The following is a 56,767-nucleotide window of genomic DNA, read 5'->3' as shown; positions in this document are numbered from 1 at the left end:
CGTGGCCGCGTGCGCGGGCACCGTGAGCAGGCAGAGGACGGCCGTTCCCAGGGCCGTCGCCTTGGATGCGAGATGAGTCACATTCACGTAGGGCAACCTTCTTCCGTCCCGTCACATCTCCACAAGCGGTGCACCGTTGGTGACTTTCCGATCACCAAAATGCGCGGATTCGCAGAGTATTGCTCTGCCTCGTCGGGAAACCGACGATTTACGCTTTACATGCACATGACTCATCCCTCAGGGTTTCGAACTGGGGCCCGACCAGCCCCCGTGGCGCCCGACGGCGCCATGTGTCAGGGCGGTTGGCGATGCCCGCCGCCTTGCAAGGAAGGAACCCTCATCAGTGCGTAGACCGCACATACGCAGCCTGGCGGTCGCCATCGCCGTGACGACGGCCGCCACGGGCCTCGCGGGCACCGCCGTCGCGCGCCCGGACACGGGGGCGACCCCTGCCGCTGTCAGTACCGCGGCCGCGTCCGTGGTGTCGGCGGCCCGTACCGCCGCCTTCGCCCACGCCCCGGCGACCGGCGTCTCGCAGGGCGACGAACTGCACCCGCAGGACGTCATGATCGACCCCGAGGGCGCGCGGCACGTCCGGTTCACCCGGACCCACCAGGGCATGGCCGTCCTCGGCGGCGACCTCGTCATGCACCTCAACCGGCAACTGTCGTACACCGGAGTCACCCGGGCCGCCGACCACGCCGTCAGGCCCGCCGCGGCCAGTGCCGCCAGGCTCTCGGCCGACGAGGCCGAGCGGAAGGCCGCGGCCGTGGCCAAGGGCGACGCGGGCAGCGCCCGGCTCGTCGTGGACGCCCGGGGCGGCGCGTCCGCCCTGGCCTACCAGGTCACGGTCACCGGCAGCGGCACCGCGGAGGGCTCCGGCGCCCGCACGGTCGTCATCGACGCCGTCACCGGCCAGGTGCGCAGCAACACCTCGAACAGCGACGAGTTCCTGTCGCCCCGACTGCTCGACGAACTGCGCCGACGCGGAGAGCAGCCGGCTGCGGACACCGGAGGCGCCGCGCGGTCCGCCGGGCTCACCGGGGCCTCACTGTCGTCCTCGGCCGCCGTCCACTACCCGCGGACGGCCCAGGGCACCGGCAAGTCGCTCTTCGTCGGCCCGGTCCCGCTGACCACCACCCAGACGGCCCGCGCGACCTTCGTGCTGAAGGACCCCACCCGGTACGGCACCGAGACCCGCGACGCCAAGGGCAGCTCCACGGAGAACTTCGCCCGCGGCAAACAGATCACCACCGGCAACGACGTCTTCGGCAACGGCGCCACCTCCAGCCGCAACAGCGCCGCCGCGGACGCCCAGTACGGCATCACCAAGACGCTGGACTTCTACCAGAAGACCTTCGGCCGCAAGGGCATCGCCAACAACAGCAAGCCCGCCAAGGGCATGGTCCACTGGGGCAACAAGGTGGCCAACGCCTTCTGGGACTCCGACTGCGGCTGCATGCTCTACGGCGACGGTGACGGCGACATGTTCAAGAAGCCGCTCGTCGTCCTGGACGTCACCGGCCACGAGCTGACGCACGGCGTCGTGGACGCCACCGCCAAGCTGGAGCCCACCCGCGTCGACGCACAGGGCAACCAGTACGGCGAGCCGGGCTCGCTGAACGAGTCCCTGGCGGACATCTTCGGCTCGAACGTCGAGTTCTTCACCAACAACGCCAAGGACACGCCGGACTACCTCATCGGCGAGAAGCTGGGCCTGGCCCAGAAGTTCCTGCGCCGCCTCGACCACCCCTCCCTCGACCGGCTCGAGGGCACGGTCGACTACTGGCAGCCCGAGGTGTACGACGCGGAGGTGCACGCCGGTTCCGGCGTCTCCTCGCACGCCTACTACCTGCTCGCCGAGGGCAGTGGCCAGAAGACGATCGGCGGCGTCACCTACGACTCGCCGACCTACGACGGCTCGACCGTCAAGGGCATCGGCCGCACCAAGGCCACGGCGATCTTCTACCGCGCCCTGACCCGCTACATGGTCTCCACCACCGACTTCCACGACGCGCGTGTCGCGACGCTGAAGGCGGCCAAGGACCTCTACGGGGCGAGCAGCGTCGAGTACCGGACGGTGGACCGGGCCTGGGCCGCCGTCGACGTCACCGAGGCGAACACGCCGGCCGCCCGGCACTGACGCCTCCGGCGAGCCCGGACCCACTGCCTCTCCACCTCCTGGAACTTCCCGGGCACCGTGAACTCGGCTCCACAGGAGGGGTGGTGGGTCCTGCCGAGCTCAGGGCAGCCGTATCCAGGGGGTGCGCGGACGAATCCTGCTTCTTTTATTGACGGCGGAAAAGAACACCTCTAGGTTCCCGGTCATGCGCCCGACCCCTCGCGTCGAGACGTTCCCGGCGAACACGCCGGCCGCCTCGCAGATCTTCACCACGGTCCTGTCCCACGGACCGCTCACCCGGCTGGAGGTGGCCCGGCGGGCGGGGCTGTCCCCGGCCGCCGTCACCAAGGCGGTCAAGCCCCTGATCGAGGCCGGGTATCTGGTGGAGGACGCGGCGGACGAGGTCCGGCCGGCGCTGGGCCGGCCCGCCAACCCGGTGCGGGTCGACGGGGGACGGGCGGTGTTCCTCGGGGTCAAGGTGACCGGCGACGAGATCATCGCCGTCCTCACCGACCTGTGCTGCCGTGTCCGTGCCGAGCGCCGCCTGCCGCTGGCCGCCCGCGACACCAGGTCCGTGCTCGCCGACATCGCGCGTCTCGTCGACGAACTACGGCTGGCCGCCGCCGAGTTGGGCGCACCCGTGCAGGGCCTCGGCATCGCCGTCTCGGGCGATGTGGACCGCGCCGAGGGCGTCGTGCGCTACTCGCCGTTTCTGGAGTGGCGGGACGTCCCGCTCGGTGAACTCGCCGCCATGGCCTGCGGGTTGCCGGTCACCGTCGACAACGACGTACGGGCCCTGACCGTCGCCGAGCAGTGGTTCGGCGAGGGCGTGGGCCTGTCCGACTTCGCCGTGGTGACCGTCGGCGCGGGTATCGGCTGCGGTCTGGTGGTGCACGGCCGGGTCGTCTCCGGTGCGCACGGAGTGGCCGGCGAGATCGGGCATGTCACCGTCGACCCGGCCGGGCCGCTCTGCCACTGCGGCAACCGCGGCTGCGTGGAAGCCGTCGCGGGGGAGGCCGCCATCGTCCGCCAGGTCCGCGCGGCCACCGGACGCCCCGTCACCGACGCCACCGAGGCCGCGGCGCTCGCCCACCGTGGGGTGCCGGGCGCACGCGAGGTCTACGCGCGGGCCGGCGAGGCGATCGGCCGGGGCATCGCCACCGTCGCCAACCTCCTCGGCCCCGAACGTGTGATCATCTCCGGCGAGGGCCTGGCCGCCCACGACCTGTTCGCCGAGCAGATCCGTGACACCTTCACCGCCGCCGCCTTCGGCTCCGCCGCCCGGTGCGAGGTACACACCCGGCCGCTGCCCTTCGAGGAATGGGCCCGCGGCGCCGCAGCCACCGCCATCCAGTCCTTCATCTCCTCAAGTCACCCGCAGCCGAGCCGCTGATCCGACTCTCCCTGGAGGCACGACCCATGAGGTCTTCCTCGTACTCCGCCCTGCCCGCACGCACCCTCAGAGCCGCGGTCGTCCTGGCCCTCGCCGCGGGAGCCGTCACCGTCGCCCCCGCGGCCCACGCCGGGACCACCGCGCCGACCCTCGCCGCCAAGCCGTACATGGGTTGGTCGAGTTGGAGCATGCAGTCCTCCAAGTACCCCGGACTCAACCCGGACGGCGACTACAGCTACCTCACCGAGGCCAACGTCACCCAGCAGACCGACGCCCTCGCCGCCAAGCTGAAGAAGTACGGCTACGACCACGTCAACATCGACGCCGGCTGGTGGCGCGACACCACCTGGAAGCCGGAGTACGACCAGTACGGGCGCCAGCAGGCCGACCCGAAGCGCTTCCCCAGCGGCATGAAGGCCGTCGCCGACCGCATCCACGCCAAGGGCCTGAAGGCCGGCATCTACCTGCCGGCCGGCCTGGAGAAGGACGCCTACGGCGACGGGAAGACGCCGATCTGGAACGCCGACGGCTGCACCACCGCCGACATCGTCTACAGCGACCTGCGCACCACCAACGGCTGGGACAGCTCCTACAAACTCGACTTCTCCCGTCCCTGCACGCAGAAGTACATAGACTCGCAGGCCCAGTTGATCGCCGACTGGGGCTACGACCTCCTCAAGCTCGACGGCGTCGGCCCCGGCTCCGGCAAGAGCGGCGACCAGTACGACAACGTTGCCGACGTGGCCGCCTGGAACAAGGCGATCACCGCCACGGGCCGCCCCATCCACCTGGAACTGTCCTGGTCCCTGGACATCGGGCACGCCGCCGACTGGAAGAAGTACTCCAACGGCTGGCGCATCGACACCGACGTCGAGTGCTACTGCAACACCCTGGTCACCTGGGAGAACTCCGTCGACGACCGCTGGGACGACACCCCCGGCTGGACGAAGTACGCCGGCCCCGGCGGCTGGAACGACCTCGACTCCCTCGATGTCGGCAACGGCCGGATGGACGGCCTGACCAAGGCCGAACGCCAGAGCTACGCCACCCTGTGGGCCATCGCCAAGTCCCCCCTCTTCACCGGCGACGACCTCACCAAGCTCGACTCCTACGGCCTGTCCCTGCTGACCAACAGGGAAGTCATCGCCGTCGACCAGGGCGACACCCCGCCCGCACGCCCGATCACCCCGTCCGACCCGCAGCAGGTGTGGGCCGCGAAGAACCTCGACGGCAGCTACACCGTCGCCCTGTTCAACCTCGCCGGCTCACCCGCCGCCGTCTCCGCCTCCTGGGCCTCCCTCGGCTTCACCGGCAAGGCGTCCGTGCGCGACCTGTGGAACCACGAGAACCTCGGCAGCCTCAAGGACAAGGTCACCGAGGCCCTGCCCGCCCACGGCTCCCGCCTGTTCACCGTCACCCCGCACGGCAGGGCGCTCGCCTTCACCGGCAACGAGGCCGAGTCCCCCGCCAACACCCTCGCCGGCAACGCCTCCGTCGCCGACTGCTCGGCATGCTCCGGCGGCAAGAAGGTCGGCAACCTCTACCTCGGCGGCAGGCTCACCTTCAACGACATCGTGGTCCCGGAGGCCGGCACCTACCAGGTGAGGATCGCCTACGTCAGCGGAGACGCCCGCTCGGCCGCGATCTCCACCAACGGCGGCGGCGCGACCACCCACAAGTTCCCCTCCACCGGCGACTGGGGGACCGTCGAGACGGTCAGCGTGCCGTTGATCCTCAAGGCCGGCTCCAACACGATCACCTTCGACAGCGGCACCGGCTACGCGCCGGACATCGACCGGATCGACGTCCCGAAGTCTTCCTGACCGAGCCCCCAGGAGCCGCAGTGAACACCGATCCCTCCCGCCTGCTCTCCAGACGCGACCTGCTCGCCGCCACCGCGGTCGGAGCCGCCCTGGCGGCCCTGCCCGCCTTCACCGCCTCTGCCGCACCCCGGCGAACCGTCACCATGCCCGACGTCACGGCGAGTTCGCACGACGAGCTGTGGTGGCAGGCCCCCGCCGACGACAACTCGATGATCGAGCGGGGCCTCCCGGTCGGCAACGGCCGTCTCGGCGCCCTCGCGAGCAACGACCCCGGCCACGAGGTCCTGCTCGTCACCGACGCCACGATGTGGACCGGCGGCCTCAACGACACCCTCGACAGTGACGGCCAGTTCCCCTACGACCGCGACCACTTCGGCTCCCTCACCCTGCTCGCCCGGCTCTCCGTCGACATCCCCGGCCACGACCTCGGCGCCGTCTCCGGCTACCGCCGCGCCCTCGACCTCGCGCGGGGCGTGGTGACGACCTCGTACGTCCGCTCGGGGGTGACCTATAGGCGGCAGCTGTTCGCCAGCCGTCCGGACGACGTCATCGTCCTGCACTTCACCCAGAGCGGGGGAGGCCGCTACACCGGCACCGTCACGCTGGAGGGCACGCACGGCGAGGGTGCGGGGCTCTCCTTCGGTGCCGCCTTCGCGAACGGCCTGAAGTACGGTGCGGCCGTCACCGCCTACGGCACCGGCGGACGCGTCACCGTCGGCGGCTCGCACCTTTCCTTCGACGGCTGCAAGGAGCTCACCGTGGTGGTGAGCGGTGGCACCGACTACGCGCCGGACGCGGCCAAGGGCTACCGCGACCCGTCCCTCGATCCCCGTCGCCTGGCCCGCGCCAAGGTCCGCGACGCCGCGGCGCACCCGGCGGACGCCCTGCTGCGCACGCATGTCGCCGACCACCACGCGCTGTTCGGACAGTTCGGTCTCTCGCTGGGCGCCTCCTCCGCCCAGCAGCGGTCTCTCGACACCTGGGAGCGGCTGCAGGCCCGGGCGCGCGACGGCGAACCCGATCCCGAACTCGAGGCGGCCTACGTCCAGTTCGGCCGCTACCTGATGATCTCCGGGTCGCGTGGCAGCCTGCCGCTCGGGCTGCAGGGGCTGTGGCTGGACGGCAACGACCCGGACTGGATGGGCGACTACCACACCGACATCAACCTCCAGATGAACTACTGGATGGCCGACCGGGCGGGCCTGTCCTCCTGCTTCGACGCCTTCACCGACTACTGCGTCGCCCAGCTCCCGTCCTGGACCGACCTGACCCGCCGGCTGTTCGACGACCCCCGCAACCGCTACCGCAACTCCAGCGGCAAGAACGCCGGGTGGACCGTCGCCATCTCCACCAACCCCTACGGCGGCGGTGGCTGGTGGTGGCATCCGGCGGGCAACGCATGGCTGTGCAACTCCCTCTGGGAGCACTACGAGTTCACCCACGCGCGCGCCCATCTGGAGAAGATCTATCCCCTGCTCAAGGGCGCCTGCGAGTTCTGGGAGGCCCGGCTGCTGACCACGACCCTGCCGGGCACGTCGAAGGAGGTGCTGGTCGCCGACAGCGACTGGTCGCCGGAACAGGGCCCGCTCGACGCCAAGGGCATCACCTACGCCCAGGAGCTGGTGTGGGCCCTGTTCGGCAACTACTGCATGGCCGCCGCCGAGTTGAAGCGCGACGGCGGCTACGCGGAAACCATCTCCGGCCTCCGCAAGAAGCTGTACCTTCCCCGGGTGAGCCCGAAGACCGGCTGGCTCGAGGAATGGATGTCGCCCGACAACCTCGGCGAGACCACCCACCGTCATCTCTCGCCGCTCGTCGGCCTGTTCCCCGGCGACCGCATCCGCCCCGACGGCTCCACCCCCTCCGACATCGTGGCCGGCGCCACCGCCCTGCTCACCGCGCGCGGCATGAACAGCTTCGGCTGGGCCAACGCCTGGCGCAGCCTGTGCTGGGCCCGCCTGAAGAACGCCGGGAACGCCTACCAGCTGATCGTCAACAACCTGCGCCCGTCGACCGGCGGCGGCAACGGCACCGCGCCCAACCTCTTCGACATCTACGAGACCGGTCCGGGCCGCGGAATCTTCCAGATCGACGCCAACTTCGGTACCCCGGCGGCCGTGACCGAGATGCTTCTGTACTCACGGCCGGGCCATCTGGAACTCCTCCCGGCCCTCCCGGACGCCTGGGCCGCCTCCGGCTCCCTCACCGGTGCCCCGGCGCGCGGCGGCTTCGTCGTCGACCTACGCTGGCAGGACGGGAGGCCGACCGAGGCACGCATCCGCAGTGTGGGCGGCCGCACGACGACCGTCGCGTACGGCGGCAGGTCGCGGACCGTGACCGTAGCGCCCGGAGGGGCTGTGACGATCAAGGACTTCGCGCGGTGAGGGCCCGGTACGCACGGGCCGCCCGGCTCGCCGCCCTCCTGCTGCTGGCCGGCGCCTTCCAGGCGTCACCGGTCGAGGCATCCGGCAGGCAGCCCGAGTTCGCCGTCGTGGGAGCGCCCGCCGACAGGCGGGACGTCGTCACCTGGGGCGCGAGCGCCGACCGGATCGGCGACGCCGTGCCCGACCGCGCCTACCGGCTGATCGTGCACACCAGCGTCGGCGGCAGCCATCCGCGCATCCGGCTCTCCAACGCCTTCGGGGACCGTCCCGTCACCTTCGACAGCGTCTACGCGGGCCTCCAGCAGGCCGGCGCCGCCCTCGTCCACGGCAGCAACCGGCGCGTGACCTTCGCCGGCTCCCGGTCGATCACGATCCCCGCGGGTGCCGTCGCCCTCAGCGACCCGCTGCCCGGCAGGCTGCCCGCCGCCACGAACCTGGTGGTGAGCATTCACTCACCGGACGCGGCGGGCCCGGCGACCGGCCACGGGATGGCCATGCAGACCTCCTACCTCGCCCAGGGCGACCACACCGCCGAGGAGGGGGCGGCCGACTGGACACAGACGACCGGCTCGTGGGCCTACCTGGACTCCGTGTCCGTACGGCCGCCCGCGGGCACGGCGGCCGTCGTCGCGCTCGGCGACTCCATCACCGACGGCTGGCAGTCCACGACCGATCTCGACCGCCGCTGGCCGGACTACCTCGCGCGCCGGCTGGACAAGGCGCGCCGCGATGTCCGGGGTGTCGCGAACGAAGGCATCTCCGGCAACAAGGTCCTCGCCGACGGTGCCGGCCAGAGCGCCCTGAACCGTCTGCAACGCGATGTGCTGTCCCAGCCGGGCGTGCGCACCGTCCTCCTCTTCGAGGGCGTCAACGACCTCAAGGGCCATACCGGCGTCACCGCCCCGGACCTCATCGCCGGCTACCGCGAGATCGCGCGACGCCTCCACGCGGCCGGCAAGTGCGTCGTCGGCGCCACCGTCGCCCCCTTCAAGGGCTGGTCGGAGTGGGACCCGGCCGCCGAGGCCGTACGCCAGGAGGTCAACGCCTACATCCGCACCAGCGGCGACTTCGACGCGTACACCGACTTCGACCACATCCTGCGCAACCCCTACGGCCCCGAGCTGATCATGCCCTTCTTCGACGGCGGCGACCATCTGCACCCCAATGACAAGGGCATGCAGGCGATGGCCGACGCCGTCGACCTCACCAAGCTCGACTGCGCCGGGCGGCGATAGCGGGCGGTCCCTCAGCCCGAGGCCGTCGGTTCGGGCGCGACGAGCCCTTCCCGGTAGGCGATCGCCACCGCCTCCGTACGGCTCGTCGCGCCCAGCTTGGCCAGGATGTTGGAGACGTGGACGCTCGCCGTCTTGCCGGAGATGAACAGCTCCTCACCGATCTGCCGGTTGCTGCGGCCCAGGGCCAGCAGCCGCAGCACGTCCTGCTCACGGGCGGTGAGCGGCGAGGTCCGCTCGCCGCCGGCCGGGGCGTCGGCGAGGCGCCCGCTGCGTACCAGCGCGTCGAGCCGCTCCAGCAGGGGCGCCGCGCCGAGCCGTTCGGCCGCCGCCCGTGCCTCGCGGGCCAGGTCGGCCGCCTCCGCGCGCCGCTCGCCCGCCGACAGGGCCTCCACGAGCCGTACTTGGCAGCGCACCCGCTCGTACACGTCCCCGTAGGAGAACGCGGCCACCGCCTTCTCCCAGGCCGCTGCGTCCGGACCGGACACGGCCCGCGTCCACTCCGCCTCGGCCCGCGCGAGCCACGCCACGCCCTCCGGGCCCTGCGGCAACCCGTCCTCCCCGTGCCCGGCCACCTCGCGCGCCAGCTCGATCAGTTCGTCCGCGGTGTCCTTCCACCGCCCGGCCCCGTCACCGGACGGCCGCGACTCGGCGGCAGCGTCGGCGACCGCGCTCAGCGCCAGGGCCGCCAGCCGGACCGTGACGTCGGGACGGCAGCCCGAACCGTCCGCGAGCGCGTCCGCCGTGGCCAGGGTCCGCTCGACGGCCGCCTCCGGCTCGCCCCGCAGCACGGCCGCCTCGGTCAGGGCGATGCCCGCGACCAGCGTGCCCATCCAGTCGAAGGGGCCCTCCAGCAGCAGCTCGGCCCGGCGCGCGGCCGACAGGTCACCGCGCGCCAGGGACACGTACAGCGCGGGCCCGGACGCGTACCCGCCCGCCGCGGGCAGCACCGCGGCGTCCGCAGCCGCGGCTCGCAGACACTCGTCCCAGTGGCCCAGCGTGTACAGCACCAGCAGCTGCAGATACCGCATCTCCAACGGGTACGGCGAGGACAGCAGCCCGGTGCGGCGGGCCCGGTCCAGGCCCTCGGTCACCCACCGCAGGCACGCCTCCAGTTCGCCGGCCTCGAAGCAGCCGACGGCGAGGTTGAACAGGGCCCGCAGCTCCACCGGCGCGTTTCCCGACCGGCGGGCCAGCTCCCGGGCCGCCTTCAGCCGTTCGAGGCCCTCCGGGGAGCGACGGCCGCCGCCCTCCAGGATGGCCAGGGACACCAGCAGATCGGCCTGCGCGTCCCGCACGCCCAGTTCCCCGGCCACCTCCAGCGCCTCGCGGGCCACCCGCAGCGCCGTGCCGTTCTCCCCGACCTGGCGGGCGGCCAGGACGTGGGTGGCCGCCGCCCACACCCAGGTCCTCGTCGGCGGCTGCGCGGGGACCAGCGCCAGCGCCTCGCTGCTGTAGGCGAAGGCAGCCCTCAGGCTGTCGACGTCCAGCAGGTTGCCGGCCAGCGTGTACCGCACGCGGGCGGCCAGTTCCGAGTCGGCGTCCTGGCCGATGTGCGCGAGGGCGGACCGGGTGAGGGAGACGGCGCGGTGCGCCTGCCCGGCGTGCCCGGCCGCCGCGGAGGCGCGCAGGGTCAGCGGCACCCGGTCCAGGCCGTCGCCTGCGGGACGGGCCGCCGCGTCCACCGCGTCCCACAGGTCCAGTGCGGTCTCCAGGTGCCGCAGCTCCTCGGCGGGGGCGCCCACCCGCTGGGCGTGGTCGGCGGCCTCCAGCGAGGCCTGGAGCGCCTCGGGCAGGTCGTGGCTCTCGCGGTAGTGGTGGGCCCGCTCGGCCGCGCTCTCGGCCCGGTGGCCGCGCCCGGCGAGCAGCCGGGCGAACGAACCGTGCAGCCGGGCCCGCTCACCGGGCAGCAGATCCGCGTAGACCGCCTCCCGGGCCAGCGCGTGCCGGAAGGCGTACGTGTCCCGGTCCCCGGGGGCGAGCAGTTGGCGGCCGAGCGCCTCGCGCAGCGCCGACTCCAGTTGCTCCTCGGGCAGGCCGACCGCGTCCCGCAGCAGGTCGTGCTCGACACGCCGCCCGGCGACGGCGGCGGTGCGCAGTACCTGCTGGGCGGTCTCGGACAGTTGCTCGAAGCGGATCAGCAGAACGTCGGCCAGTCCGCTGGGCACCCCGCCCGCGGCGGTGTCCGTGGCCGCGACCAGCTCCTCAGCGTAGAAGGCGTTGCCCTCGGCGCGCTCGACGATGCCGCGGACCGTGGCCTCCGGCAGCGGATGCTCCTCCAGGGCCCGCACCAGCCGGGTGACCTCGGCGTCGGCCAGGGGCCGCAGTTCGAGGCGTTCCACGGCGGGCAGGCGGACCAGCTCGGCCAGCAGCGGGCGCAGCGGATGACGGCGGTGCAGGTCGTCGGCGCGGTAGGAGGCGAGGACGGTGAGGCGGTGGGCCGGGGCGCCGCCCGCCGGGCGTTGCAGGATCCCCCGGCTGAGCAGGAACCGCAGCAGGTCGCGGGAGGACTGGTCGGCCCAGTGCAGGTCCTCCAGGACCAGCACGAGGGGCGCGATGTCCGCGGCGCCGGCCAGCAGCCCGGCCATGCCCTCGAACAGCCTGAGCCGTCCGCCCTCGTCCCGCGCCGCGTCCGTCCCCGAGCCGAGCAACCGGTCCACCACGGGATACGCCGCCAGCACCGGGGCGAACCGCTCGTCGGCGGCCAGCAGCCCGAGGACCTCGGTGAAGGGCAGATACGGCAGACCCACGTCACCGAGATCCACACAGTGACCGGTCAGCACGGTCATGCCGGCGTCCGCGGCCCGCCCGGCCACCTCGGTCAGCAGCCGCGTCTTGCCCACCCCGGCGTCCCCGGCCACCAGGACCGCTCCCGCCTCACCCCGGCGGGCACGCTCAAGCACCTCGCCGAGCCGGGCGAGGTCCTCGTCACGGCCGATCAGCGGCGAGGTGAAGGCGTTCTCGGACACGCACCCATCGTGGCACGGGCCACTGACAGCGACCGCCTCACAGCGGCTCGGCCCTCACGACCGCAACACCCGTGCCCAGTCCGCCGGCACCCGCCCCGCCGGGCCCGGCGCCGGCTGGTCCTCGGGGTGGGCGACGGGCGGCGCGAGTTCGGGGCCCGACTCGTACAGCTGCGAGCTGTCGAAGTCCCAGAACCACTCCTCGCCCGGCTCGAAGCTGCGGATCACCGGGTGCCCGGTCTCCCGGTAGTGGGCGGTCGCGTGCTTCGCGGGGGAGTCGTCGCAGCAGCCGATGTGCCCGCACCGCGCGCAGCGCCGCAGATGGAACCACCAGCCGCCCGCCGCGTCGCACTCGACGCATCCGGTGCCGCTCGGCGGGACGCCGGGGTCGATCGAGTCGGCGCTGGTCATGCGGGCTCCTCGGGGGTCTCGTCGGCCGTGGCCGTCAGGGGAAGCAGGACCTGGAAGCGGGTGTCGCCGGGCTCGGACTCCACCCGCAGGGTCCCGTGGTGCTTGTTGACCACGATCCGCCAGGAGATGTCGAGGCCGAGCCCGGTGCCCTCGCCGACCGGCTTGGTGGTGAAGAAGGGGTCGAAGATGCGGTCGCGGATCTCCCGGGGCACGCCGGGCCCGGTGTCGCGGAACTCCACCAGCAGCTGGTCGTGCTCCAGCGCCGTCCGCACCGTCAGCGTGCCGTCACCGCCGGCGCTGTTGACGGCGGCGACCGCGTTGTCGATCAGGTTGGTCCACACCTGGTTGAGCTCCGCCGGGTAGGAGGGGATCTTCGGGAGCGTACGGTCGTAGTCCTTGACGACCTTGATACGTTCGCCGATCTTTCCCGAGAGCATCAGCAGGGTGCTGTCGAGGAGTTCGTGCACGTCGGCGACCTGGTACGGGGCCCGGTCCAGCTGCGAGTACTGCTTGGCCGCGTCGACGAGGTGCGAGATGCGCGCCGTGGAGTCGTTGATCTCGTCCATCAACAGTTCGGTCTCGACGGTGTAGTTGAGCCAGCCGATCGCGTTCGGCAGGAGATCCTCGTCGACGGCCGCCGCGACCTGCTCCAGCCAGTCCACGTCCAGCCCCGCCTGCACGAAGGTCGGCGCGATCCGCCAGCCCTCCTGGATGTCGTGGTCGTCTAGCCAGTCGCTGAGGGCGTCCTCCCGGTCCGAGGCCTCCAGCGGGCTCAACGTCGGTGCCTTGGCGACGCGTTCGGCGGTGCGCTCCTGGATGTCGATGAGGTTCGCCATGACCTCGGGCGAGTAGGAGCCCTGCGAGATGACGGCCAGCTTGTGCCGCATCTTGCCCACCCGCTCGCGCAGCGTCGCGGTGGCCCGTACCGCCGCCGCGGCCGGGTTGTTGAGCTCGTGCGTCAGGCCCGCCGACAACGAACCGAGCGCCAGCAGACGTTCCCGTTGCCCGACGGCCCGCTGGGTGTTCTTCGACCCCCAGAACAGCCCCTCCAGCAGATGGACCGCCATGGGGAACCACTCCTCCATGAAGGCCGCGAACTTCTCCGCCGGCAGCACGAAGAACCGCGAAGGCTCCGTGACCCGCATGGAGTTGGCGTACACCTGCCGCACCCGGTCCCCGAGGTAGGCCTGCACGGCCCCCGCGTACACCCCCTGCTGGGAGGTGCGGGTGACCTCCACGTCGTCGCCGCCGACCCGGCGGGAGAGGACGAGCGAGCCCTCCAGCATCACGTAGAAGCAGGTGGCGGGATCGCCCTCGGTGTAGACGGGCCCGGGCTCGAACCCCTCCACCCGTCCCTTGCTGCACAGCTGACCGAGCTGCTCGGGGGAGAGCTTCTCGAACAGGAACAGCGAGCCGATCTCCTGCGGGCTGCAGGGCAGCACCCGCCCGCTCACGACTGCTCCAGATAACGGTGGACGAGCATCACGGCCATGGCTCCCTCTCCGACGGCGGACGCGACCCTCTTCGCGGACTCCGCGCGCGCGTCGCCCGCCACGAACACGCCGGGGATGTTGGTCTCCAGGTGGTACGGCGGCCGGTCCAGCTCCCAGTCCGCCGGCGGCCGCCCGTCCGGGGTCAGGTCGGGCCCGGCCAGGATGAACCCGTGCTCGTCGCGCAGCACGGTCCCGTCCAGCCAGTGGGTGAGCGGGGCCGCGCCGATGAACACGAACATCCACTGGGCGTCGACCAGTTCGGTCTCACCGGTGTCCACGTCCCGCAGCGTCAGCTGCTCCAGATGGCCCACGCCGTGCGCGGACTCGACGACGGTACGCGCGCGCACCGAGATGTTCGGCGCCTCGTTGATCTGCTGGATCAGGTAGTACGACATCGACGCCGCGAGGTCGGGACCGCGCACCAGCAGCGTCACGGACTTGGCGCCCCGGGCAAGGTACATGGCCGCCTGTCCGGCCGAGTTGGCGCCGCCGACGATGTACACGTCCTGCCCGTGGCAGGAGGCCGCCTCGGTCAGCGCGGAGCCGTAGAACACCCCGCACCCGGTGAGGTCGTTGCACCCCGGAGCCTCCAACTGCCGGTACGACACACCGGTCGCCAGGATCACGCTGTGCGCGGCGACCGCCGACCCGTCGGAGAACCGAACGGTCCGCGCGGCGCCGTTGACCTCGAGACCGGTCACCTCGCGCGCGGTGAGGATCTCGGCGCCGAACTTCGCCGCCTGCCGCCGCGCCCGCTCCGTGAGCTGCGCCCCCGACACGCCGTCCGGGAAGCCCAGGTAGTTCTCGATGCGGGAGCTCTGCCCCGCCTGCCCTCCCGTCGCCGACCGCTCCACGAGCACGGTCCGCAGCCCCTCCGAGGCCCCGTACACCGCGGCCCCCAGCCCGGCGGGCCCGCCGCCGATCACCACGAGGTCGTAGAAGTCGGCGGCCGGCGTCGTCGCCAGGCCCACGCGCGCGGCCAGCTCGGGCGCCTCCGGCTCGACGAGCGGCGCACCGTCCGGGGTGATCACCAGCGGCAGCCGCTGCCCGTCCTGGCCGGCCGCCGCCAGCAGCCGCTGCCCCTCGGGCTCCTCCGCCGAGTACCAGCGGTAGGGCACCTGGTTGCGGGCCAGGAACTCCCGAACGTCCGAGGAGCGCGCCGACCAGCGGTGGCCGACCACCTTGGTGCTGGGCACCGGGCGGAAGTCACTGCACCGCCACGCCTCCAGCAGGTCGTCGAGCACCGGGTAGAGCTTCTCCTCCGGCGGATCCCACGGCTTGAGCAGATAGTGGTCCAGGTCGACGACGTTGATCGCGTCGATGGCCGCGTTCGTGTCCGCGTACGCGGTCAGCAGCACCCGCCGGGCCCCCGGGAACACGTCGAGGGCCTGCTCCAGGAACTCGATGCCGTTCATCTGCGGCATGCGGTAGTCCGCCAGGATCACCGCCACGAGGTCGCCGCGCAGTTTCAGTTCCCGCAGCGCCTCCAGCGCGGACTCGCCGGACTCCGCGCGCACGATCCGGTACGACTCGCCGTAGCGCCGTCTCAGGTCCCGGGCGACGGCCCGGGACACTCCCGGGTCGTCGTCCACGGTCATGATCACGGTGCGCGCCGCGTCGGACGCCTGTGCCATACGTCTCCCACCCCGAGGTCGGACTGACGGCACGGCGTCCCCGTACCGCGCCGGCTCCCGCCCATCGTATGTTCGATCGGCGCGGTTCGCTCCGGGATGAGGCGGCCGGGGTCCAGGACCGCCCGGCGTCAGCCCTGCCGTGAACCGAGCACGCAGAACTCGTTGCCCTCCGGATCCACCAGCACCACCCACGACTCCTCACCGGTCTGCCCGATGTCCGCGTGCCGCGCGCCGAGCGCCAGCAGCCGGGTCACCTCCGCGTCCCGGTCGTCGGGGCGGAAGTCCAGATGCAGCCGGTTCTTGACGGTCTTCGGCTCGGGCGCGGGAACGAACAGCAGCCCCGGCACACGGTCCTTCTCGGGCCGGATCTCGAACTCGTCCGCCGCGTCGTTCACCACGACCCAGCCGAGCGCTTCGGTCCACCACCGCCCGAGGGCCTCGGGATCGGCCGCGTCCACGATCACTTGCTCCCATTCCAAGGTCATGGGGCAAGAGTAGAGAAGACCGTCACGAACGACGTGACCACGACACTGGGAGGCATCCGCATGGCGCGCCCGATCACCGCAGGGATCGACGGAACCGAGGAGAGCCTGGCCGCGCTCGACTGGGCGGCCAGGGAGGCGGTCCGCCGGGGGCTCCCCCTGCGGGTGGTGCAGGCCTGGCGGTTCCAGCCCCACGACGCGCTCGACGCGGCGGACCAGCAGACACAGGCGGGGTGGGTGCGGGACGCGGTGGACGAGGCGGCCAAGGCCGTCACCGCGCGCCATCCCGGGCTCGACGTCGCCACCGAGGTGCTGGCGGGGGAGACGGCCGACACGCTGGTCGGCGCGGCGGCCGACGCCGAGATGCTGGTGCTCGGTTCGCGCGGCTACGGACCGGTCGTCGGCTTCCTGCTCGGTTCCGTGGGGCAGCAGGTGATCGCCGAGGCGACCAGGCCGGTGGTCCTGGTGCGGGCCGACGACCAGCCCACCGGTGAGGCGGCGGGCCGCGAGATCGTCGTCGGACAGCAGGGCGAACCGGGGGACAGCGCCGAGTCGCTGCGGTTCACGTTCGAGACGGCCGCCGCCCGCGGGGCCGGCGTGCGGGCGGTACGCGCCTGGTCACTGCCGCCGGTGTTCGCCTACAGCCCCGGCTCGATGCAGCTGCTCGACGAGGCCGGCGGCCTGGAGCCGTACGAGAAGAAGGCGCTGGCCGAGGCGCTGCAGCCGTGGCGGGAACGCTTCCCGGACGTCCCCGTGGCCGAACACGTGGAGATGGGCAGCGCGGGACAGGTGCTCCTGTCGGTGGCCGCGCGGGCCCAGCTCATGGTCGTCGGGCGCCGCGCGCACCGCACGGCCGTCGGCGCGCGCATCGGATCCGTGGCGCACGGGGTGCTGCACCACGCGGGCTGCCCGGTGGCCGTGGTGCCGCACCGCTGAGTCACTCGGCGGTCGTGGGCTGCAGGGTCTCCCGCGCCGTGGGGAGGATGTTCTGGATGTAGTCCTCGACCGCCGTGTCAAGCCCGATGTCGTGCTGGGCCTGCTCGGACAGGTACCAGCGGTGTTCGAGCAGTTCGTGGTAGATCTCGGCCGGGTCCATCGAGCCGCGCAGTTCGAGCGGCACGGCCCGGACCGTGGGCCGGAACACGTCCCGCACCCAGCGGTGCGCGAGCACCTCCGGGCGGGCGGCGAGGGGGTCGCCCGGAGCGTAGTCGTCCTGGGTGGCCATCCAGCTCTCCAGGTCGTTCAGCAGCCGGCGCGCCTGGTTCTCCTCGGTGTCCAGGCCCGTCAGGCGCAGCAGCTGGCGCTGGTGGTGACCGGCGTCGACGACCTTGGGCACGAAGGTGACGGTGTCGCCGTTGGAGGAGTGCTGGATCTGCATCTCGGCCACGTCGAAGCCGAGTTCGTTGAGGCGGCGGATCCGGCGCTCGATGTAGTGGTACTTGCCCGCCGGGTAGACGGAGCTGCGGGTCAGTTCCTCCCACAGGCCCCGGTAGCGGGCGCAGATCTCCATGCCGAACTCGATCGGGTCAACGGACGGGTGCAGCGCCCCGGACGCCTCCAGGTCCAGCAGCTCGCCGCTGATGTTCACGCGGGCGAGGTCGAGGTCGTACTCCCGCTGCCCGGTGCTGAGCTGGGGGTGCAGGTCGCCGGTCTCGGCGTCCACGAGGTAGGCGGCGTAGGCGCCGGCGTCGCGGCGGAAGAGGGTGTTGGACAGGGAGCAGTCGCCCCAGGCGAAACCGGCGAGGTGGAGGCGGACGAGGAGCACGGCCAGGGCGTCCATGAGGCGGTGCATGGTGGCCGGCCGCATCGTCGTCTCGAACATCGACCGGTACGGCTGCGAGCCGCGCAGGTGCCGGGTGATGAGCACCGGCTCCAGCGGGTCGCCCGCGTCGTCGAGGCGCCCGGTGACCACGCCCAACGCGTCCACCGCGGGGATGCCGAGCCGGTCCAGGTCGCGCAGCAGCTCGTACTCGCGCAGGGCGGGGCGCTCGGCGAGCTCCTTGACGGCGATCACCTCGTCGCCGGCGCGGGCGTAGCGCACCACGTGCCGGGAGATGCCGCGCGGCAGCGGGACCAGGTACTCCTCCGGCCACTCCTCCAGGGGCAGTTGCCACGGCAGGGCCAGCAGGAGCGCGGGGTGCTCCGGGTTCGTCGCGCTGATCTGCAGTGCCATGGGTCGCGTGTCCTTGCCTCGCGGGTGATCGTCACCTCACCTTAAAGGGCGCGCTCCCTGGCCTGAAGTGCCGCTTCACGGACCGGACCGCGCAGCGCGGGGCCGTGCCCGGGCAGCAGGAGATCACCGTCCAGGGCGGCGAGGACGTCCAGCGAGGCCAGCGCCCGCACGCGGTCGTGCTGGAACATGTCGGGCAGCAGCTGCGGGCCGTGCACGGGGGACGTGGCATGGCCGGTGGCCAGCGCGTCTCCCGAGATCACGACACCGACGTCGGGCAGATGGAAGGCGGCATGCCCGTCGGTGTGCCCGGGCGTGTGCACCGGCACGGGCCGGCCGGGCAGGTCCAGCGGGCCCGCCGTGGGGAAGGGCTGTGCGGCGGCGACCGGGACGTCGGCGGTGCCGCCGGAGCGCAGGGCGCGCAGCGCCCAGGGCAGGACGCCGGGGCGCCGGCTGTTGCGCACGATCTGTCCGACGGTGATCTGCTGCAGGAACTCCCGGCGGGCGTGCGGCACTTCGGCCTCGTGCAGGTAGACGGGCGTGCCGTAGGCGCGGCGCAGGAACTCCGCGGAGCCCAGGTGGTCGTTGTGGGCGTGGGTGATCAGCACGGCCGCGATCGCCTCCGGCGCGCTGCCCACCGCCTCCAGGGAGGCGAGGAGCTGTTCCCGGTCGCCGAGGTAGCCGGTGTCGACAAGGGTGACCTCGTGCCCCTCGGTGATGATCACCCAGTTGGTGTCGCTGCCGTGCACCAGGTGGATGCCGTCGGCGACCTGCCGCACCTCTGCCCGCATGACCGCCCCGTGTCCCGAGTGCCTGTTCGACGCCCTCAGGAAAGCAGACCCGGGCCGGACCGGAACCGTCGGGTCCGGGCCAAAGTGGGTGCCAGAGGGAAAGGCGGCCTCCGGCACCGTCCGCCGGAGGCCGCCCCCGCGTGCGCCGGAAGCGGCCGCCTCTCCGCCTCAGCGCACGCCGTGCGGGCGGAACTGGATGCTGATCCGCGGTCCCGTGGCTCGCGTGGTCTTCGGTACGCAGTGCTCCCAGGTGCGTTGGCAGGAGCCGCCCATCACGATCAGGTCGCCGTGTCCGAGCGGACGGCGCACCGACTCGCCGCCGCGTGCCGGACGCAGCAGCAGGTCGCGGGGCGCGCCCACCGAGAGGATGGCGACCATGGTGTCCTGCCGGGCGCCCCGCCCGATCCGGTCGCCGTGCCAGGCCACGCTGTCGCGTCCGTCGCGGTAGAAGCACAGCCCGGCGGTGGTGAAGGGCTCGCCCAGCTCGTCGGCGTAGTGCGCGGACAGGGCGGCTCGGGCCTCGTCCAGCACCGGGTGGGGGAGGGCGTCGTCCGCCCCGTAGAAGGCCAGCAGGCGCGGTACGTCCACGACGTGGTCGTACATCGTGCGGCGCTCCGCCTTCCAGGGCACCTCGGCGGCCAGCCGTTCGAACAGTTCGTCGGCGCCGGCGAGCCAGCCTGGCAGCACGTCGATCCAGGCGCCCAGGCCGAGCACCGTACGGCGGATCCCGTCGAGGGGGCCGAGGCGGAGCTGGTCGGTCTGGTCGAAGAGCGAGCCCTGGAGGTGCCTGGTCATGACACCATCGTACTCCTGATTCGAAAATCTGTTCCCATGTATTCCCGCAGTTCTGTGCTCCGCGGTCTGTCGGCGCCTTTTGATACACCGATGCATCGGATACATTCGTGTATCGAACGAAGGGGCGGCATGACGACAGAGCGGACGGCGCCGAGGGTGACCAGGCGCCGGGTGCGGACGCGGGCGAACCTGCTGGACGCCGCGTTCGCGGTGTTCGCGGCCAAGGGCTTCGGGCGCGTCTCGATCGAGGAGGTCTGTGAGGCGGCCGGCTACAGCCGGGGCGCCTTCTACTCCAACTTCGCGAGCCTCGACGAGCTGTTCTTCGCCCTCTACCGGCAGCGCGCCGACCTCATCGCCGAACAGGTCGCCGGCGCCCTCGCCCTGGACGGCCCCGACCTCGACGTGCCCGCCGCCGTGGACCGCGTCACCGAGGTGCTGCTGCTCGACCTGGACTGGCTGCTGGTCAAGACGGACTTCCTGGTGCACGCCGCCCGCGATCCCCAGGTGGCCGACTCGCTGCTCGAACACCGCGCCCGGCTGCGCGGCGCGATCGCCGACCGGCTCCGGCGCGCCCGGGGCCGCGCCGAACTGCCCGCCGTGCTCGGCGACGTCGACGGCGCCGCCCGCGCCGTGGTCGCCGCGTACGACGGCGTGACCGCCCAACTGCTGCTGGACAAGGACGTCGAGGGCGCCCGGGTCTGGCTGGGGCGACTGCTCACCGCGCTGCTGAGTGACGGCAGCGGCAATCCCCAACGAGCCCACTGAGAAAACGAGCCCACTGAGAAAGGGAACGGACGCCATGGATGCGGACGTCATCGTCGTCGGAGCGGGCCTCGCGGGCCTGGTCGCCGCGCACGAGCTCACCAGCCGGGGCCGCAGGGTCGCCCTGGTGGACCAGGAGAACGCGGCCAACCTCGGTGGCCAGGCCTTCTGGTCCTTCGGCGGGCTCTTCCTCGTCGACACCCCGGAGCAGCGCCGCCTCGGCATCAAGGACTCCTTCGAGCTGGCCTGGAGTGACTGGCAGGGCAGCGCGCAGTTCGACCGCACGGACGACGAGGACTCCTGGGCGGTGCGCTGGGCGCGCGCGTACGTCGAGTGGGCGGCGGGGGAGAAGCGGTCCTGGCTTGAGCGGCACGGGATCAGGTTCCTGCCGACGGTCGGCTGGGCCGAACGCGGCGACCTGCGCGCCGACGGGCACGGCAACTCCGTCCCCCGCTTCCATGTCACCTGGGGCACCGGCACCGGCGTCGTGGAACCCTTCGTCAACTACGCCAAACAGGCCGCCCGTGACGGGCTGCTGACCTTCCACCACCGCCGCCGGGTCGACGAACTCGTCATCGAGGACGGCACCGCGCGAGGCGTGCGCGGCACGGTCCTCGCCCCGGACGACGTGGCCCGCGGCGTCGCCTCCAACCGCGACCGCGTCGGCGAGTTCGAGCTCACCGCCCGCGCCGTGGTCGTCACCACCGGCGGCATCGGCGCCAACCACGACATCGTCCGCCGCTACTGGCCCGAGCGCCTGGGCTCCGCGCCCGCCGAGATGGTCACCGGCGTCCCCGCCTACGTCGACGGCCGCATGCTCGACATCAGCGCCGAGGCCGGTGTACGGCTCGTCAACCGCGACCGCATGTGGCACTACACCGAGGGCCTGCGCAACTGGGACCCGATCTGGCCCGGCCACGGCATCCGCATCCTGCCCGGCCCGTCCTCGATGTGGTTCGACGCCCTCGGCCGCCGCCTGCCCGAGCCCTGCCTGCCCGGCTACGACACCCTGAGCACCCTCAAGTACCTGCGCACCACCGAGGACATCGCCGGACACGACCACTCCTGGTTCGTCCTCACCCAGAAGATCATCGAGAAGGAGTTCGCGCTCTCGGGCTCCGAGCAGAACCCCGACATCACCGCCAAGGACAAGGCCGCGGTCCTGAAGAACCGTCTCGGCAAGGGCGCGCCCGGCCCGGTGGACGCCTTCCTGCGTAACGGCGCCGACTTCGTCACCGCGCCCACCCTGGAGCAACTGGTCGCGAAGATGAACGAGTTGACGGACAAGCCGCTGCTCGACGCGGCCGAGGTGCGCCGCCAGATCGAGGCCCGCGACCTGCAGATCGCCAACCCCTACAGCAAGGACGCCCAGGTCCAGGGCATCCGCAACGCCCGCCGCTACATCGGCGACCGCCTCGGCCGCGTCGCCACCCCGCACCGCATCCTGGACCCGGCCGCGGGCCCGCTGATCGGCGTCAAGCTCAACATCCTGACCCGCAAGACCCTCGGCGGCATCCAGACCGACCTCGACTCGCGCGCCCTGGGCACCGACGGCACGCCGATCGAGGGCCTGTACGCGGCCGGTGAGGTGGCCGGCTTCGGCGGCGGCGGCGTCCACGGCTACAACGCGCTGGAGGGCACCTTCCTCGGCGGCTGCCTCTTCTCCGGACGGGCCGCAGGGCGGGCGGCGGCGAAGCAGACCGCCTGAGTCACGCGCCGAGGAGCCGCGCAAGGACCGAGGCGTGGCTCTGCTCGGGGTCCTTCGACGCGGTCAGCAGCGTGACGGGCCCCTTTCGGGCCAACCTCCGTACCTTGTCGAGGAGTTCAGCTGCCTCCGGAGTGTCCAGCTCCGCCTCGTACCGGCCGCTGAACTCCTCGTAGGAGCCCTCGCCCGCGTGGTACCAGCGCCGCAGCTCGGTCGACGGCGTCAGGCCCTTGGGCCACTCGTCCACGTGCGCCGCGTCCTTGGACAGGCCGCGCGGCCACAGCCGGTCGACGAGGACACGGACGCCGTCCTCCGGCTCGGGCGATTCATAGACACGTCGCACACGAACGCTCACTTCGGACCTTTCTCCGGTGACGGGCGATTTCGAGCCTACTGCCGGAGTGTCAGGGGACACTGCGTGACTTGGCCGAAAGGTGGAGGCATCCCGGTGGTCCGGGCCCCTAGCCTGAGGCCGATGATCACCAGCCACCCCCCAGGAGCGCACGTGCGACAGTCCCGCCGACACACCCTCGGACGCGCCACCGTGACCATGACGATTCCCCTGGCGGTCGCGGCCCTGCTGGTCGGCACCGGGACCGCGGTCGCCGCCACCGGAGGAGCGCCCGGCGTGGGCGACCCCTACTTCCCGCTCGCGGGCAACGGTGGCTACCACGTCGAGCACTACGGTCTGACGCTCCGTTACGACACCTCGAGGGGCCGGCTCGACGCCACCGCCGTCCTCACCGCCCGCGCCACCCAGAGCCTGGCCCGCTTCGACCTCGACCTCGAGGGCCTGAAGGTCACCGGCGTGAACGTCGACCACGCCAGGGCCGCCTTCCGCCGCGACGGACAGGAACTCGTCGTCACCCCGCGCCGGGCCCCGAGCGCGGGCGAGGAGTTCCGCGTCACCGTCGCCTACCAGGGCAGCCCGAAGCCGGTCACCGACCCTGACGGCTCGGCCGACGGCTGGATCCCCACCGGCGACGGCGCCTTCGTCGCAGGCGAGCCGCAGGGCGCCATGACCTGGTTCCCGGCCAACGGCCACCCCAGGGACAAGTCGTCGTACGACATCATGATCACCGTCCCCAACGGGCGCACCGCCGTCTCCAACGGCCGCCTGGTCTCCCAGCGCACCGCGCACGGGTGGACCACGTTCCACTGGCAGCAGAGCGAGCCCATGGCCGCCTACCTCGCCACCGCCACCGTCGGCAGGTTCAAGGTGGAGCAGTACACCACCCGCGACGGCATCCGCGTCTACAACGCCGTCGACGCGCGGGAGGCCTCGGCCGCGGCGCCGGTGCTGAAGAAGCTGCCGTCCGTCCTGGAGTGGGAGAGCGGGCTCTTCGGGCCCTACCCGTTCCGCAACGCCGGGTCGATCGTCGACCACGCGAAGGTCGGCTACGCGCTGGAGACCCAGTCGCGGCCGGTGTACGACGCGGCGCCCGACCTGAGCACCCTCGTCCACGAGAACGCCCACCAGTGGTTCGGCGACTCCGTCTCGCTCACCTCCTGGAAGGACATCTGGCTCAACGAGGGCTTCGCGACCTACGCCGAGTGGCTCTACCGCGAGCAGCACGGCGGCGACAGCGCACAGAAGACCTTCGACTCCCTCTACGCCCGCCCGGCGACCGACGGCCTGTGGGCCTTCCCGGCCGGCGACCCCGGCAGCGGCAAGAACATCTTCGCCGCCCCCGTCTACGCCCGCGGCGCCATGACCCTGCACGAACTGCGGGGGGCCGTCGGCGATCCGGTCTTCTTCCGCATCCTGCGCGCCTGGGCGGGCGAACACCGGGGCGGCCACGGCACGACCGCGCAGTTCGTGCGCCTCGCCGAGCGGGAGTCCGGCAAGAACCTCGACTCCCTGTTCACCACCTGGCTCTACACCGCGGGGAAGCCGAACAGCGCCTGAAAGCTGACGAGTTCCTCACATGTGTGGGTCACAGTCGACCTGTGATCATGAAGAGACCGCACGCCGTCCTGCTCGTCGCCTCCCTGTTCCTCACCGGATGCGGCGGCGGGGCGGAGGCCTCCTCGGGCCACCCCTCCGGCTCGGCGACCGCCGGGCCGGGCACGCCCGACACCAGTTCCCTCACCTCGCCCTGGCCCGTGATGACCGTCCAGGCGGCGCCCCTGGAACTGCCCGGGCTCGGACCGAGGACCACGGCCCAGATCCCCTCCGACGCCCGCCAGGTCGTCGTGGTCAGCGGCAGGGCCCGGAACTCCCCGCTGGCCACGGTGGCGTTGTACGAGCGCACGGCGACGGGCTGGCAGGCCGGTGCCGAATGGCCGGCGCACAACGCGCTCAAGGGCTGGTCCGACCACCACATGGGCGGTGACCTGCGCTCACCGATCGGCGTGTTCGGCCTCACCGATGCCGGCGGCCTGCTCGCCGACCCCGGCAGCAGACTGCCGTACCACCGATCCGGCGATTTCGTCGCACCTGGCACGGGGTTCGAGGGCGAGCCGCTCGCGGGCGCCTTCGACTACGTCCTCGCGATCAACTACAACCGCCGGCCGGGTACTTCGCCCCTGGACTGGACCCGCCCGCTCGGCTCGGACCGCGGCGGAGGCATATGGTTCCACGTCGACCACGGGGGCCCCACCCACGGCTGCGTCAGCGTCTCCGAGCAGCACATGAAGGAACTGCTGCACACCCTCGACCCGGACCGCCACCCCGTCGTCGTCATGGGCGACGCCGGGTCCCTGGCCCGCTGAGCGCCTAGGATCCGCCAGGTGTGCGCACATGTGCTGGTCGCCGAGGACGACGAGATGCAGGCCGAACTCATACGCCGCTCCCTGCTGGCCGAGGGCCACACCGCGACGGTGGTCCACGACGGGGCGGCCGCGCTGGACGCCGCCCGCCGCCTCGGACCCGACCTCGTGGTGCTCGACCTGATGCTGCCCGTGGTCGACGGGTTCGGGGTGTGCCGGGTGCTGCGCGCAGGCGAGCAGGACATCCCGGTGGTCATGCTGACCGCGCGGTCCGAGGAGGACGACGTGCTGCTCGGCCTCGAACTGGGCGCCGACGACTACATGACCAAGCCGTACAGTCCCCGCGAGTTGATGGCCCGCATCCGCACGGTGCTGCGGCGCAGCGGTCGCGAGGCCGGAGTGCGGGAGGATCCCGTCGTCCGCGCGGCCGGCCTCGCGGTCGATCCGGAGCGGCACGAGGTGCGCTGCGAGGGAGAACCGGTGGAGTGCACGCCGGCCGAGTTCCAGATCCTGCTCGCCATGGCGGGGGAGCCGGAACGGGTCTTCACCCGGCGGCAGTTGCTCCAGTGCACCCGCGGCTTCGACCGGGCCTCCACCGAACGGGCCGTCGACGTCCACATCATGAACCTGCGCAAGAAGATCGAGGCCGACCCGCGCCGCCCGGTCCGGCTGCTGACCGTGTTCGGCGTCGGCTACAAGCTGAGCGGCGCCCGCCCGTGAAGCGACGCATACCCCTGCGCAAACGACTGCTGGTGAGGCTGCTGTTCGCGTCGGCGCTCATCGCGGTGTGCTCGGTGGCGGCGACGACCTGGCTGGCGGTGCAGACCACCACCCGCGCGCTGCGCGAGGAGCAGGGCCAGGACCTCGCCGACGACCTGCGCATCCTGGCCAGGCTGAGCGGGTACGCCGCCACCCACCCCGACTGGAAGGGCGTGCAGCCCCTCGTCACCGACCTGGCCGCGCGGACCGGACGCCGTATCGCCCTGACCGCCACGGACCGCACGCTCATCGCGGACTCGGCACGCAAGGGCACCGCCCTGCCCCTCGGCGCCGCAGCCGCTGTCGACCCCCTGCGCACCGACACCTACACCCAGCCCGGCGCACAGCTCAGCGGCGTCGACCCGCGGGCCGTCGGCCCCTACCGGCTCACCGCGCACGAACGCGCGGAACTGGACGCGATGGCCGAGAAACTGCGTTCCTGCGACTCCCGGTTCGGCCTCGAGCTCAAGATCCAGCACACCCCGAGCGGCCGCCCCGTCCTGCTCAACCCCGACGGCAGCGACGGTACGGACACCCTGGCCCAGGAGTGCGGCTACGGGCTGAACCACCCTGTGCGCACCGAGCAGAAGGCGCTGGACGCGCTGACCGCGTCCGCCCGCGCCTGCCTCAAGGACCACGGTCTGGGCCTGCGGGAACCGCTGTACCTCTATCTCAACCCGACCGGCAGGAACCCGCTGAGCCGTTACGCCCTCGCCAAGTACCCCAAGGCGGGCAACGAACAGGCCCTGAAGACCGCACAGAGCTGCACCGAGGCCGCCCTGCGCGCCCAACTCGACCCGTACGTCGCGCCGGTGGCCGACCTCTACCTCGGCGGAGGCGAGGCCACCCCGCCCCGCTTCGACATGTCCCCGGCCAACAAGGCGAAGATCGTCGGGGTGGTCGGTCTCGTTCTCGCCGTGACGGTCGCGGTGACCGCTGCCGTCGCCACCCGCCTGGTCCGGCCGCTGCGCGCCCTCACCGAAGCGGCTCAGCAGCCGCCGGAACTGCACGTCCGGGTGCCGGTCACCACCCGGGACGAGACCGGCATCCTGGCCGAGGCCTTCAACGACCTGACCGAACGCCGGGAACGCATCGAGGCCCAACGCAAGGCGATGGTCAGCGACATCGCGCACGAACTGCGCAGCCCGCTCACCAACATCCGCGGCTGGCTCGAGGTCACCCGGGACGGCGTGGTCGCCCCGGACCCCGCCCTGCTCGGCTCCCTGCACGAGGAGGCGCTGGTCCTGCAGCGCGTCATCGACGACCTCCAGGACCTCGCGGCGGCCGACGCGGGCACTCTGCGCCTGCACACCGAGCCGGTCGCCGCCGAGGAACTCCTCGGCCAGGTCGCCGCCGCCCACCGCGTCGCCGCCGAGGCGGCCGGAGTCACCGTGCGCAGCGAGGTCGACGCCTCGCCGTGGATCGACGCCGACCCCCTGCGCATGCGGCAGGCACTGGGCAACCTGGTCTCCAACGCGCTGCGGCACACGCCCGCCCACGGCACGGTCACGCTGGCCGCCCGCCGGCACGGCGACGAGGTCGTCCTCACCGTCACCGACACCGGCACGGGCATCGCCCCGCAGGACCTGCCGCACGTCTTCGAGCGCTTCTGGCGCGCCGAGAAGTCCCGCAGTCGCCGCACCGGAGGCAGTGGGCTCGGCCTGCCGATCGTCCGCCACCTGGTCGCCGCCCACGGCGGCACGATCGTGGCGGGCGGCGAGCCGGGAGCCGGGGCCGTGTTCACGCTGCGCCTGCCGGCCGCGGAGGCACCTCCCGACTGACCGGCGCGCTACGCGCCGCCCCGGCGTGCCGCGGCGCGCCGCCGACGCTGCAGGGCGCGTCGTTCCGTCTCCCCGGTGCCGCCCCACACACCCAGGATCTCCCCGTGGTCCAGCGCCCATTCCAGGCACTGCTCCCGCGCCGGGCAGCGCGCGCACACCGCCTTCGCCTTTTCCGTCTGCAGCAACGCGGGGCCGGAGGTGCCGATCGGGAAGAAGAGCTCGGGATCCTCGTTACGGCACGCGGCCTGGTCTCGCCAGTTCTCCATGAATTGTCACCTGCGATCGAAGTCGTACGTGCCCTCGCGAATGGCTTACTCGTTTTCGGGTCACCTGTCGATGCGCGAGTGAAACGACCGAAGTCGCGAAGAAACGGTGTTCACCGCTCACGCACGCCGCACGAGGAGCCGTACGCGGTCAGCAGATCGAGGAACGGGCGGGCCGGGAACGCCTCGGGACCGAGCACGCCCGAGCTCGACCAGGCACCGGTGGCGAGGAGTTCGACGACGTCCGACAGACCCGGAAGCTCATCGCGCTCCGCGGGCGCTCAGCGCGGTCGGCCGGATCGACACCAGGTTCCTGCTCGGCACGATCGCCGCAACACCGCGGACAACTGCGCCGGACGTTCGGCTTCGGCGAGGGCCTGACGTCCGAAGGCTGAGATCACCCGTCCGAACTCCTGGACGGTGCTGCGATAGTGAACCCTGGCCATGAAAGATGTAACGAGCAACCAGGAAGCCAGTGGACACGAGCGAGAGCAGCACCGAACCGCAGCGGGCGACCCCCTCGGACGAGGAGGCGCAGGACCCGCCCCGGCGCGGCTGGCGCCGCTGGGCGATGGACACCCGCCCGCTGCGCATCCCGGCCTACCGGCGCCTGTGGTCCTCGACGATCGTCACGGCCGTCGGCAGCCAGCTCACCGCGGTCGCCGTGCCCAAGCAGATCTACGACATCACCGGCTCCTCGGCCTGGGTCGGCGCCGCCAGCCTCGCCGGACTGCTGCCGCTGATCGTGTTCGCCCTGTGGGGCGGCGCGGTCGCCGACACCATGGACCGCCGCAGGCTGCTGCTGATCACCAACACCGGGATCGCCGTGACCTCGCTGCTGTTCTGGCTGCAGGCCGTCACCGGTCTCGAGTCGGTGGCCGCGCTGATGGTCCTGCTCGCGATGCAGCAGGCGTTCTGGGGTCTGAACGCCCCCGCCCGCAATGCCTCCATCGCCCGGCTGGTCCCCGAGGAGGAACTGCCCGCCGCCAACGCGCTCGGCTCGACCGTCATGCAGACCGGCCAGGTCGTCGGACCGCTCCTCGCCGGCGTCCTGATACCGGTCATCGGCCTGCCCGAGCTGTACCTGATCGACGCCCTCGCGCTCTGCGTGACCGTGTGGGCGGTCTACCGGCTGCCCTCCCTGCCACCCCTCGCGGGTGCGGCCGTGCGCCGAGCGGGCGTACGGCAGATCGCGGAGGGGTTCCGCTACATCTCCCTGCACCGGGTGCTGCTGCTGTCCTTCCTCGCGGACATCATCGCGATGGTCTTCGGCATGCCCCGCGCCCTGTTCCCGCAGCTCGCCTCCCAGGCCTACGGCTCCTACGGCGAAGGGCTCGCGCTCGGCCTGCTGTTCGCGGCGATACCGATCGGCGCCGTGCTCGGCGGACTGTTCTCCGGTACCTTCTCCCGGGCCCGCCGGCACGGCTGGATGGTCATCGGCGCCGTCGTCACCTGGGGTCTTGCGATCACCGGCTTCGGGCTGAGCGGCGACCTCTGGGTCGCGGCCGCCTTCCTCGCCGTGGCCGGGCTCGCCGACATGGTCTCCATGGTCTTCCGCGGGGCGATCCTGCTCTCCGCCGCCACCGACGAGATGCGTGGCCGCATGCAGGGTGTCTTCACGGTCGTCGTCGCGGGCGGGCCACGCCTGGCGGACGTGCTGCACGGCACTGCGGGCTCCGCCTTGGGCCCCCGCGCGGCGGTCGCGGGCGGCGGGCTCCTGGTAGTCGCCGTGATGCTCGCTCTGACCGCCGCGGTACCGGCCCTGCGCCGTTACCGCGTCTAGTGTCTGCCGCGGCACTGGGCCGGTGCGAACAGGTGTGGGCCTACAGCCTGCCGTGTCGGCGTGTCGCGTACTGCTCCATGAGCTTGCCCCGGGTGATCTCCAGGCGGTGGGCGAGGATCTCGGCGACGCTGCGCACCAGGACGATCCCGAGCCGCGGGTCCTCCTCGCACAGCCCGAGCACCCGCGCCGCGTCGAACTCGTAGGCGCGCACCGGGCTGAAGGCCTCCGCGCCGAAGTCCCACTCGTGCGGCGGGAACAGCCACGACCAGCCCAGCAGATCGCCCGCGCCCAGGCTCGCCACGGTCACCCGCTGCAGCGAGCTGACCCGCTGGTCGAGGGAGACCGCCCCCGAGCGGATGACCCAGAAGCGGTCGGCCCGGCCGCCCGCCTCGAAGATCCGGGTGTCCTCCGGGAAGGAGACCTCCTTCGCGAGCGTCATCAGGCGCTGGCGCTGGGGCGGGGGAAGGGCGGTCAGCAGCTTCGTCGCTTTGGTCATGACGCGGGGCTCCTCGCCGGCGTGGGATGAGGTCTTTCCCTACGCCCATTTCAGCCGCTCCGGGCGCTGTGAGCACCTTGGCGGACGGTAGTTGCGGCAAAGAGCCCGCGGGCATGAAAAAGCCCTGGCTGGACGGGGGAGACCAGCCAGGGCCGTTCGCGGTGATGGTGGAGGACGGTACGGTCGACTCCGCCACCACGTATGAATGAACGGTAAACCATCAGGGGCGGTTCGCGTAGCCCCAAAGCGGGTCACGTGACCGGTTTCACTCCACGGGCTCGTGGCCGGCCGCGACGACCCTGATCGTCTTCGGCTCCGGGTCGTTCGGGTCGGGCAGGTTCATCCCCGCCTCCAGACCCGTGCGAAGGTAGCGCAGCACGGGCTCGGTGAGCCGCTCGCCCGGCAGAACGGCGGGGATCCCGGGCGGGTACGGCGTGATGATCTCCGCCGCGATCCGGCCGGCGGCCTCACCGGCCGGCACCTCCTCGGCCGGACCGAAGAACGCGTCCCGCGGCAACTGCGCCTGCTCCATCCGCAGTTCGGCGGGCGACGGCACGTCCATCCGCGGGGCGCGCGGCAGTTCGGGCGCCGCCCGGGCGAGATCCCTGAGCCCGGCCAGCAGCCGGCCGGTCGTCTCCCGGTCGTCGGCGTGCGTGATCTGGGCGCCGACGCGACGGTGGTCGGTCAGATGCATGTCAAGCCGCCGGTGCTCCCGCAGCCAGTCGGCGGCCTGGAACCCGGTGATCCCCAGTCCCGTCACGTCGATCACACAGGGCAGCGGGTCGAAGTCGTCGGCGAGGGAATCGCCGCAGAAGTCGTCCCGGTCGTTGACATGCGGGCCGTCGATCTCCTCGATCATCGCCCGCACCTCGGCCGCGAGGTCCAGCGCCCCGCCCAGCAGTGCCCTGCCGTGCAGGACCATCTGCCGGCGCCACCCGTCGAGACCGGCGTACAGCAGCACCGACGGGCTGGTGGGCCCGAGCAGGTCCGAGCGTGTCTTGAGCAGTTGCGGCGGCACCAGGTCGCCGCGGAGATGGAACACGGAGCCCTGCTCCAGGCCGCTGCCCATCTTGTGGACGCTGGTCACACAGATGTCGGCGCCGCCGTCCATCGCCCACGAGGGCAGATCGGGGTGGAAGGGCAGATGGGCCCCCAGGCCTCGTCCACGATCAGCGGTACCGAACGGCGGTGACACACCTCGGCGATCTCCCGCAGCCGGGCACAGGTCCCGTACGGCGTCGGGCTCGTGACCAGGGCGCCCTTGGCGTCGGGGTGGTCCTCGAAGGCCTTCTCGAAGCTCTCCGCGGACGGGGGATGGGCCAGGTGCAGCTCCGGGTCCCAGCGCGGTTCCACCCACACCGGTTCGATCCCCGAGAGGATCAACCCCGACGCCACCGACTTGTGGGCGTCCCGTCCCACCAGGAGCTTCTCGTGCGGGCCCGCGGCGGCCAGCATCGCCGCCTTGACGGACAGCGAACTCCCACAGGTGGTGAAGAAGGTGTGCTCGGCGTTGACCGCCTCGGCCATCAGCTCCTCGGCGCGCTCCAGCACCCGTCCCCGGGTGAGCCGGTCGTCCAGTCCGCCCGGCGCCAGGACGTCACCGAGGAAGACCGCGTCGCCCAGGACCTCCCGCACCGCGGGATCGGCACCACGGGCCTGTTTGTGCCCCGGGGGCGAGAACGCGAGCTGTCCCTGGCGGTGGTAGTCGGCGAGGGCCTCCAGAACGGGCGCACGGGTGTGATCGGTTGACATGCGCACCGAGTGCGCAGCTCGCCGGTGGTCAACCGACGGAGGGATCAGCCCTGCCCGGAGTGCTTGCCCGGGGTCAGGATCTCGTCCAGCACCCTGACCACCGTCTCGTAGGCCAGCGTCCGGACGAGAGCGTCACGCGCCGGGTCCTGCTCACCCGTTTCGAGGCCGTCGCTGCGCTCCCGCCAGGAGCGCTCCTCCTGCTGTGCGCAGGCCCGGGCGCGCTGGAGTCGGCGCAGCAGTTCGTCTGAGTCCACGACATCCGTCATGCCGTGCGGGTACCCCGGATCTCCGGTGCGACGACTGGGTGCAAGGGCCCGACAAAAGAGGTTTGGCAGGCCCTGCGGCGGTGAGCCGAAAAGGGAGACCTGCGGTGCTCACCCGGAGCGACGGGGCGCCGTCGCTCGCCGGCGGGGCCTCGCCGCGCGGTCAGGGGTCAGTTCTCGTCCGACAGGGGAGCCAAGGCGATGTGCCAGGAGCACCGCACCGAGTCCGTCAGTGAGCCGTCGACTGCGCGGGGTCCCGGGCAGACGCGCCTGTGCCGTCCCGCCGACGCGCGCCGGGCCGTGGAACGGGTGGTGGCCGAACGCTGCCGTGTCACCCACACCCACTGCGACCCGGACGCCCTGGGCGACGCCCTTCTCGTCGCCTCGGAACTCACCACCAACGCGATCCTGCACGGCGGCGGGGTGACCGACTTCCACGTCGACGTGGCGGGACCCTGCCTGTGCGTCTCGGTCAGCGACCGCAGCGACGAGCTGCCCGTGAGCAGGCCGCCACTGGACGCCCGCGGCCGACGCCGCTCGGGCGGCCTCGGCTGGCCGATCGTGTGCCGGCTGGCCCGCGCCGTCCGCGTGTCGGAACTGCCCACCGGCGGCAAACGCATCACCGCCGAGGTCGCCCTTCCCTGAGGACTCCCGAAGACTTTCGACGAAGCGGAGTTTGTACCCACCAAGTAGGGGCAGACGGAGTTTCGTGCTTCGGACCGGAGGCGCGCCAGCGGGAGCGGTATGGCTGGCCGGACCTTCAGTCGGTGCGGTCGGCGATCGCCTCGCGGTATGTCCCTGAAACCCCCAGTTCGGGAGCGAATCCGCATGCTCATCGACACGTCGACAAGCCGTCCCGGCACGCAGACCCCTCAGGCCGCGCCCAGCAGGCGGCGGCACGACGACGCCCCGGACACGGCGGACCTCTTCGCCCGCCTGGCCACCCTGGACGACGGCCCCGAACGGGACGCCGTCCGCGACCGGCTGGTGAAGGCCTGGCTGCCCATGGCCCACCGGATCGCCGGCCGGTTCCGCGACCGCGGGGAGTCCGTCGAGGACCTGCGTCAGGTCGCGGCCCTCGGACTCGTCAAGGCCATCGACCGCTTCGCCCCGGAGCGCGGTGCCTTCGAGAGTTACGCCGTCCCCACCATCACCGGCGAGGTCAAGCGCCACTTCCGCGACCGCATGTGGGCGCTGCGCGTGCCCCGCCGGGTCCAGGAACTGCGCAACAAGGTCCGCATCGCCCGCCGCGAACTGACCCAGACGCCGGGCACCCCGGAACCGTCCGTAGCCGACCTCGCCGCCCACACCGGGCTCACCGAGGACGAGGTGAGCTGCGGTCTGGAGGCCCTCGAGAGCTTCAGCACGCTGTCGCTGGACGCCGAACTCTCCGGCGACGAGGACGGCTACAGCCTCGCCGACACCCTCGGCGCCGCGGACTCCTCGTTCGACACCGTGATCGACCGCGAGTCCGCCAAGGAAGGTCTGCGCCGGCTGCCCGAACGCGAGCGGGCCATCCTCTACATGCGCTTCTTCGAGGACATGACGCAGAGCCGGATCGCCGACCGGCTCGGCATCTCCCAGATGCATGTCTCCCGCCTCATCAGCCGCAGCTGCGCCCAGGTGCGGGCGGAGGCGCTGGGGCAGCGAGGCCGACGGGATGCCGGCGGACCGTCGACCACGGCCTGATCGCCATGGCCTGGGCTCCACGGCCTGATTCTGAAGGAGAAACGAGAGCGATGCTGATTCCCCACCCGGCTTTCCTGCGCAAACTCGTCGAGGAGTACGAGTCCCTGCGGGCCGAGGAGGCCGAGACAGGTGGCGGCTGGGCGAGCCCACGCGCGCAGGACCTGGCCTACACGCTGTGCGTGTCGACCGGCACCCGCGACGTGAGACGGGCCCTCGAGGCGGCCCACCGCCTCCTCGCGGCCGCGTCCCCGGCCGACCGGCAGCCACGCACCACGGCGCCGCTGGCCGACTGACCGCACAGGCGAGCAACACCCCGTTGTGCCCGGAAACGGACTGGTCCGCCTCCGGGCACAACCGCGTGAGATCGACCTCCCGCGCACCGGCGCCGGGGGGAGCACGGCGCCCACGGGCGGTCGTGCGGGGCCCGCGGTGTGTCCGGCCGGGGCCGGGGCATTCGGACGGCTGGAGGTTTGGATGAATGCCAGTGCTATGTCACATACCACTCGCCTCGGGGCGGAGCGGGCCGCGCGCGGCTCGCTGACGGAAGGCGCCGCCCGCGCGGGCCTCGCCGCCCGCGGCGTGATCTACCTGCTCGTCGGCGTCCTCGCCGTGCAGGTCGCCTTCGGCGACACCCACCAGCAGGCGGATCGCGGTGGCGCCGTCGCCACCCTGGCCCGGCAGCCGTTCGGCGCCGTCCTGCTGTGGGCGCTGGGCCTGGGCCTGGCCGGCATGGCGGTGTGGCGGCTGTCGGAGGCCGTCTTCGGCTCCGTCGGCAAGGACGGCCGCAGTGCCCGCAAGCGGCTGCTCGCGGCGGCCCGCTGTGTCTTCTACGTGTTCGTCGCCTACTCCGTGCTGCGGTTCGCGGCCGGCCCGCACGGTGGAGGCGGAGGCGGCGGGGGTTCGAGCGACACGCGGTCCCGTGACGTGACGGCCCGGGCCCTGGCGCTGCCCGGCGGGCAGTGGCTGGTGGGCCTGGCCGGCGCCGGGGTCGTCGTGGCGGGTGTGTGGGTCGGCGCGCGGGCCGTACTGCGCCACTACCGCCGCGAACTCAAACTCGGCGAGATGACCCCCTGGGCCCGGCGGCTGGTGGACGTCACCGGCGTGGGCGGCGGCGCGGCGCGCGGTCTGGTGTTCGCCGCGGCGGGCGCCTTCGCGGTGCGTGCGGCCGTCGACTACAAGCCGGACCGGGCCAAGGGACTCGACGACACCCTGCGTTCCTTCGCCGACACCCCGCTGGGCCCCTGGCTGCTGGTCTGCGTGGCGACCGGCCTCGTCCTGTTCGGGCTGTTCTCGTTCGCCCTGGCGCGCTGGCGGCGGGTCTGACGCGCGCGGGACGGGGAACACGGACCGGATGAGCGAACCCGAGTTTCCACCCGAGCACCGGCCCGTCGACATGTACCTCGGCCTTCTGCGCACCCGGATGGACACGGAGGACTATCTCCAGCTGCTCGACGTGGTCGAGCCGGTCCTGCGCGCGATCGAGGAACAGCGCCTTCCCGAGCTGGACTTCGCCCTCGACGGCGAACGCACCGACGGCCTGTCCCAGGAGGTCCGCGACGAGGCCGCCCTGGTCATCGCCGCCGCCGTCACCGGCAGGCTGGACAACGAGGTCGTCGAGATCAACCTCGACGAGACCGGCCCGGTCCGTGTGATCACCGACGCGGACACCGCCGCCGACCCGGCGCGGCTCGGCGAGATCGCCGACTACATCCGGGAACGGCACCGCCAGAACGAGGAGCTGCGCGGCATCGCCGAGGTCAGCGGCCTGCCGACCGACTTCTGAGGGTGCGCCGTCAGCGCCTGGGCGGCGCCACCGGCACCTTCAGCGGCCGAGCCAGGCCCACCACGGCCTCGTCGAGCCGCTGCAGATGCCTCAGCACCCGGTCGGTGATGCGGCCGTAGCGGGAGCCGCCGTCCAGCTCCGACTCCAGGAGCGCGGCGATGCTCGCGCCGGTCTCGACCTCGACGGGTGCGCGCTCGTCGGCGACCCGCGCGGCGATCGCCTCGATGTTGCGCAGGATGCGCCGCCCGGCCCCGCGCAGCCGGGGGTCGGCGGCGATGGACGGATGGGTGGGCAGCAGCTCTGCCATCGCGGCCAGCGACCGGGAGTGGTAAGCGCAGGTCTCCAGGAGCGCGACGACATAGCGAGCGGTGTTGCGCCGGGCCCGCATCGGGGTCACCGGGTGGGTGAGCGGCTGCGTCGCGGCACGCAGGTCCGCGAGTGCCTGGTCCAGGTCCCGCGCCTTGCCGAGCAGTTCGTCCGGCGGCCCGCCGCTGAGCTGCTCGACGGCGGCCCCGGTGACCTCGCCCAGCCGCTGCAGCACCGTCGCCAGCAGGTCGTTCGTCCGGCGGTTCGTGTGCACCGGCAGCACCAACGCCGCCGCGATGATCCCGCAGGCCGCGCCCAGCGCCGTCTCCTCCACCCGCAGCACCAGCACCGACAGGCTGTAGGTGTGCAGCAGCGTGTAGAGCAGCCCGAGCGCCGCCGTGACGAAGAACGACATCAGCGTGTAGGACAGCGGCGCCGTGTAGAACATCGCGAACACGCACAGCAGCACCAGCGCGAACGCCGTCCAGGTGTGGTGCCCGACCAGCCCGGCGAGCAGCAGCCCGGCGACCACACCGAGGACGGTGCCAACCAGCCGCCGGTATCCCTTGACCAGGATCTCGCCCGTGGACGACGTGTTGATGAACACGATCCAGCAGGTCAGCACCGCCCAGTACCAGCGCTGGCTGGAGAGGAACTCTCCGCCCACGATCGCCAGCGAGGACCCCACGGCGACCTGCAGCGCCGCCCTCGTGGTCGGCCTGCGCAGCCCCGTCGCCTCCTCCTCGGGGCTCTCCTCGCCGGCGTCGATCGCGGCGTCCTCGGCGTCCAGCTCCTCACGGGAGCGCGCGGTCGAGGGAGTGTCGTCGGATTCGTCCTGCGGCCCGTCCAGCGCGATCCGCAGCCCCAGTACGGCACGGGCGGCCTCGCCGATGCCGCGGAACACGTCCTGGACGGCGGGGGAGGCCTTGGGCAGGTTCTCCTCGTCCCGGTAGCCGAGCAGCCGGTTGCGCAACTGGACCAGACCGGCGCCGGGATGCGCGGACACCGGCCGCAGCACCAGCGCACGCAACGCCTCCAGGTCCCGGCGCAGCGTCGCCGTCGCCTCGTCCCCCACGGGCAGCCCGCCGCCCTCCGGGACGGGCGCACCCGGCAGGTGCAGCGTCAGCGTGTCCGCCCGCTCGGCGCTGCGCGCGGTCAGCAGCAGCAGCCCGAGGCGTTCGGCGGCGATCTCGGCGTCCGCGACGCGCCGCTGCACCAGCCGGGCCACGGCCTCGTCGGAGGTGCCCTCCTCCAGCCGTCCCTGGATCATCATCGCCGTCTCGTGCAGGCGGGCGGTGCCCGCACGGACGTCCTCCAGAGCCCCGTCGATGTCCTCCGGCCCGGCGTCCAGCAGGTCCACCTGTGCCGACACCAGCTGGGCCAGGCGGGCGCGGAAGGCGTCCCGCAGCCGTTCCAGGATCCCCGCCGGGGTCTCGGGCACCAGGACGAAGCGCACGGCCGCGCCGGCCGCGAACGCGACGGCGACCACGCCGTACAGCTGCGGCAGTGTGGAGACGGTGGCCCCGACGAACAGCGACATGAAGTAGACCTGGAAGCCGATGAGGCCCAGCGCGGTGCCCCGGTCGCCGAACCGGCGGGCGTAGACGGCGCAGAAGATGAGCGCGACGAAGAAGAGGTCACCGGCCACCACACGGGAGTGCAGCAGCGCGCCCAGGGACACCGAGACCAGCGCCACCGGCAGCCCCAGGGCGAGCGTGACCGCCTGGGCGCCCCGCTGTTTCTCCCGGATGGCGAAGGTGGAGACCATCGCCGCGATGGCCCCGCCCACCAGATGCTGCACGTCGGCGTGCAGCAGGGTGAGCACGGCCAGCGTCAGCGCGATGGCGCCCATGGTCCGCAGGCCCGCCGCCAGGCGCAGCAGCCCGGGGTCGGAGGCCGCGACGTGATCCCGCAGCCGTTCCCTGACCGACCCTCGCGCTGCCCTCACGCCGCCGTACTCACTCCTGCCTCACGTCAAGATCCGGATCCCAGCATGCCATGAAGCCGGCACACCGGACGCACCCGGTCACAGCTCCCTGCGCGCGCTTCCCTCGACGTGCGCCCGCACCTCGTCGGGGCTCAGATAAGCGTCGGTGTACTCGAAGTCCTTGAGCTTGGCGGGCTTGCGGGCCTGGAAACCGGTGCGCACGAAATCGTCGCCCGCGATCGCGTTGAGCGTCCAGTTCGTCGCCACGCGGACCTTGGCCACATTGGTGCGCAGCGCCGCCCAGTGGTAGCCACGGGCGGCGAACTGGGCGGGCAGGCCGTGCAGTTCGATGCCGAGCGGCTTGGAGACGGCGTCCGTGCCACCGAGGTCCACGACGAGGCCGAGGTCCTTGTGGCGGTAGGGCGCCAGCGGGTGGTTGCGCAGGGTCGCGATGACGTTGTCGGCGACCTGCTTGCCCTGCCGCATGGCGTGCTGGGCGGTGGGCGGGCAGACGGCGTCCGGCTGACCCTTGACCAGGTCGGGCACCGCGGCCGAGTCGCCGAGGGCGAAGACCCCGTCGTGGCCGGGCAGGGTCATCTCGGCGGTGACCGCGAGCCGCCCCCGGACCGTCTCCGCGTCCAGCGTGGCGATGAGGGGACTGGCGACGACCCCGGCGGTCCAGATCAGGGTGCGGGTGGGCACCACCCGGCCGTCGGTGAAGGTGACCTCCTCGGGGCCCGCCTTCGCGATGGAGACGCCCAGCGAGACGTCGATGCCGCGCCGCTTCAGGATCTCCTGCGCGCTGCGGCCCAGCTTGTCGCCGAGTTCCGGCATCAGCTTCGGGGCGATGTCGATGAGATGCCACTTGATCAGCGCCGGGTCGATGCGCGGATAGCGCTTGACCGCCGCGTGGGTGAGCTTTTGCAGACAGGCGGCCGTCTCGGTGCCGGCGTACCCGCCGCCGACCACCACGAACTGCAGCCGCGCCGCTCGCTCGGCCGGGTCGTCGCTGGCGTCGGCCAGGTCGAGCTGGGAGATCACGTGGTCGCGGATGTAGGCGGCCTCGGCCAGCGTCTTCATCCCGAAGGCGTGCTCGGTCAGCCCCGGGATGTCGAAGGTGCGGGTGATGCTGCCGGGAGCCAGCACGATGTAGTCGTAGTGCTCGTTGACGATCTGGTCGGTGATGGTCCGGATGACGCAGACCTTCGCCTTGAGGTCGACGCCGATGGCTCCGCCCGGGATGATCCGGGTGCGGTACTTCCTGCTGCGGCGCAGCGACACGGCGATCGACTGGGGCGTCAGCACACCGGAGGCGACCTGGGGCAGCAGCGGCAGATAGAGCTGGTAGGCGAACGGGGTCACCAGCGTGACGTCCGCTTCGTCCGGCGCGAGTTTCCGCTCCAGCCGGCGTACGCACTCCACGCCGGCGAAGCCCGCGCCCACCACCAGGATCCTGGGTCGTGTCACGTCGTTCATCCCTTTCTGCGGCTCCAGGCGGTCTGCAACCGACGCCCTTCGCATGCCCTGGATCTCTGCCCGCACCACATCGATCCCACCGCAGACTGATCCGGCGTGCACGGAGGCGTCGAGCACAACCATGCCCGCCCGGCTGCGGAATCGCACCGGGACGGGGGCAAGGAACTAGGACAGGCTCTCCGGGACGTGGCACAGCAGGAGGCACACGTCGTCGTCGCGCTCGGAGTCGCTGAGCAGGGGGTCCAGGATGAGGTCGGCCGAGTCCTCCAGGTTCTGCTCCAGGTCGGCCGGGTGGAAGCCGCCGAGGGCGGTCGCGAGGCGGGCGATGCCGGGGTCTATGCCCTGGGCGCGGCGCTCGACCAGCCCGTCGGTGTACAGGGCCAGCGTGGAGCCGGGCGGCAGGGGAGCGGTGTGGTCGGGGATCTCCTGGGTCAGCGGGATGCCCAGCATGGCGCCGGGACGGGCGTCCAGCGTGTGCACCCGGCCGTCGGGGGTGCGCAGCACCGGCGGTGGGTGGCCGGCCGCGGCCCAGGTGAGGACCGGGTCGTCGGGGTGGAAGCGGGCGATGACCGCGGTGGCGTACAGATCCGGCTGCAGATGGTGCAGGAAGGTGTGCAGCCGGGTCAGCAGCGTCCCGGGGCTCGCGCCGTCCACGGCGTAGGCGCGCAGCGCGGTGCGCAGCTGGCTCATCATCACGGCCGCGTGCAGCCCGTGCCCGGTGACGTCGCCGACGACGGCGATCAGTCCGCCGTCGGGCTGGCGGAAGGCGTCGTACCAGTCGCCGCCGATGTTCAGGCCGTGGGTGGCCGGCAGATAGCGGGCGGCCAGCCGCAGTCCCGGTGCGCTGGGCAGGTCCGTCAGCAGGGCCCGCTGCAGCGTCTCGGCGATGTCGCGGTTGTGCTCGAAGCGGCGGGCGTTGTCGATCGCGATGCTGGCGCGCCGCGCCAGCTCGATCAGCATGACCGCGTCGTCCGCGTTCCAGCGGTCCGTGGGCGGTGCCAGGGTGAGCACTCCGAGCGGTGCCCGGCGGGTGGGCAGCGGCAGGCACAGCAGAGGCCGTTCGGGATCCAGCGCGGAGGGCGGCTGGTCGTCCACCCCGGGCAGCCCGCCGGGGGTGCGGGCGGCGTACTGGGGGCGGCCGGTGCGGGCGGCGACCACCGCGGCGGCCGGGTGCGGCGCCGGCGGGCGGCGGTCGTCGTCGCCGTCGAAGAGCCAGACGTCGACGCTGCGCGCGTACTCCGGCACCAGGAGTTCGGGAAGCCGGCGCACGATCTCGTCGTGGTTGAGCGACGAGGTCAGCACGGCACTGGCGTTCGCCAGGAACGTCAGCCGCCGCCGGGCGCTCTCGGCCTCCTGGTGGGCGCTGCGCTCGGCGGCGAACGCCTCGCGCTGGGCGCGCCCGGCCGCGTCCAGCTCCGCGTGCAGGGCCAGCACGCCCTGGTTCGTCTGGTGCAGCTCCTCGCGGAGGAAGGCGACCAGCTCCTCCTGTTCGGCGAGCTTGTCCAGGACGAGGGCAGTGTCCTCGTCCGCGCCGAGCAGGGACTCCGCCAGCACCGACGGGGCGTCCGCCGGCCCGCCCCCGTCCACCGCGGCCGTCACCTCGGGGCAGCGCACGGAGGTCTGCCACGCGGCATGCGCGGCGGACTCCGCGGGATCCATGGGCGTCACGACGGCGTGCAGTACGCCCTGCCCCGCGGGAGCCGCGGTCGCGGTGAGCGTGAGGCGCCACGAGCCGCCCTTGGTCAGGCACTGGCGCAGGTGGGCGCTGAGCGTGCTCGCCAGGCGGGTCCGGTCGACGACCGGGACGCCGTGCGCGGCGGCGATCCGGGCGGCGGCGATCCGGGCACGGGCCGCGTCGCCGACGGTGGCGATCGGCCACGTCCGCTTCATGGGTGCTCCGGTGGGGTCGGGGTCACCACGGCGACGGCGGTGTCGTCGCGGACCGGACGGGCGGCGCTGCCGGCGTCGCGGATCACTCCCGCCGCGACGACGGCCGGATCGGCCGACAGCAGGCCGGGCTCGGCCGGCGGAATCCACCTGCTGGGCAGGCCGTCGGTGTGCATGATCAGCATCCGGTCGGCCGCCCACGGCATACGGTCCTCGCGCAGCGTCCGGGGCCGGTGGACGCCGACGATGCCGGGGTGCGAGAGCAGGGAACGCCAGCGGTCGCCCTCGCGCAGCCGGGCCCCGATGTTGCCGACGCCGGCGAACCGGAGCGTCCCCGCCGCGGTGTCCACCTGGGCGACGGCGACGGCCGCCCCGCGGGTGCCGCGCAGGGCGGTGTCGATGTGCCGCAGGCATTCGCCGGGGGAGAGGTGGGCGGTGCGGTGCAGGGCCTCCACCGCGGCGGACGAGGCGCGCGCCGCCTCCGGCCCGTGCCCGAGGCCGTCGGCCAGCATCAACGTAGCCCGGTCTGCGGCGCGCACCCAGGTCCAGGCGTCGCCGGAGTGGTCCGCCCGTTCGAAGGGCACGTTGAGCCCGCCGGCCCGTACGCGTGCCGCGCCGCCCGTCCGTGCGCCGGCCCCGATGCGGGCCAGCGCCACCGTGCCCCGCCCGGGGACGCTGTGCAGCGCGAAGTCGTCCGCGACCCGCCGGCACGTGCCCAGACCCGCGCCCAGGGAACGGGCCGTGGAGAAACCGTCGCTCAGGGCGGCGCCGACGTCGGCGATGCCGGGGCCGTGGTCGACCGCCGCGATCTGCACCAGCCGCGCCGGGACGGCCGCGTCGGCGGGTACGGCGGGCGGCACGAGCTCGACGAGGAGCTGTCCGCCCCGGGCGTGCTTGACCAGGTTGGTGGCCAGCTCGGTCGACACCAGGGAGGCGGCCGCGGCGTGTTCGGCGTCCAGCCCCGCCAGGGCGGCCGCCTGCTCAGCGGCGACCCGGGCGTCGCGCACCCGGGTCGAGTCGTGGACGGGGACGTCCCACACGCGCGGCATCAGATCTCCTCGCGTCGGGGCGGCGGTGTGGTCGCCCAGGAGATCACCGTCACCGTCGTGCCGACTCCGGGGGTGCTTTCCAGGGAGAACTCGTGCACCAGCCGCCGTGCGCCGCCGAGCCCGAGGCCGAGTCCGTCACCGGAGGTGTAGCCGTCGCTCAGCGCCTGCTCCAGGTCGGCGATGCCGGCGCCCTCGTCGGAGAAGGTCAGCCGGAGCCCCACGGCATGGCCGCGGGTCACCTGGGCCGACTCCATGCGGCCGCCGCCGCCGTGCACCAGGGTGTTGCGGGCCAGCTCGCTGGCGGCGGTCACCAGTTTCGTCTGCTCGACCAGTCCGAAGCCGAGGCGTCCGGCGGCCTGCCGCACGTGCTGCCGCACCCACGCCAGGTCCATGTCGGAGCCGATCGGCAGGCAGGCGTCGACGCCTGCGGACATCGGCATCACCGATGCTCCCAGGACCGGCCCGGACGGGACGCCGGGGCCGGTCCCGCCAGCAGGTCCATGGCCGCCTCGGTGTTCAGCGCGGTCCGCAGCCCGGGCAGGGTCAGCCCCAGCTCGACCAGCGTGATCGCGACCGCCGGCCGCATGCCGGCCACCACGGTCCGGGCGGCCAGCAGCGAGGACTTCGCCGCGATCTCCGCCAGCGTCCGGGCCAGGAACGAGTCGACGATCTCGACCCCGGAGATGTCGATGACGACCCCGGTCACCCCGCTGGCCGCGATGGTCTCCCCGATCTCCTGCTGGAGCTGGTGCGCCGTGCTGTCCTGCAGGTCGCCCTGCAGGGTGACCAGCAGCACGTCGCCCAGGCGGAGCACCGGTACGTGCGACGGGGGAACACGGTAGAAGTCATCGCTCACCACGGACCGCCACGCCGTTCGTCGGGGCGATGATCCCGGAGCCCAGTTCGTGCAGGGCGTACGCCAGCGCGTCGGCGAGGGAGGCGCGGGTGATCACCGTGCCCAGGTCCAGGCCCAGGTGGACGATGGTCTGGGCGATCGCCGGACGGATGCCGGAGACCACGCACTCGGCGCCCATCAGCCGGGCGGCCGCGACGGTCTTCATCAAGTGCTGTGCCACCAGCGAGTCGACCGTGGGCACACCGGTGATGTCGAGGATCGCGAACTGAGCGTGCTGTTCGACGATGGCCTGCAGCAGCGTCTCCATCACGACCTGGCTGCGCGCGCTGTCGAGGGTCCCGATCAGCGGTACGGCCACGATGCCGTCCCACAGCTTGATGACGGGGGTGGCGACCTCCAGCAGCTGGAGCTGTTGGCGCTCGATGAGCGCCCGCCCCTCGTTCAGGGCCGTGTCCAGGACGACCAGCCGCAGCGTGCCCAGGAGCACGGTCAGGGTCGTCGCGCACTCGCGCACATGGTCGGCCGACGCGTCCGGGAGGTCGGCGACCAGCAGGTTCACCGCCGACGGGCGCAGGGCGTCCACCTCGTTCGACACCTGTGCCGTGGAGAACCCGGCGCGGGAGCGGGAGGCGCCCATCCGGGCCAGCTGCTCGCGCACCACGGTGAACCCCGCGGCGTCGGCGTCGTACGCCCGCTCCGCCTCGGCCACCTGGGCCAGCGCGTCGACCACGGTGCGGGCCGCGTCCACGGCCTCGTCGCGCGAGACGGTGAAGACGGCGCGGAAGAGGGCCTCGTCGGCCCACCGCTGGGCGATCTGCTCGCGGCGGCGTCCCAGGAACGCGGCCACCTCCCGTATCGGTGACCCGTGCTGTTCCGCCGTTTCGTGCTCCGGCACCTGCTCACTCCTCATCCGCGTCGTCCGCGTCGCGCCTGCCGTACCCGCCGCCCCCCGGGCACGGCGACGCGACTCTTGCCGGGCGACAACTGTAGTCATGTTCCGAGGTCGCCCCGGGCCTCGCCCCCGGCGGGTGATCCCGTCGAGTGGTGCTCCGGCCCGGGTCGGCCTGACAGGCGTACGACCGGGGAAGCACCGTTCGAGTCCGGGCGGCCCGCGGACGGACCCCTACCGTGTGGGCTGCTTGCCGTACCAGTCGAGACACGCCACCAGAGCGTCGTCGTCCGGCTCGGGACCGCCGCGGTGGGCGCGGAGCTCCCGCAGGACCGCGGCCGGCACGTCGGCGGCGGGCAGCAGCCGCGTCGCCGTGAGCGCCCGGGCCAGCGCCCGCCGCCCGTACGCCTCGCCGCCCGGCGCGGTGACGGCGTGGACGCCGTCGCTGACGAACAGCAGCCGGTCGCCCGGCCGCAGCTGGAACTCCTGGGTGGTGTAGTCGGTCTCCTCGAACATGCCCAGCGGCAGCTGCTCCTCGAAGTCGACGGCCGTCACGGCCCCTTCCGACAGGCGCAGCATCCGCGGCGATCCGGCGTCCACCACCAGCATCCGGCCGGTGGCCAGTTCGAGGTCCACCAGCAACACGGACAGATGGGCCGCACCCCGGTACTGGGCGTGGATCGCCTGGTCGGCGAGGGCCGCCTGATCGGCTATGGGCAGGCCCGCACGCCGCGCGTTGCGCAGCGCGTTGATGCCGAGACTCGTCAGCAGGGACGCCTCGATGCCCTCGCCCATGCCGTTGGTGATGTACAGCAGCAGCCGGTCGGCCGACTCCGACCAGTCGAAGTTGTCCCCGAAGATCGCGTAGGCGGGCTCCAGCTGGGCACCCAGGGCGTACTCGGCCCGGGCGCTGGAGCGGGCCGGCAGCAGCTGCCACTGCATCTCCGCGGCAAGGGTGAGCCGGTCGGTGCGCCGAGCCTGCGCGTACACGTCGGTGTGGCGTTCGGCGACGACCACCTCGTGCCCGAGGATCTGGGCCAGTTCGGCGAGTTCGGCCAGGTCGGTCTCCGCCCGCGCCTGCTGTGACAGCGTCACGGACAGCACACCCAGGCGGTCGCCGCGCACGGTCACCGGCAGATGGACGCACACCCGGCCGGACTCGTCCTCCTCCTCCACCGGGCGCTGGGCGCCGAAAGCCCGTCCGGCCGCACTGTCGTGCAGCGGCACCGCCCGGGGCGGGCCGGTCGCCGGGGACACGGGCCGCAGCACGGTCAGTCCGTAGTCGGCCATGCAGAAGTCCGCGGTCTGGGCGTCGTAGTGACCGCACAGCACTTCGCGGACGGTTCTCGCCAACCGGTGCGGAGCCGCCGAGCGCAGGGCGCGCTCGGCGGCCATGAGTCTGTTCACCTTCTCCGTCACACCATTCCGTGCCAGTCGCCGCCGTCCCCGCGGGACGACGGCATCCGTTCCTTGTGTTCAGCCGGGTGCACGCCCGGGGCGGGCTGACAGCGATCGGGAAGCCTGTCAGAGTGTCAGGGTGACGACCCCACTCCCGCGCCCGCAGCCCCACGAGGCGGCGCGTGTGACCGCCAGGGCGGCCGAGTTGCTGGAGGTGCTGTGGGGCAGGGCCTCCACCGCACCGGTCTCCGCCTCCCAACTCCGTGTCCTGTTCATCCTGGAACACAACGAGGGCATCAACCTGCGCACCCTCGCGGACGCGCTGGGCTCCACACCGCCCTCGACCAGCCGGCTCTGCGACCGTCTGCAGGCCGTCGGGTTCGTGGAGCGCAAAACGCCGGCCGCGAACCGGCGCGAGCTGGAGCTTCATCTGAGCCGGCACGGCAGGGCCTTTCTCACGGGACTGCGGCTGCGCCGGGAGAGCGCGCTGCAGTCCGTCCTCGAACAGATGCCGGCCGCCCAGCGGACCTCGCTGCTGTCGGGCCTGGAGGCCTTCTGCGCGGCCGCGGCGGCACAGATCCACGAGGACGGCGAGCCCGCCGCCCGTACCGCCTGACACCGGCTCATTCCTGATCCCTTCCGAGCACCGGTCGCGCTCACTCTGTTGGCCTGACCGCACAGTTGTCAAACGACAACCGTCATTGGCCGCGTGCCTGGTCGACACGGGTGAGCGCCTCCTCGACGCTCTCCGAGACCGGCACGGTGATGCTCACCCCGGTGAGGTCCAGAATCCGCCGTACGGCGGGCACGGGGGAGATGATGTGCACACTTCCGGGGAGCTCGCGGGCCTCCTGGTAGACGCGCAGGATGATGTTCATCCCGGACGAGTCCATGAACGGCACGTCGGTGAGATCCAGCAGGAAGTGCCGTCGCCCGTGATGCAACTGGTTGGCCAGGTGGTGCTGGAACTCCGTGGCGGTGTCGACGTCCAGGTAGCCCTTCACCGTGACCAGGGCCACGTCCTCACCGGGCAGGCTGACCTCGACGGACAAGGGGTTGTGGGCAATGGACACGACTACCTCCGACGAACAACGATGGCTACGGCCAGGCTGGTTACCCACATGTGCGGATTCGACGCACCCGAGTTGCGCCAGCCGCATGCGCGGTTACCCCTGAACCCCTCCGGCATGCGCCCGCCCGACGTACTCACAGGTGCCCCCGCGTGACGGGGCTCGTCGCAGCATGCGGGCCGTCGCGCCGGGTATCCGCTGTGAAGCACACGGCCGTGACCCGGCCCCGGTTCGGAAGGAAGCAGCGTGCGTGTGGCGATCAGAGCATCACAAGGCGGTTCGGGATGACCGGAACCACGACGTCGACACAGCGGTGAGCCCGCGGGTGACGACCGCGGCGGCGGCGCGCGCCCACGCGCGCTCGGTGGTGCGCGAGCAGTGGGACTCGCCGGACCGCGTCGCACGCGAGGAGGACGTCATCGATCTGCTCCTGGTGGTCTCCGAGCTCGTCACCAACGCGATCCGGCACGGCGACGGTCTGGCCGGACTGGAGATCCTCCCCACGCCGGACGGCCTGCGCCTGGCCGTGCACGACAACAGCGACGTGGTGCCCGCCGTCGCGTACGGCTCCGGAGCCCTGCCGTCCAGGCACCGCGGCAACGGCTACGGCTGGCCGCTGGTCATGCGCCTGGCCCGCGAGATCACCATCGACGCCCGCCCCGAGGGCGGCAAGACGATCAGCGTGCTGGTCCCGCTGCGGGCCGCGCAGAACGGCCTCCCGAACGCCGGACAGCCGGCCTGAACCTCAGCCCCCGGGCATCCGCTCACCACGGCAGGAAGACATGGATGTCCTTGCCGCTGTCGGTGGTGGTGACGCTGACCTGGTCGCAGAGGGTGTGGATCAGATGCCAGCCGACCCCGCCGCCACCGCCGTCGGGACGGAAGGGCCGCGGGGCGGGCGGAGTGGTGCTCGTGTCGTGCATGACCACGTGCACGCCGTCGAAGGTCTGCCGCAGCCTCAGCTCGAAGGGTCCCGGCGCGTACTGGACGGCGTTGGCGGCGAGCTCCGTGACGACCAGGAGGATGTCGTCCCAGTGCTCCGGCGTCGCCGGTGGCGACACCTGTGTGAGGTCCTCCAGGAACTGCTCCGCGTCCAGGCGGGCGTCCGTCACGTTGTGCACCTCCCCGGGGAAGCTCGTCACCCTCTCCGGAAGGTGCCCCGAAGGGAGACTTCTGTCCCAACGCCGCTCGGTCGACATGTCGCCTTCCCGCCCGATGGCCCGGGGGCCGTCGTTCTCGCTCGGCTGTGCCTACCCCTCCCTGGTTCCCGAGTGCGGCTCAACGGAACACGTTGTCCGCCTCGTCCCAGCTGGAGAGCTCGTCGGGCACGGTCTGCCGCGGTGGCCGGGCACGTGCCTGGTACATCGCGTCGATCTCGAAAGCGTAGTGCCTGACGATCGCGTCCCGCCGCAGCTTCATGGACGGGGTGAGCATCCCGTTGGTCACGTCGAACGGCTCGGGCAGCACCCGGAACACCCGGATCGACTCCGAGCGGGAGACGGCGCTGTTGGCCGCGGCCACCGCGCGCCCGAGCTCCTCGCGCAGCGCGTTCTCCTCGCGGGCCTCCCGGCTCGGCGCGTCGCTCTGCAGCGCCAGGGAGCCGCGCCAGTACGCCAGGAACTGCGGATCCAGGGTGATCAGGGCGCCCACGCAGGGGCGGTTGTCGCCGACGACGACCGCCTGGTGGATCAGCGGGTGCATCCGCAGCCGCTGCTCCAGGGCGGCCGGCGCGACGTTCTTGCCGCTGCTGGTGACGATGATGTCCTTCTTGCGGCCGGTGATCGTCAGATAGCCGTCCGAGTCCAGCCGTCCCAGGTCCCCGGTGGCCAGCCAGCCGCCGCGCAGGGCGGCCCGCGTCGCCGCCTCGTCGTTGATGTACCCCTGGAACACCGACGGGCCGCGGACCAGGATCTCCCCGTCGTCGGCCACCATGATGTCGTTGCCCGGCAACGCCTGCCCGACCGTGCCCGACATCTCCCGGCCGAGCGGCTGCGCGGTGACGCCGCCGGCGGCCTCGGTGAGGCCGTAGCCGTCGTTCACGTAGACGCCGATCCCCTCGTAGAACAGGGACATCTCGCGGCTGAGCGGCGAGCCGCCGGACGTCGCCCGGACGACCCTGCCGCCGAGCGCGGCACGCAGCTTGCGGTACACCGTCCGCTCGTACAGGGCGTGCTGCAGCCGCAGATCGAACCCCGGACCGGAACCGCCGCCCAGGCGTTGCCGCTCCAGGGCCGCCGCGAAGTCCCGCGCGGTGTCCGCGGCCCGCTCGAACAGCGCCCCGCGGCCCCCTTCCTGGGCGGCGCGCAGGAAGTTCTTGTAGAACTTCTCCAGCAGGGAGGGAACGGCGCACAGGTACGTGGGGCGGAAGGAACGCAGACCCGCCGCCAGGGCCTGTTCGCTCAGGTCGGGCTCGTGGGCCATCAGCATGCCGCCACGGATGCACAGGCTCTGCACCAGCAGCCCGTACACATGGGAGAAGGGCAGGAAGGCGAGCACCGACGCCTGCCCGCCGTCCGGCGGCAGCACGGTGTGGCCCCAGCCCGCGAGCAGGGTGTCGCAGGGACTCGCCAGGTTGCGGTGGGTCAGGGCGCAGCCCAGCGGGCGGCCCGTGGTGCCGGAGGTGTAGGTGACGGCCGCGGTGGAGTCGGGCAGCACGATGCGGCGCAGCGAGTCGACCGTGGTCAGCGGGATGAACCGGCCCCGCTGGGCGAGTTCGCGCAGCGCCCCCGCGTCCAGCTGCCAGACGTGCCGCAGGCCCGACAGCGACCCGCACACCGAGCCGACCGTCATCACGGCCTGCTCGTCCTCCACCACCACGGCCACGCAGCCGGAGTCGCGCAGCATCCACTCCACCTGGTCGCGCGAGGCCGTCGGGTAGATCGGGACGACCTCGGCGCCCACCGCCCACAGCGCGTGGCTGAGCACCGTCCACTCGTACCGGGTGCGCGCCATGATCGCGACGCGGTGGCCCGGGGAGATCCCGGACGCGATCAGGCCCTTGGCCAGGTCCACGACCTCGTCCCGCACCTCCACGGCCGTCACCTCCTCCCAGGCGGTGGAGGCGGGGTCCACGCGTCGCGCGAGGAGGGGGAGCGTGGGGCTCGCGGCCGCGGTGTCGAAGATGCTGTCGGCCAGTCCACCGGTCAGGGGCGCGACGGAGGGGGGAGCGAGGGCCACGTTGCGCATGCGCTGCTCCTGCAGTGTACGGAGGGTGACACCGTCGACGGTTTCCGTTGTCGGCGGTGCTCGAATCTAGCCCAGGTGCGTGCGGATGGTGACCGGAACGAGCGAAGTTGCGCAGCCGTGATGATCTCGCCTCCTCGGGGGGACTCGGAGGGCATGAGTTACGTCAGTCCCGATCCGGAACCCGAGCGCACCACCGGCCTCGAGCCCGGCGGCGGCGTGCCGCCCGGCGAGACCCCGCCCGCGGAGAGCAGCATGCCGGAGGCGGGGCCGCGCGAGACGCACAACCCGACCAAGGGCTGGGCGAAGGCGCCGCTGGCCCTGATCCTGATCCTGGTCGTGGTGATCGCCGCGGGCTTCCTGGCGTTCGCCCTCACGATGATCTTCTGAGCCGGGTCCGTGTCACGTCTGCGTGTGACGGGCGCAGGCGGTGACGACGTCGTGCAGGCTGCCGGTCTCCTCGAGCAGCCGGCGCTGGACGGCCGCCCCGGTCCCGCCGTCCAGCAACCGGTCGCACGCCGTGCGGGCACGCTCCAGGTCGCCGGTCTCGGCGAGGGCCTGCCCGACATGGTCCAGCAGGCCGGCCACCACGGTCTCGGCGGGCAGCCGGCGCATGGTCGCCGGGTGCAGCAGCTCCTCCTCCAGCCCGGAGCGGGAGGCCCGCCAGGCGGCCAGCCGCAGCAGGCTGACGCTGTGGTCTGTCGGCTCGACTCCGGCGCGCCACTCCCGTGCCGCTGTCTCCACCAGCCCCCGGGCGAGCAGCGCGACGAGGACGGCCGTGTCGGCGTGCAGACACACGTCGGCGACCCGGATCTCCACCGTCGGGTACCGCTGGGCGAGCCGGGCGTCGAAGTAGACCATCCCCTCGTCGAGGATCACTCCGCTCGCCACCATGTCGGCCACCCGCCGGTGATAGCGCTCGGCCGACCCGAACACCTCGGTCGGCCCGGCGGACGGCCAGCGCTGCCAGACCCGGCTGCGGTAGCCGGCGTACCCGGTGTCCCGGCCCTGCCAGAAGGGGGAGTTGGCGCTGAGCGCCGCCAGCACCGACAGCCAGGGCCGGACGCGGTCGAGGACGGCGACGCCCTCCTCGTCGGAGTCGACGTTCACATGGACATGGCAGCCGCACACGAGAAGCGGTTCCTGCGGGGCGAGGCCGTACTGCCGCGCCATCCACTGGTACCGGCTGCCCGCGCCCACGGTCGAGCTGAGGGGCAGCGGGGAGGTGGCGAGTGCGGCCACCGTGCAGCCGATCTCCCCGGCGTGCCGGGCGGCCTCCTTGCGGCAGCGGACGATCTCCGCGCTCAGATCTCCCATGTCGGCCTGCGGATGCGTGGCGAACTCCAGCATCTGGCCGTAGAGCTCCTTCTCGAACACCCCCTCGTCCGTGCTGTCGTGCTCCGCACGGGCGAGCACCGCGGCGGACAACGCCCTCGGCTCACCGGTCTCGGGGTCCACCAGAAGGAGCTCCTCCTCCACACCGACGGTCCGCACCTAGGCCGCCTCTCCATGACATCGCCACCGTTCCGACGCCATCGAGTACCCCGCCGACCGTCACTGCAACGGTGTGAACCAGACGGTGGCGAGCGGCGGCAGCGTGAGCGTGATCCGCCCCTCCTCGGGCTTGAGGTCGTCCGCGTTGACGACGTCCCCGCCGCCGTAGCGGGCGGCGTCCGTGTTGAGGGTCTCGCGCCACACGGGGACCTCCTCGCCGACGTGGAGGCGGTAGTCGTGGCGCACGACCGGGGAGAAGTTGGAGACGGCCAGCAGCGGGCTGCCGTCGGCGGCGAACCGCAGGAAGGCGAAGACGTTGTCCTCGGCCGCGTCGCCCAGCACCCACCGGAAACCGCCCGGGTCGGTGTCCCGTTGCCACAGGGCCGGCGTGTGGCGGTAGACGGTGTTGAGGTCGCGGACCAGGTCGCGGACGCCCCGGTGATCGGGCTCGGCGCTGTAACCGGGGTCGAGCAGCCACCAGTCCGGGCCGTGCGTCTCCGACCACTCCGCGCCCTGCGCGAACTCCTGTCCCATGAACAGCAGTTGCTTGCCCGGGTGGGCCCACATGAAACCCAGGTACGCGCGGTGGTCGGCCCGCCGCTGCCACCAGTCGCCGGGCATCTTCGACACCAGCGCCTGCTTGCCGTGGACGACCTCGTCGTGGGAGATCGGCAGGACGTAGTTCTCGCTGTACGCGTACACCATCGAGAACGTCATCTCGTTGTGGTGGTACTTGCGGTGCACCGGCTCGTGCACCATGTAGCCGAGCGAGTCGTGCATCCAGCCCATGTTCCACTTCAGGCCGAACCCGAGGCCGCCGCTGTCGGTGGGGCGCGTCACGCCGTCCCACGCGGTCGACTCCTCGGCGATGGTGACCACACCGGGCGCCCGCCGGTACACGGTCGCGTTCATCTCCTGCAGGAACGCCACCGCGTCGAGGTCCTCGCGGCCGCCGAACACGTTCGGCGACCACTGCCCGGAGTCACGCGAGTAGTCGAGGTAGAGCATCGAGGCGACGGCGTCCACGCGCAGCCCGTCGATGTGGAACTCCTCGCACCAGTAGACGGCGTTCGCCACCAGGAAGTTGCGCACCTCGATGCGCCCGAAGTCGAACTCGTACGTCCCCCAGTCCGGGTGCTCGGCGCGCCGCGAGTCCCCGGGTTCGTACAGCGGGTCCCCGTCGAAGCGGGCCAGCGCCCAGTCGTCCTTGGGGAAGTGCGCGGGCACCCAGTCCATGATCACCCCGATGCCGGCCCGGTGCAGGGCGTCGATCAGGTACCGGAAGTCGTCCGGGCTGCCGAGGCGCGCGGTCGGCGCGTAGTAGGAGGTGACCTGGTAGCCCCAGGACGGGCCGTAGGGGTGCTCGGCGACCGGCATCAGCTCGACGTGGGTGAAGCCGAGGTCCTTGACGTAGGCGGGAAGCTGCTCGGCGAGCTGCCGATACGTCAATCCTGAGCGCCAGGACGGAAGATGGACCTCGTAGACGGAGAACGGCGCCTCGTGCACCGGTGTCCGGCCGCGCCGGGCCATCCACTGCGCGTCGCCCCACTCGTGGTGCGCGGCCGTCACCACGGACGCCGTGTCGGGCGGCTCCTGCGTGCGCCTGGCCATCGGGTCGGCCTTGAGGAAACGGCTGCCGTAGCGTGAGGTGATCTCGAACTTGTAGTGGGCGCCCTCGCCGATGCCGGGCACGAACAGCTCCCACACACCCGACGCGCCCAGCGAGCGCATCGGCAGCGCCGTTCCGTCCCAGCAGGTGAAGTCCCCGGCGACCCGCACCCCCTGGGCATTGGGCGCCCACACCGTGAACCGGGTGCCCCTCACGCCCTCATGGGTCATCGGCTCGGCACCCAGCGCCTTCCACAGCTGCTCGTGCCGGCCCTCACGGATGAGGTGCAGGTCCAGCTCGCCGAGCGCGGGCAGGAAGCGGTACGGGTCGGCGGCCACGTGCTCCCCGTCGTCGTACCTCACCGCCAGGGTGTAGGCGGGGATCTCGTCGAGCGGCAGCACGCCGGAGAACAGGCCGTCGCCTTCCGAGACCAGCTTCTTGCGCTTGCCGCCCATGACGACGCTGACCGCGCGGGCGTAGGGCCGCAGGGCCCGCACGGCGATGCCGCCGGGCACCGGGTGGGCGCCCAGCAGCGCGTGCGGATCGTGGTGCCGGCCGGAGAGCAGGCGTTCGCGGTCGCCGGGATCCAGGGGCGGGGCGGTCTTCGGGCGCGCCGCGCCGGAGGGCTCGGGGGGCGAGGTGTCGCGCAGGGCCACGGCTTCAGCCTCCTCTTACGGCGAGACGCTCGATCGCCGCCATCGGTACGGGAAGCCAGTCCGGACGGTGTCTGGCCTCGTAGAGCACTTCGTACACGGCCCGGTCGGTCTCGTAGGCGCGCAGCAGGCCGTGCTTCTTGCGCGGGTCCCAGCCTGCGCGGTCCGCGTAGCCCGCGCAGAACGCCTCCCGGCAGCGGCGCGCCCACTCCGGGCGCCAGGGGCGGCGCTGCCGGGCCGCGTAGTCGAAGGAGCGCAGCATGCCCGCGATGTCCCGTACCGGGGACTGGGCGGCACGCCGCTCGGCGAGGGGCCGGGACGGCTCCCCCTCGAAGTCGATGACGAACCAGTCCCGGCCGGCCCGCAGCACCTGGCCCAGATGCAGGTCGCCGTGGATGCGCTGGGCGGGCGGCCCGGGATCGCAGGCGACCAGCGCGCCGAAGGCGGCGCGCAGCCCGGGCACGTACGGCCGCAGCGCGGGTACGGCGTGGGCGGCGGCGTCCAGGCGTTCGGTCATCGCGGACGCGGTGCGCACACTCTCGTCGTGGGTGCCGGTCGGGAAGGCGGCGGCCAGCGCGAGGTGCACCTCCGCGGTGGCCTGCCCCAACTGGCGCGCCTGGGTGGTGAAGTGGTCCGAGGTGGCGAGCGCGCGCAGGGCGAGCGCCCAGCCGTCGTTGGCGTCGCGCAGGAACGGTTGCAGCACACCGAGGGTGGCCTCCTGCGGATGGACCGTACGGAACCAGGCCACCGGCGCCGGCACGCGGCGGCAGCCCTGTTCGGCCAGCGCCTCGGGCACCTCCAGGTCCGGGTTGATGCCCGGTTGGACGCGCCGGAAGACCTTGAGGATGAACGCGTCGCCGTACACCAGGGAGGTGTTGGACTGCTCGGCCTCCATCAGCCGCGGCACGAGTCCGCTCGGCACCACCAGGGACGGGTCGGTCTCGAAGCGCAGCGGGCCAGCCGCCCCCGGCCGGCGCAGCCGCTCCAGGAGCAGTTGCGCCGACCGGGGGTCCTGGAGCGCGTCGAACACCGTCAGACCGGCCAGCGGTCCCTCCTCCGCGCGGCCGATCAGCGCCCGGCCGAGGCGGGGCGAGGGATGGCGGCGCACGCCGAGCACCAGCTGGTAGCAGTCACCGGCCGGGGGAGTGCCACCGGGCGTGGGCACGCCACCGTGGCCGGCGTGCACCAGCAGATGCAGACAGCCCGGGAACAGCTCTGTCATGGAGACCAGGGCGAGGTCCGTGACGGGCCGGTCCTTGCCGGCGAACCAGCGCTGCCGCGGCAGCCAGTCGCGCAGCAGCCCGGCGAGCGAGGCCATCGGGCCGGCGTCGACCGTACGGCCCGGTCGGGGAGTTGCGGTCTTCTGCATGGTGACGCGTCCTTTCCTCGGCACACGCTCGAAGCTCACGCTGATGGGCGTCGGCCGATGCGGGATGCGACTCGGGTGAGCCGGAACCAGTAGAAGCCGTGGCCCCCGAGGGTCAGCAGGTACGGCAGCTCGCCGATGGCCGGGAAACGGACCCCGCCGAACAGCTCCACCGGGTGGCGTCCGCTGAACTCGCGCAGGTCGAGCTCGGTGGGTTGGGCGAACCGGGCGAAGTTGTTCACGCAGAGCACCAGGTCGTCCTCGTACTCGCGCAGGAAGGCCAGGACCGCCGGGTTGGAGGACTGCAGTTCCGTGTAGCTGCCGAGGCCGAAGGCCGGGTTCTGCTTCCGGATCTCGATCATCCGGCGGGTCCAGTGCAGCAGCGAGGACGGGGAGGCCATGGAGGCCTCGACGTTGGTGACCTGGTAGCCGTAGACCGGGTCCATGATCGTGGGGAGGGTGAGGCGGCCGGGGTCGCAGGTGGAGAAGCCGGCGTTGCGGTCCGGTGTCCACTGCATCGGCGTGCGCACGGCGTCCCGGTCGCCGAGCCAGATGTTGTCGCCCATGCCGATCTCGTCGCCGTAGTACAGGATCGGCGAGCCCGGCAGGGCGAGCAGCAGCGCGGTGAACAGCTCGATCGAGTGGCGGTCGTTGTCGAGGAGGGGGGCCAGCCGTCGGCGGATGCCGATGTTGGCGCGCATGCGGGGGTCCTTGGCGTACTCGGCCCACATGTAGTCGCGTTCCTCGTCGGTGACCATTTCGAGGGTCAGCTCGTCGTGGTTGCGCAGGAAGATGCCCCACTGGCAGTTGGCGGGGATGGCGGGGGTCTTGGCCAGGATCTCCGAGACCGGGTAGCGGGACTCGCGGCGCACGGCCATGAAGATGCGCGGCATGACCGGGAAGTGGAAGGCCATGTGGCACTCGTCGCCGCCGGACTCGTAGTCGCCGAAGTAGTCGACCACGTCCTCGGGCCACTGGTTGGCCTCCGCCAGCAGCACCGTGTCCGGGTAGTGGAGGTCGATCTCCCGGCGGACCCGCTTGAGGAACTCGTGGGTGGCCGGGAGGTTCTCGCAGTTGGTGTCCTCGGCCGCGTACAGATAGGGCACGGCGTCGAGGCGGAAGCCGTCGATGCCCAGGTCCAGCCAGAAGCGGAGGGCGGCCAGGATCTCCTCCTGCACGGCCGGGTTCTCGTAGTTGAGGTCCGGCTGGTGGGAGAAGAACCGATGGAAGAAGTACTGTTCCCGCACCGGGTCGAAGGTCCAGTTGGAGGCCTCGGTGTCGATGAAGATGATCCGGGCGTCCGGGTACTGCTTGTCGTCGTCGGCCCACATGTAGTAGTCGCCGTACGGGCCGTCGGGATCCTTGCGGGACTCCTGGAACCACGGGTGCTGGTCGCTGGTGTGGTTCATGACGAAGTCGATGATCACGCGCATGCCGCGCTGGTGGGCGGCGTCCACGAACTCCACGAAGTCGGCGAGGTCGCCGAACTCGGGCAGGACGGCGGTGTAGTCCGAGACGTCGTAGCCGCCGTCCCGGAGCGGTGACTTGAAGAACGGCGGCAGCCACAGGCAGTCGACGCCCAGCCACTGGAGGTAGTCCAGTTTGGCGGTCAGGCCCTTGAGGTCGCCGACGCCGTCGCCGTTGCTGTCCTGGAAGGAACGGACGAGGACCTCGTAGAACACCGCGCGCTTGAACCACTCCGGGTCCCGGTCCTTGGCGGGAGTGTCCTCAAAGGTGTCCGGGACGGGCTGGTTGACAGTCATGACGCTGTGACCCTCCGATCAATGGCTACGTGGACGACCGCTGGATGTGGAGCACGTGTGCCGGAGAGCGCCCGGGCTCCAGGCGCACATAGTTGTTCCTGCCCCAGTGATAGGTCTCACCCGTCAGTTCGTCGTGCGCGGACAGGAAGGTGTGCCACTCCAGACCGAGTTGCGGCATGTCCAACGAGACCGTGGCCTCCTGGGTGTGGTGCGGATCCAGGTTGACGACGACGAGGACGGTGTCCCGGTCCGTGGTCTTGCTGTACGCCAGGACCATGTCGTTGTCGGTGTGGTGGAAACGGAGGTTGCGCAGCTGCCGCAGGGCGGGGTGGCGCCTTCTGATGGCGTTGAGTTGGGTGATGAGGGGGGTGATGGTGCGGCCCTCGCGTTCGGCGGT

50 protein-coding genes and 2 pseudogenes (1 of these 52 cut by a window edge) are annotated in these 56,767 nt (G+C 72.2%); 21 read left to right on the top strand and 31 right to left on the bottom strand.

Annotation, left to right across the window (positions count from 1 at the left end; all coding sequences use genetic code 11):
* Nucleotides 1–81, bottom strand: the 5' end (the start) of a protein-coding gene (locus ACIRVK_RS17205; RefSeq protein WP_404247721.1) for a serine hydrolase domain-containing protein. It extends 1,107 nt beyond the left edge of the window; only the first 81 of its 1,188 coding nucleotides appear in the window; the start codon lies at nt 79–81; the stop codon falls past the left edge of the window.
* 262 nt (nt 82–343) lie between these two features.
* Here ACIRVK_RS17205 and ACIRVK_RS17200 point away from each other — a divergent pair, with 262 nt between their 5' ends.
* The 5 genes from ACIRVK_RS17200 (at nt 344) to ACIRVK_RS17180 (ending at nt 8,957) form a co-directional block, all read left to right on the top strand.
* Nucleotides 344–2,143, top strand: coding sequence for a M4 family metallopeptidase (locus tag ACIRVK_RS17200; RefSeq protein ID WP_404247719.1), 1,800 nt, complete (start codon nt 344–346; stop codon nt 2,141–2,143).
* Between the two features lie 184 nt (nt 2,144–2,327).
* Entirely contained in the window at nt 2,328–3,515 is a 1,188-nt protein-coding gene (locus ACIRVK_RS17195; RefSeq protein ID WP_404247717.1) for an ROK family protein, read from the top strand.
* 26 nt (nt 3,516–3,541) lie between these two features.
* Nucleotides 3,542–5,338, top strand: coding sequence for an alpha-galactosidase D (locus ACIRVK_RS17190; protein ID WP_404247715.1), 1,797 nt, complete (start codon nt 3,542–3,544; stop codon nt 5,336–5,338).
* Nucleotides 5,339–5,358: 20 nt separating this feature from the next.
* On the top strand, nt 5,359–7,722 hold the full coding sequence (locus tag ACIRVK_RS17185) for a glycosyl hydrolase family 95 catalytic domain-containing protein (RefSeq protein ID WP_404247713.1): 2,364 nt from the start codon (nt 5,359–5,361) through the stop codon (nt 7,720–7,722).
* A complete protein-coding gene (locus ACIRVK_RS17180) occupies nt 7,719–8,957 on the top strand; it encodes an SGNH/GDSL hydrolase family protein (protein WP_404247711.1) in 1,239 nt (412 codons plus the stop codon). Before ACIRVK_RS17185 ends, ACIRVK_RS17180 begins: the two co-directional genes overlap by 4 nt.
* An 11-nt stretch (nt 8,958–8,968) precedes the next feature.
* On the opposite strand, the gene ACIRVK_RS17175 is transcribed toward ACIRVK_RS17180, so the two are convergent.
* From ACIRVK_RS17175 to ACIRVK_RS17155, 5 genes are all read right to left on the bottom strand, one after another.
* Nucleotides 8,969–11,923, bottom strand: coding sequence for an AAA family ATPase (locus ACIRVK_RS17175; RefSeq protein ID WP_404247709.1), 2,955 nt, complete (start codon nt 11,921–11,923; stop codon nt 8,969–8,971).
* Between the two features lie 54 nt (nt 11,924–11,977).
* Nucleotides 11,978–12,331, bottom strand: coding sequence for a UBP-type zinc finger domain-containing protein (locus ACIRVK_RS17170; protein ID WP_404247707.1), 354 nt, complete (start codon nt 12,329–12,331; stop codon nt 11,978–11,980).
* Nucleotides 12,328–13,785 carry an ATP-binding protein gene (locus tag ACIRVK_RS17165; RefSeq protein ID WP_404247705.1) on the bottom strand — a complete coding sequence of 486 codons (1,458 nt, stop codon included), beginning with the start codon at nt 13,783–13,785 and terminating at the stop codon, nt 12,328–12,330. The genes ACIRVK_RS17170 and ACIRVK_RS17165 overlap by 4 nt, the downstream gene beginning before the upstream one ends.
* A complete protein-coding gene (locus tag ACIRVK_RS17160; RefSeq protein ID WP_404247703.1) occupies nt 13,782–15,458 on the bottom strand; it encodes an FAD-dependent oxidoreductase in 1,677 nt (558 codons plus the stop codon). The genes ACIRVK_RS17165 and ACIRVK_RS17160 overlap by 4 nt, the downstream gene beginning before the upstream one ends.
* A 128-nt stretch (nt 15,459–15,586) precedes the next feature.
* Nucleotides 15,587–15,943, bottom strand: coding sequence for a VOC family protein (locus ACIRVK_RS17155; RefSeq protein WP_404247701.1), 357 nt, complete (start codon nt 15,941–15,943; stop codon nt 15,587–15,589).
* A 60-nt stretch (nt 15,944–16,003) separates the two neighbouring features.
* Between ACIRVK_RS17155 and ACIRVK_RS17150 the strand changes: the two genes are divergently transcribed.
* On the top strand, nt 16,004–16,876 hold the full coding sequence (locus ACIRVK_RS17150; protein ID WP_404247988.1) for a universal stress protein: 873 nt from the start codon (nt 16,004–16,006) through the stop codon (nt 16,874–16,876).
* A 1-nt stretch (nt 16,877) separates the two neighbouring features.
* Here the strand turns inward: ACIRVK_RS17150 and ACIRVK_RS17145 are convergent, their stop codons facing one another.
* From ACIRVK_RS17145 to ACIRVK_RS17135, 3 genes are all read right to left on the bottom strand, one after another.
* Entirely contained in the window at nt 16,878–18,113 is a 1,236-nt protein-coding gene (locus tag ACIRVK_RS17145) for a DUF4032 domain-containing protein (protein WP_404247699.1), read from the bottom strand.
* Between the two features lie 41 nt (nt 18,114–18,154).
* Complete coding sequence (locus ACIRVK_RS17140; RefSeq protein ID WP_404247697.1) at nt 18,155–18,901, bottom strand: MBL fold metallo-hydrolase; 747 nt, start codon at nt 18,899–18,901, stop codon at nt 18,155–18,157.
* A gap of 168 nt (nt 18,902–19,069) precedes the next feature.
* Nucleotides 19,070–19,696, bottom strand: coding sequence for an alpha-ketoglutarate-dependent dioxygenase AlkB (locus ACIRVK_RS17135; RefSeq protein WP_404247695.1), 627 nt, complete (start codon nt 19,694–19,696; stop codon nt 19,070–19,072).
* A gap of 129 nt (nt 19,697–19,825) precedes the next feature.
* On the opposite strand from ACIRVK_RS17135, the gene ACIRVK_RS17130 reads away from it, so the two are divergent.
* The gene (locus tag ACIRVK_RS17130; protein WP_404247693.1) at nt 19,826–20,461 is read left to right on the top strand and encodes a TetR/AcrR family transcriptional regulator; all 636 of its coding nucleotides are present in this window, start codon (nt 19,826–19,828) and stop codon (nt 20,459–20,461) included.
* A gap of 34 nt (nt 20,462–20,495) precedes the next feature.
* A complete protein-coding gene (locus ACIRVK_RS17125; RefSeq protein WP_404247691.1) occupies nt 20,496–22,166 on the top strand; it encodes an FAD-binding dehydrogenase in 1,671 nt (556 codons plus the stop codon).
* 1 nt (nt 22,167) lies between these two features.
* On the opposite strand, the gene ACIRVK_RS17120 is transcribed toward ACIRVK_RS17125, so the two are convergent.
* Entirely contained in the window at nt 22,168–22,518 is a 351-nt protein-coding gene (locus ACIRVK_RS17120) for a DUF488 domain-containing protein (RefSeq protein WP_404247689.1), read from the bottom strand.
* 195 nt (nt 22,519–22,713) lie between these two features.
* Here ACIRVK_RS17120 and ACIRVK_RS17115 point away from each other — a divergent pair, with 195 nt between their 5' ends.
* From ACIRVK_RS17115 to ACIRVK_RS17100, 4 genes are read left to right on the top strand one after another with little or no spacing between them, the layout of a single operon-like run.
* Nucleotides 22,714–24,072, top strand: coding sequence for a M1 family metallopeptidase (locus ACIRVK_RS17115; RefSeq protein ID WP_404247687.1), 1,359 nt, complete (start codon nt 22,714–22,716; stop codon nt 24,070–24,072).
* Nucleotides 24,073–24,119: 47 nt separating this feature from the next.
* On the top strand, nt 24,120–24,878 hold the full coding sequence (locus tag ACIRVK_RS17110; RefSeq protein ID WP_404247685.1) for a L,D-transpeptidase family protein: 759 nt from the start codon (nt 24,120–24,122) through the stop codon (nt 24,876–24,878).
* A gap of 18 nt (nt 24,879–24,896) precedes the next feature.
* Nucleotides 24,897–25,595, top strand: coding sequence for a response regulator transcription factor (locus ACIRVK_RS17105; protein WP_404247683.1), 699 nt, complete (start codon nt 24,897–24,899; stop codon nt 25,593–25,595).
* A complete protein-coding gene (locus ACIRVK_RS17100; protein ID WP_404247681.1) occupies nt 25,592–27,415 on the top strand; it encodes a sensor histidine kinase in 1,824 nt (607 codons plus the stop codon). The genes ACIRVK_RS17105 and ACIRVK_RS17100 overlap by 4 nt, the downstream gene beginning before the upstream one ends.
* Nucleotides 27,416–27,423: 8 nt before the next feature.
* Here ACIRVK_RS17100 and ACIRVK_RS17095 read toward each other — a convergent pair whose 3' ends face one another.
* Entirely contained in the window at nt 27,424–27,681 is a 258-nt protein-coding gene (locus tag ACIRVK_RS17095) for a WhiB family transcriptional regulator (protein ID WP_404247679.1), read from the bottom strand.
* Between the two features lie 110 nt (nt 27,682–27,791).
* A pseudogene (locus ACIRVK_RS17090) lies at nt 27,792–27,917 on the bottom strand (ATP-binding protein); the annotation flags it as partial.
* A gap of 236 nt (nt 27,918–28,153) precedes the next feature.
* On the opposite strand from ACIRVK_RS17090, the gene ACIRVK_RS17085 reads away from it, so the two are divergent.
* Entirely contained in the window at nt 28,154–29,461 is a 1,308-nt protein-coding gene (locus ACIRVK_RS17085) for an MFS transporter (protein ID WP_404247677.1), read from the top strand.
* Between the two features lie 40 nt (nt 29,462–29,501).
* Here the strand turns inward: ACIRVK_RS17085 and ACIRVK_RS17080 are convergent, their stop codons facing one another.
* From ACIRVK_RS17080 to ACIRVK_RS17070, 3 genes and pseudogenes are all read right to left on the bottom strand, one after another.
* Nucleotides 29,502–29,957, bottom strand: a complete 456-nt coding sequence (locus ACIRVK_RS17080; protein WP_404247675.1) for a cyclic nucleotide-binding domain-containing protein — start codon at nt 29,955–29,957, stop codon at nt 29,502–29,504.
* A 265-nt stretch (nt 29,958–30,222) separates the two neighbouring features.
* A pseudogene (locus ACIRVK_RS17075) lies at nt 30,223–31,709 on the bottom strand (aminotransferase class I/II-fold pyridoxal phosphate-dependent enzyme).
* Between the two features lie 44 nt (nt 31,710–31,753).
* Nucleotides 31,754–31,975, bottom strand: a complete 222-nt coding sequence (locus ACIRVK_RS17070; RefSeq protein WP_404247673.1) for a hypothetical protein — start codon at nt 31,973–31,975, stop codon at nt 31,754–31,756.
* Between the two features lie 198 nt (nt 31,976–32,173).
* Here ACIRVK_RS17070 and ACIRVK_RS17065 point away from each other — a divergent pair, with 198 nt between their 5' ends.
* The 5 genes from ACIRVK_RS17065 to ACIRVK_RS17045 all read left to right on the top strand — a co-directional run bounded on the left by ACIRVK_RS17065 (nt 32,174) and on the right by ACIRVK_RS17045 (nt 35,444).
* Nucleotides 32,174–32,617 carry an ATP-binding protein gene (locus ACIRVK_RS17065; protein WP_404247672.1) on the top strand — a complete coding sequence of 148 codons (444 nt, stop codon included), beginning with the start codon at nt 32,174–32,176 and terminating at the stop codon, nt 32,615–32,617.
* A gap of 183 nt (nt 32,618–32,800) precedes the next feature.
* Complete coding sequence (locus ACIRVK_RS17060; RefSeq protein WP_404247670.1) at nt 32,801–33,661, top strand: SigB/SigF/SigG family RNA polymerase sigma factor; 861 nt, start codon at nt 32,801–32,803, stop codon at nt 33,659–33,661.
* A 50-nt stretch (nt 33,662–33,711) separates the two neighbouring features.
* The gene (locus tag ACIRVK_RS17055) at nt 33,712–33,954 is read left to right on the top strand and encodes a DUF5133 domain-containing protein (protein WP_404247668.1); all 243 of its coding nucleotides are present in this window, start codon (nt 33,712–33,714) and stop codon (nt 33,952–33,954) included.
* 181 nt (nt 33,955–34,135) lie between these two features.
* Nucleotides 34,136–34,984 carry a DUF1206 domain-containing protein gene (locus tag ACIRVK_RS17050; protein WP_404247666.1) on the top strand — a complete coding sequence of 283 codons (849 nt, stop codon included), beginning with the start codon at nt 34,136–34,138 and terminating at the stop codon, nt 34,982–34,984.
* 28 nt (nt 34,985–35,012) lie between these two features.
* Nucleotides 35,013–35,444, top strand: coding sequence for a hypothetical protein (locus tag ACIRVK_RS17045; protein ID WP_404247665.1), 432 nt, complete (start codon nt 35,013–35,015; stop codon nt 35,442–35,444).
* Nucleotides 35,445–35,454: 10 nt separating this feature from the next.
* On the opposite strand, the gene ACIRVK_RS17040 is transcribed toward ACIRVK_RS17045, so the two are convergent.
* The 8 genes from ACIRVK_RS17040 to ACIRVK_RS17005 form a co-directional block, all read right to left on the bottom strand.
* Entirely contained in the window at nt 35,455–37,698 is a 2,244-nt protein-coding gene (locus tag ACIRVK_RS17040; protein WP_404247663.1) for an FUSC family protein, read from the bottom strand.
* A gap of 78 nt (nt 37,699–37,776) precedes the next feature.
* Complete coding sequence (locus ACIRVK_RS17035; protein ID WP_404247661.1) at nt 37,777–39,153, bottom strand: NAD(P)/FAD-dependent oxidoreductase; 1,377 nt, start codon at nt 39,151–39,153, stop codon at nt 37,777–37,779.
* Nucleotides 39,154–39,318: 165 nt separating this feature from the next.
* The gene (locus tag ACIRVK_RS17030) at nt 39,319–41,043 is read right to left on the bottom strand and encodes a PP2C family protein-serine/threonine phosphatase (RefSeq protein ID WP_404247659.1); all 1,725 of its coding nucleotides are present in this window, start codon (nt 41,041–41,043) and stop codon (nt 39,319–39,321) included.
* Complete coding sequence (locus ACIRVK_RS17025) at nt 41,040–42,089, bottom strand: SpoIIE family protein phosphatase (RefSeq protein ID WP_404247657.1); 1,050 nt, start codon at nt 42,087–42,089, stop codon at nt 41,040–41,042. Before ACIRVK_RS17025 ends, ACIRVK_RS17030 begins: the two co-directional genes overlap by 4 nt.
* Complete coding sequence (locus ACIRVK_RS17020; protein WP_404247655.1) at nt 42,089–42,529, bottom strand: anti-sigma regulatory factor; 441 nt, start codon at nt 42,527–42,529, stop codon at nt 42,089–42,091. Before ACIRVK_RS17020 ends, ACIRVK_RS17025 begins: the two co-directional genes overlap by 1 nt.
* The gene (locus ACIRVK_RS17015) at nt 42,529–42,945 is read right to left on the bottom strand and encodes an STAS domain-containing protein (RefSeq protein ID WP_404247653.1); all 417 of its coding nucleotides are present in this window, start codon (nt 42,943–42,945) and stop codon (nt 42,529–42,531) included. The genes ACIRVK_RS17020 and ACIRVK_RS17015 overlap by 1 nt, the downstream gene beginning before the upstream one ends.
* Nucleotides 42,935–43,840 carry an STAS domain-containing protein gene (locus tag ACIRVK_RS17010; protein WP_404247651.1) on the bottom strand — a complete coding sequence of 302 codons (906 nt, stop codon included), beginning with the start codon at nt 43,838–43,840 and terminating at the stop codon, nt 42,935–42,937. Before ACIRVK_RS17010 ends, ACIRVK_RS17015 begins: the two co-directional genes overlap by 11 nt.
* Nucleotides 43,841–44,068: 228 nt before the next feature.
* Nucleotides 44,069–45,229: a PP2C family protein-serine/threonine phosphatase gene (locus ACIRVK_RS17005; RefSeq protein WP_404247649.1), complete on the bottom strand. Its 1,161-nt coding sequence runs from the start codon at nt 45,227–45,229 to the stop codon at nt 44,069–44,071.
* Nucleotides 45,230–45,371: 142 nt separating this feature from the next.
* Here ACIRVK_RS17005 and ACIRVK_RS17000 point away from each other — a divergent pair, with 142 nt between their 5' ends.
* A complete protein-coding gene (locus ACIRVK_RS17000; protein WP_404247647.1) occupies nt 45,372–45,848 on the top strand; it encodes a MarR family winged helix-turn-helix transcriptional regulator in 477 nt (158 codons plus the stop codon).
* Between the two features lie 82 nt (nt 45,849–45,930).
* On the opposite strand, the gene ACIRVK_RS16995 is transcribed toward ACIRVK_RS17000, so the two are convergent.
* Entirely contained in the window at nt 45,931–46,305 is a 375-nt protein-coding gene (locus ACIRVK_RS16995) for an STAS domain-containing protein (RefSeq protein ID WP_404247645.1), read from the bottom strand.
* 322 nt (nt 46,306–46,627) lie between these two features.
* Here ACIRVK_RS16995 and ACIRVK_RS16990 point away from each other — a divergent pair, with 322 nt between their 5' ends.
* Complete coding sequence (locus tag ACIRVK_RS16990; RefSeq protein ID WP_404247644.1) at nt 46,628–47,044, top strand: ATP-binding protein; 417 nt, start codon at nt 46,628–46,630, stop codon at nt 47,042–47,044.
* Between the two features lie 22 nt (nt 47,045–47,066).
* On the opposite strand, the gene ACIRVK_RS16985 is transcribed toward ACIRVK_RS16990, so the two are convergent.
* Entirely contained in the window at nt 47,067–47,501 is a 435-nt protein-coding gene (locus tag ACIRVK_RS16985; RefSeq protein WP_404247642.1) for an ATP-binding protein, read from the bottom strand.
* Between the two features lie 79 nt (nt 47,502–47,580).
* The gene (locus ACIRVK_RS16980; RefSeq protein ID WP_404247640.1) at nt 47,581–49,488 is read right to left on the bottom strand and encodes an AMP-dependent synthetase/ligase; all 1,908 of its coding nucleotides are present in this window, start codon (nt 49,486–49,488) and stop codon (nt 47,581–47,583) included.
* 153 nt (nt 49,489–49,641) lie between these two features.
* On the opposite strand from ACIRVK_RS16980, the gene ACIRVK_RS16975 reads away from it, so the two are divergent.
* Complete coding sequence (locus ACIRVK_RS16975; protein WP_404247638.1) at nt 49,642–49,875, top strand: DUF6480 family protein; 234 nt, start codon at nt 49,642–49,644, stop codon at nt 49,873–49,875.
* Nucleotides 49,876–49,887: 12 nt separating this feature from the next.
* On the opposite strand, the gene ACIRVK_RS16970 is transcribed toward ACIRVK_RS16975, so the two are convergent.
* The 5 genes from ACIRVK_RS16970 to ACIRVK_RS16950 all read right to left on the bottom strand — a co-directional run.
* Nucleotides 49,888–50,979, bottom strand: coding sequence for a glutamate--cysteine ligase (locus ACIRVK_RS16970; protein WP_404247636.1), 1,092 nt, complete (start codon nt 50,977–50,979; stop codon nt 49,888–49,890).
* Between the two features lie 60 nt (nt 50,980–51,039).
* Nucleotides 51,040–53,244, bottom strand: coding sequence for a 1,4-alpha-glucan branching enzyme (gene glgB, locus ACIRVK_RS16965; protein WP_404247634.1), 2,205 nt, complete (start codon nt 53,242–53,244; stop codon nt 51,040–51,042).
* Between the two features lie 4 nt (nt 53,245–53,248).
* Entirely contained in the window at nt 53,249–54,610 is a 1,362-nt protein-coding gene (locus ACIRVK_RS16960) for a maltokinase (RefSeq protein ID WP_404247632.1), read from the bottom strand.
* 35 nt (nt 54,611–54,645) lie between these two features.
* A complete protein-coding gene (treS, locus tag ACIRVK_RS16955) occupies nt 54,646–56,370 on the bottom strand; it encodes a maltose alpha-D-glucosyltransferase (RefSeq protein ID WP_404247630.1) in 1,725 nt (574 codons plus the stop codon).
* Nucleotides 56,371–56,395: 25 nt separating this feature from the next.
* Nucleotides 56,396–56,767, bottom strand: a 372-nt coding sequence (locus tag ACIRVK_RS16950; protein WP_404247628.1) for a DUF3459 domain-containing protein, incomplete at its 5' end; no start/stop codon positions are given.

Origin of the sequence: Streptomyces sp. NPDC101152 (genome assembly GCF_044768275.1) — a bacterium.
Lineage (GTDB): Bacteria > Actinomycetota > Actinomycetes > Streptomycetales > Streptomycetaceae > Streptomyces.
The sequence above is the reverse complement of the archived record's forward strand: the minus strand, read 5'-3'. Positions and strand labels throughout refer to the sequence as shown.

Bases quoted from the DNA above. Each gene is read 5' to 3' on its own strand.
- ACIRVK_RS16985 (WP_404247642.1), bottom strand. From the start codon at position 47,501: ATGTCGACCGAGCGGCGTTGGGACAGAAGTCTCCCTTCGGGGCACCTT.
- ACIRVK_RS17080 (WP_404247675.1), bottom strand. From the start codon at position 29,957: ATGACCAAAGCGACGAAGCTGCTGACCGCCCTTCCCCCGCCCCAGCGC.
- ACIRVK_RS17020 (WP_404247655.1), bottom strand. From the start codon at position 42,529: ATGCCGATGTCCGCAGGCGTCGACGCCTGCCTGCCGATCGGCTCCGAC.
- ACIRVK_RS17095 (WP_404247679.1), bottom strand. From the start codon at position 27,681: ATGGAGAACTGGCGAGACCAGGCCGCGTGCCGTAACGAGGATCCCGAG.
- ACIRVK_RS16980 (WP_404247640.1), bottom strand. From the start codon at position 49,488: ATGCGCAACGTGGCCCTCGCTCCCCCCTCCGTCGCGCCCCTGACCGGT.
- ACIRVK_RS17055 (WP_404247668.1), top strand. From the start codon at position 33,712: ATGCTGATTCCCCACCCGGCTTTCCTGCGCAAACTCGTCGAGGAGTAC.
- ACIRVK_RS17110 (WP_404247685.1), top strand. From the start codon at position 24,120: ATGAAGAGACCGCACGCCGTCCTGCTCGTCGCCTCCCTGTTCCTCACC.
- ACIRVK_RS17050 (WP_404247666.1), top strand. From the start codon at position 34,136: ATGAATGCCAGTGCTATGTCACATACCACTCGCCTCGGGGCGGAGCGG.
- ACIRVK_RS17030 (WP_404247659.1), bottom strand. From the start codon at position 41,043: ATGAAGCGGACGTGGCCGATCGCCACCGTCGGCGACGCGGCCCGTGCC.
- ACIRVK_RS17150 (WP_404247988.1), top strand. From the start codon at position 16,004: ATGGCGCGCCCGATCACCGCAGGGATCGACGGAACCGAGGAGAGCCTG.
- ACIRVK_RS16975 (WP_404247638.1), top strand. From the start codon at position 49,642: ATGAGTTACGTCAGTCCCGATCCGGAACCCGAGCGCACCACCGGCCTC.
- ACIRVK_RS17070 (WP_404247673.1), bottom strand. From the start codon at position 31,975: ATGACGGATGTCGTGGACTCAGACGAACTGCTGCGCCGACTCCAGCGC.
- ACIRVK_RS17195 (WP_404247717.1), top strand. From the start codon at position 2,328: ATGCGCCCGACCCCTCGCGTCGAGACGTTCCCGGCGAACACGCCGGCC.
- ACIRVK_RS17190 (WP_404247715.1), top strand. From the start codon at position 3,542: ATGAGGTCTTCCTCGTACTCCGCCCTGCCCGCACGCACCCTCAGAGCC.
- ACIRVK_RS17025 (WP_404247657.1), bottom strand. From the start codon at position 42,089: ATGCCGCGCGTGTGGGACGTCCCCGTCCACGACTCGACCCGGGTGCGC.
- ACIRVK_RS17045 (WP_404247665.1), top strand. From the start codon at position 35,013: ATGAGCGAACCCGAGTTTCCACCCGAGCACCGGCCCGTCGACATGTAC.
- ACIRVK_RS17130 (WP_404247693.1), top strand. From the start codon at position 19,826: ATGACGACAGAGCGGACGGCGCCGAGGGTGACCAGGCGCCGGGTGCGG.
- ACIRVK_RS17145 (WP_404247699.1), bottom strand. From the start codon at position 18,113: ATGGCACTGCAGATCAGCGCGACGAACCCGGAGCACCCCGCGCTCCTG.
- ACIRVK_RS17125 (WP_404247691.1), top strand. From the start codon at position 20,496: ATGGATGCGGACGTCATCGTCGTCGGAGCGGGCCTCGCGGGCCTGGTC.
- ACIRVK_RS16960 (WP_404247632.1), bottom strand. From the start codon at position 54,610: ATGCAGAAGACCGCAACTCCCCGACCGGGCCGTACGGTCGACGCCGGC.
- ACIRVK_RS17115 (WP_404247687.1), top strand. From the start codon at position 22,714: ATGACGATTCCCCTGGCGGTCGCGGCCCTGCTGGTCGGCACCGGGACC.
- ACIRVK_RS17135 (WP_404247695.1), bottom strand. From the start codon at position 19,696: ATGACCAGGCACCTCCAGGGCTCGCTCTTCGACCAGACCGACCAGCTC.
- ACIRVK_RS17140 (WP_404247697.1), bottom strand. From the start codon at position 18,901: ATGCGGGCAGAGGTGCGGCAGGTCGCCGACGGCATCCACCTGGTGCAC.
- ACIRVK_RS17170 (WP_404247707.1), bottom strand. From the start codon at position 12,331: ATGACCAGCGCCGACTCGATCGACCCCGGCGTCCCGCCGAGCGGCACC.
- ACIRVK_RS17155 (WP_404247701.1), bottom strand. From the start codon at position 15,943: ATGACCTTGGAATGGGAGCAAGTGATCGTGGACGCGGCCGATCCCGAG.
- ACIRVK_RS17160 (WP_404247703.1), bottom strand. From the start codon at position 15,458: ATGGCACAGGCGTCCGACGCGGCGCGCACCGTGATCATGACCGTGGAC.
- ACIRVK_RS17060 (WP_404247670.1), top strand. From the start codon at position 32,801: ATGCTCATCGACACGTCGACAAGCCGTCCCGGCACGCAGACCCCTCAG.
- treS (WP_404247630.1), bottom strand. From the start codon at position 56,370: ATGACTGTCAACCAGCCCGTCCCGGACACCTTTGAGGACACTCCCGCC.
- ACIRVK_RS17065 (WP_404247672.1), top strand. From the start codon at position 32,174: ATGTGCCAGGAGCACCGCACCGAGTCCGTCAGTGAGCCGTCGACTGCG.
- ACIRVK_RS17005 (WP_404247649.1), bottom strand. From the start codon at position 45,229: ATGGCCGCCGAGCGCGCCCTGCGCTCGGCGGCTCCGCACCGGTTGGCG.
- ACIRVK_RS17035 (WP_404247661.1), bottom strand. From the start codon at position 39,153: ATGAACGACGTGACACGACCCAGGATCCTGGTGGTGGGCGCGGGCTTC.